At 69.2% G+C, this 57,251-nt stretch carries 53 protein-coding genes and 1 riboswitch (1 of these 54 running past the window's edge); of the genes, 14 read left to right on the top strand and 39 right to left on the bottom strand.

Annotated features, from left to right (window positions below; genetic code table 11):
• The 3 genes from QH290_RS34935 to QH290_RS34925 form a co-directional block, all read right to left on the bottom strand.
• A protein-coding gene (locus QH290_RS34935; protein WP_280269420.1) for an enoyl-CoA hydratase/isomerase family protein crosses the window boundary here: on the bottom strand, window positions 1–132 show its start. 678 nt of this gene lie to the left of the window's left edge; only the first 132 of its 810 coding nucleotides appear in the window; the start codon lies at window positions 130–132; its stop codon lies off the left edge, out of view.
• A gap of 43 nt (window positions 133–175) precedes the next feature.
• Complete coding sequence (locus tag QH290_RS34930; protein WP_280387613.1) at window positions 176–1,345, bottom strand: acyl-CoA dehydrogenase family protein; 1,170 nt, start codon at window positions 1,343–1,345, stop codon at window positions 176–178.
• 179 nt (window positions 1,346–1,524) lie between these two features.
• Entirely contained in the window at window positions 1,525–2,268 is a 744-nt protein-coding gene (locus QH290_RS34925; protein WP_280387610.1) for an alpha/beta fold hydrolase, read from the bottom strand.
• A gap of 119 nt (window positions 2,269–2,387) precedes the next feature.
• On the opposite strand from QH290_RS34925, the gene mhuD reads away from it, so the two are divergent.
• Window positions 2,388–2,705, top strand: a complete 318-nt coding sequence (gene mhuD / locus QH290_RS34920) for a mycobilin-forming heme oxygenase MhuD (RefSeq protein WP_280269423.1) — start codon at window positions 2,388–2,390, stop codon at window positions 2,703–2,705.
• Window positions 2,706–2,719: 14 nt separating this feature from the next.
• Here the strand turns inward: mhuD and QH290_RS34915 are convergent, their stop codons facing one another.
• The gene (locus tag QH290_RS34915; RefSeq protein WP_280387608.1) at window positions 2,720–5,437 is read right to left on the bottom strand and encodes a discoidin domain-containing protein; all 2,718 of its coding nucleotides are present in this window, start codon (window positions 5,435–5,437) and stop codon (window positions 2,720–2,722) included.
• A gap of 5 nt (window positions 5,438–5,442) precedes the next feature.
• A riboswitch (cobalamin riboswitch) is annotated at window positions 5,443–5,576 on the top strand.
• Between the two features lie 38 nt (window positions 5,577–5,614).
• Between QH290_RS34915 and QH290_RS34910 the strand changes: the two genes are divergently transcribed.
• Both QH290_RS34910 and QH290_RS34905 read left to right on the top strand, forming a co-directional pair.
• Window positions 5,615–5,809, top strand: coding sequence for a CbtB domain-containing protein (locus tag QH290_RS34910; RefSeq protein ID WP_280269425.1), 195 nt, complete (start codon window positions 5,615–5,617; stop codon window positions 5,807–5,809).
• On the top strand, window positions 5,800–6,543 hold the full coding sequence (locus tag QH290_RS34905) for a CbtA family protein (protein WP_280387606.1): 744 nt from the start codon (window positions 5,800–5,802) through the stop codon (window positions 6,541–6,543). The genes QH290_RS34910 and QH290_RS34905 overlap by 10 nt, the downstream gene beginning before the upstream one ends.
• Window positions 6,544–6,597: 54 nt before the next feature.
• Here QH290_RS34905 and QH290_RS34900 read toward each other — a convergent pair whose 3' ends face one another.
• Both QH290_RS34900 and QH290_RS34895 read right to left on the bottom strand, forming a co-directional pair.
• Window positions 6,598–7,041, bottom strand: coding sequence for an OsmC family peroxiredoxin (locus tag QH290_RS34900; RefSeq protein WP_280269427.1), 444 nt, complete (start codon window positions 7,039–7,041; stop codon window positions 6,598–6,600).
• Window positions 7,042–7,112: 71 nt separating this feature from the next.
• Complete coding sequence (locus QH290_RS34895) at window positions 7,113–7,433, bottom strand: DMT family transporter (protein ID WP_280269428.1); 321 nt, start codon at window positions 7,431–7,433, stop codon at window positions 7,113–7,115.
• Between the two features lie 122 nt (window positions 7,434–7,555).
• Here QH290_RS34895 and QH290_RS34890 point away from each other — a divergent pair, with 122 nt between their 5' ends.
• Complete coding sequence (locus QH290_RS34890; RefSeq protein WP_280269429.1) at window positions 7,556–8,149, top strand: TetR/AcrR family transcriptional regulator; 594 nt, start codon at window positions 7,556–7,558, stop codon at window positions 8,147–8,149.
• A 52-nt stretch (window positions 8,150–8,201) separates the two neighbouring features.
• On the opposite strand, the gene QH290_RS34885 is transcribed toward QH290_RS34890, so the two are convergent.
• On the bottom strand, window positions 8,202–9,065 hold the full coding sequence (locus QH290_RS34885) for an ABC-2 transporter permease (RefSeq protein ID WP_280269430.1): 864 nt from the start codon (window positions 9,063–9,065) through the stop codon (window positions 8,202–8,204).
• A complete protein-coding gene (locus QH290_RS34880) occupies window positions 9,062–9,961 on the bottom strand; it encodes an ABC transporter ATP-binding protein (protein ID WP_280387604.1) in 900 nt (299 codons plus the stop codon). Before QH290_RS34880 ends, QH290_RS34885 begins: the two co-directional genes overlap by 4 nt.
• Window positions 9,962–10,088: 127 nt before the next feature.
• Between QH290_RS34880 and QH290_RS34875 the strand changes: the two genes are divergently transcribed.
• Both QH290_RS34875 and QH290_RS34870 read left to right on the top strand, forming a co-directional pair.
• Window positions 10,089–11,330 carry a sensor histidine kinase gene (locus tag QH290_RS34875; RefSeq protein ID WP_280387602.1) on the top strand — a complete coding sequence of 414 codons (1,242 nt, stop codon included), beginning with the start codon at window positions 10,089–10,091 and terminating at the stop codon, window positions 11,328–11,330.
• Window positions 11,327–11,989 (top strand): response regulator, encoded by a 663-nt coding sequence (locus QH290_RS34870; protein WP_280269433.1) that lies wholly within the window; start codon window positions 11,327–11,329, stop codon window positions 11,987–11,989. Before QH290_RS34875 ends, QH290_RS34870 begins: the two co-directional genes overlap by 4 nt.
• Window positions 11,990–12,016: 27 nt before the next feature.
• On the opposite strand, the gene QH290_RS34865 is transcribed toward QH290_RS34870, so the two are convergent.
• Window positions 12,017–12,655 carry a vWA domain-containing protein gene (locus tag QH290_RS34865; protein WP_280269434.1) on the bottom strand — a complete coding sequence of 213 codons (639 nt, stop codon included), beginning with the start codon at window positions 12,653–12,655 and terminating at the stop codon, window positions 12,017–12,019.
• Window positions 12,656–12,938: 283 nt separating this feature from the next.
• Here QH290_RS34865 and QH290_RS34860 point away from each other — a divergent pair, with 283 nt between their 5' ends.
• Window positions 12,939–13,193: an SHOCT domain-containing protein gene (locus QH290_RS34860; protein WP_280269435.1), complete on the top strand. Its 255-nt coding sequence runs from the start codon at window positions 12,939–12,941 to the stop codon at window positions 13,191–13,193.
• Between the two features lie 42 nt (window positions 13,194–13,235).
• Here the strand turns inward: QH290_RS34860 and QH290_RS34855 are convergent, their stop codons facing one another.
• From QH290_RS34855 to ftsH, 18 genes are all read right to left on the bottom strand, one after another.
• Entirely contained in the window at window positions 13,236–14,012 is a 777-nt protein-coding gene (locus tag QH290_RS34855) for a phytanoyl-CoA dioxygenase family protein (protein WP_280269436.1), read from the bottom strand.
• A gap of 172 nt (window positions 14,013–14,184) precedes the next feature.
• Window positions 14,185–16,731 (bottom strand): ATP-dependent Clp protease ATP-binding subunit, encoded by a 2,547-nt coding sequence (locus QH290_RS34850; protein WP_280269437.1) that lies wholly within the window; start codon window positions 16,729–16,731, stop codon window positions 14,185–14,187.
• 289 nt (window positions 16,732–17,020) lie between these two features.
• Window positions 17,021–17,644: an FHA domain-containing protein gene (locus tag QH290_RS34845; protein WP_280269438.1), complete on the bottom strand. Its 624-nt coding sequence runs from the start codon at window positions 17,642–17,644 to the stop codon at window positions 17,021–17,023.
• Between the two features lie 228 nt (window positions 17,645–17,872).
• Window positions 17,873–18,238 carry a histone-like nucleoid-structuring protein Lsr2 gene (locus tag QH290_RS34840; protein WP_280269439.1) on the bottom strand — a complete coding sequence of 122 codons (366 nt, stop codon included), beginning with the start codon at window positions 18,236–18,238 and terminating at the stop codon, window positions 17,873–17,875.
• A 114-nt stretch (window positions 18,239–18,352) separates the two neighbouring features.
• Window positions 18,353–19,819 (bottom strand): lysine--tRNA ligase, encoded by a 1,467-nt coding sequence (gene lysS / locus QH290_RS34835; protein ID WP_280269440.1) that lies wholly within the window; start codon window positions 19,817–19,819, stop codon window positions 18,353–18,355.
• A gap of 288 nt (window positions 19,820–20,107) precedes the next feature.
• The gene (locus QH290_RS34830) at window positions 20,108–20,530 is read right to left on the bottom strand and encodes a rhodanese-like domain-containing protein (protein ID WP_280269466.1); all 423 of its coding nucleotides are present in this window, start codon (window positions 20,528–20,530) and stop codon (window positions 20,108–20,110) included.
• A gap of 5 nt (window positions 20,531–20,535) precedes the next feature.
• A complete protein-coding gene (locus QH290_RS34825; RefSeq protein ID WP_280269441.1) occupies window positions 20,536–21,174 on the bottom strand; it encodes a cupin domain-containing protein in 639 nt (212 codons plus the stop codon).
• 185 nt (window positions 21,175–21,359) lie between these two features.
• Complete coding sequence (locus QH290_RS34820; RefSeq protein WP_280387600.1) at window positions 21,360–22,151, bottom strand: type III pantothenate kinase; 792 nt, start codon at window positions 22,149–22,151, stop codon at window positions 21,360–21,362.
• Between the two features lie 8 nt (window positions 22,152–22,159).
• Entirely contained in the window at window positions 22,160–22,579 is a 420-nt protein-coding gene (panD, locus tag QH290_RS34815; RefSeq protein ID WP_280269443.1) for an aspartate 1-decarboxylase, read from the bottom strand.
• Between the two features lie 12 nt (window positions 22,580–22,591).
• Window positions 22,592–23,575 carry a pantoate--beta-alanine ligase gene (panC, locus tag QH290_RS34810; protein ID WP_280387598.1) on the bottom strand — a complete coding sequence of 328 codons (984 nt, stop codon included), beginning with the start codon at window positions 23,573–23,575 and terminating at the stop codon, window positions 22,592–22,594.
• Between the two features lie 87 nt (window positions 23,576–23,662).
• A complete protein-coding gene (locus QH290_RS34805; protein WP_280387596.1) occupies window positions 23,663–24,637 on the bottom strand; it encodes a Rossmann-like and DUF2520 domain-containing protein in 975 nt (324 codons plus the stop codon).
• A gap of 165 nt (window positions 24,638–24,802) precedes the next feature.
• The gene (locus QH290_RS34800; protein WP_280387594.1) at window positions 24,803–25,627 is read right to left on the bottom strand and encodes a DUF6779 domain-containing protein; all 825 of its coding nucleotides are present in this window, start codon (window positions 25,625–25,627) and stop codon (window positions 24,803–24,805) included.
• Window positions 25,628–25,769: 142 nt separating this feature from the next.
• The gene (locus tag QH290_RS34795; protein ID WP_280269468.1) at window positions 25,770–26,240 is read right to left on the bottom strand and encodes a DUF3180 domain-containing protein; all 471 of its coding nucleotides are present in this window, start codon (window positions 26,238–26,240) and stop codon (window positions 25,770–25,772) included.
• A 5-nt stretch (window positions 26,241–26,245) separates the two neighbouring features.
• On the bottom strand, window positions 26,246–26,797 hold the full coding sequence (folK, locus tag QH290_RS34790) for a 2-amino-4-hydroxy-6-hydroxymethyldihydropteridine diphosphokinase (RefSeq protein ID WP_280387592.1): 552 nt from the start codon (window positions 26,795–26,797) through the stop codon (window positions 26,246–26,248).
• A complete protein-coding gene (folB, locus tag QH290_RS34785; protein ID WP_280269447.1) occupies window positions 26,794–27,168 on the bottom strand; it encodes a dihydroneopterin aldolase in 375 nt (124 codons plus the stop codon). Before folB ends, folK begins: the two co-directional genes overlap by 4 nt.
• On the bottom strand, window positions 27,165–28,010 hold the full coding sequence (gene folP, locus QH290_RS34780) for a dihydropteroate synthase (RefSeq protein ID WP_425303688.1): 846 nt from the start codon (window positions 28,008–28,010) through the stop codon (window positions 27,165–27,167). The genes folB and folP overlap by 4 nt, the downstream gene beginning before the upstream one ends.
• 69 nt (window positions 28,011–28,079) lie before the next feature.
• Window positions 28,080–28,703, bottom strand: a complete 624-nt coding sequence (gene folE, locus QH290_RS34775) for a GTP cyclohydrolase I FolE (protein WP_280387626.1) — start codon at window positions 28,701–28,703, stop codon at window positions 28,080–28,082.
• Between the two features lie 176 nt (window positions 28,704–28,879).
• A complete protein-coding gene (ftsH, locus tag QH290_RS34770; RefSeq protein WP_280387590.1) occupies window positions 28,880–31,282 on the bottom strand; it encodes an ATP-dependent zinc metalloprotease FtsH in 2,403 nt (800 codons plus the stop codon).
• 318 nt (window positions 31,283–31,600) lie between these two features.
• On the opposite strand from ftsH, the gene QH290_RS34765 reads away from it, so the two are divergent.
• Window positions 31,601–32,521, top strand: a complete 921-nt coding sequence (locus QH290_RS34765; RefSeq protein ID WP_280269449.1) for a hypothetical protein — start codon at window positions 31,601–31,603, stop codon at window positions 32,519–32,521.
• A gap of 173 nt (window positions 32,522–32,694) precedes the next feature.
• On the opposite strand, the gene QH290_RS34760 is transcribed toward QH290_RS34765, so the two are convergent.
• Entirely contained in the window at window positions 32,695–33,519 is an 825-nt protein-coding gene (locus QH290_RS34760; protein ID WP_280269450.1) for a DUF1266 domain-containing protein, read from the bottom strand.
• 114 nt (window positions 33,520–33,633) lie between these two features.
• On the opposite strand from QH290_RS34760, the gene QH290_RS34755 reads away from it, so the two are divergent.
• Window positions 33,634–33,867, top strand: a complete 234-nt coding sequence (locus QH290_RS34755) for a DUF2277 domain-containing protein (protein ID WP_280269451.1) — start codon at window positions 33,634–33,636, stop codon at window positions 33,865–33,867.
• Window positions 33,868–33,874: 7 nt separating this feature from the next.
• On the opposite strand, the gene QH290_RS34750 is transcribed toward QH290_RS34755, so the two are convergent.
• A complete protein-coding gene (locus tag QH290_RS34750) occupies window positions 33,875–35,155 on the bottom strand; it encodes a PucR family transcriptional regulator (protein WP_280387588.1) in 1,281 nt (426 codons plus the stop codon).
• Between the two features lie 578 nt (window positions 35,156–35,733).
• Here QH290_RS34750 and QH290_RS34745 point away from each other — a divergent pair.
• From QH290_RS34745 to QH290_RS34735, 3 genes are read left to right on the top strand one after another with little or no spacing between them, the layout of a single operon-like run.
• On the top strand, window positions 35,734–37,260 hold the full coding sequence (locus QH290_RS34745) for an aldehyde dehydrogenase family protein (RefSeq protein WP_280387624.1): 1,527 nt from the start codon (window positions 35,734–35,736) through the stop codon (window positions 37,258–37,260).
• Window positions 37,257–38,096, top strand: a complete 840-nt coding sequence (locus QH290_RS34740) for an SDR family oxidoreductase (protein WP_280269453.1) — start codon at window positions 37,257–37,259, stop codon at window positions 38,094–38,096. The genes QH290_RS34745 and QH290_RS34740 overlap by 4 nt, the downstream gene beginning before the upstream one ends.
• 20 nt (window positions 38,097–38,116) lie before the next feature.
• Window positions 38,117–39,019: a PfkB family carbohydrate kinase gene (locus tag QH290_RS34735; protein ID WP_280387586.1), complete on the top strand. Its 903-nt coding sequence runs from the start codon at window positions 38,117–38,119 to the stop codon at window positions 39,017–39,019.
• Here QH290_RS34735 and QH290_RS34730 read toward each other — a convergent pair.
• The 4 genes from QH290_RS34730 to QH290_RS34715 form a co-directional block, all read right to left on the bottom strand.
• Complete coding sequence (locus QH290_RS34730; protein WP_280269455.1) at window positions 39,004–39,684, bottom strand: nucleoside/nucleotide kinase family protein; 681 nt, start codon at window positions 39,682–39,684, stop codon at window positions 39,004–39,006. The genes QH290_RS34735 and QH290_RS34730 overlap by 16 nt on opposite strands.
• A 91-nt stretch (window positions 39,685–39,775) precedes the next feature.
• On the bottom strand, window positions 39,776–40,486 hold the full coding sequence (locus tag QH290_RS34725) for a cyclase family protein (RefSeq protein WP_280269456.1): 711 nt from the start codon (window positions 40,484–40,486) through the stop codon (window positions 39,776–39,778).
• Complete coding sequence (locus QH290_RS34720; RefSeq protein WP_280387568.1) at window positions 40,483–42,576, bottom strand: serine/threonine-protein kinase; 2,094 nt, start codon at window positions 42,574–42,576, stop codon at window positions 40,483–40,485. Before QH290_RS34720 ends, QH290_RS34725 begins: the two co-directional genes overlap by 4 nt.
• A complete protein-coding gene (locus QH290_RS34715; protein ID WP_280269458.1) occupies window positions 42,573–45,002 on the bottom strand; it encodes a serine/threonine-protein kinase in 2,430 nt (809 codons plus the stop codon). The genes QH290_RS34720 and QH290_RS34715 overlap by 4 nt, the downstream gene beginning before the upstream one ends.
• Window positions 45,003–45,192: 190 nt before the next feature.
• Here QH290_RS34715 and QH290_RS34710 point away from each other — a divergent pair, with 190 nt between their 5' ends.
• A complete protein-coding gene (locus QH290_RS34710; protein ID WP_280387566.1) occupies window positions 45,193–46,653 on the top strand; it encodes an amidase in 1,461 nt (486 codons plus the stop codon).
• On the opposite strand, the gene QH290_RS34705 is transcribed toward QH290_RS34710, so the two are convergent.
• The 6 genes from QH290_RS34705 to purF form a co-directional block, all read right to left on the bottom strand.
• A complete protein-coding gene (locus tag QH290_RS34705; RefSeq protein WP_280269460.1) occupies window positions 46,644–47,528 on the bottom strand; it encodes a LysR family transcriptional regulator in 885 nt (294 codons plus the stop codon). The genes QH290_RS34710 and QH290_RS34705 overlap by 10 nt on opposite strands.
• Window positions 47,529–48,381: 853 nt before the next feature.
• On the bottom strand, window positions 48,382–50,127 hold the full coding sequence (locus QH290_RS34700) for a dipeptide ABC transporter ATP-binding protein (protein WP_280387564.1): 1,746 nt from the start codon (window positions 50,125–50,127) through the stop codon (window positions 48,382–48,384).
• Complete coding sequence (locus tag QH290_RS34695) at window positions 50,120–51,106, bottom strand: ABC transporter permease (RefSeq protein ID WP_425303686.1); 987 nt, start codon at window positions 51,104–51,106, stop codon at window positions 50,120–50,122. Before QH290_RS34695 ends, QH290_RS34700 begins: the two co-directional genes overlap by 8 nt.
• The gene (locus tag QH290_RS34690) at window positions 51,107–52,120 is read right to left on the bottom strand and encodes an ABC transporter permease (RefSeq protein ID WP_280387620.1); all 1,014 of its coding nucleotides are present in this window, start codon (window positions 52,118–52,120) and stop codon (window positions 51,107–51,109) included. It lies immediately after the preceding gene.
• Window positions 52,121–52,203: 83 nt separating this feature from the next.
• Complete coding sequence (locus QH290_RS34685) at window positions 52,204–53,757, bottom strand: ABC transporter substrate-binding protein (RefSeq protein WP_280268325.1); 1,554 nt, start codon at window positions 53,755–53,757, stop codon at window positions 52,204–52,206.
• Window positions 53,758–54,104: 347 nt separating this feature from the next.
• Window positions 54,105–55,712, bottom strand: coding sequence for an amidophosphoribosyltransferase (purF, locus tag QH290_RS34680; protein WP_425301680.1), 1,608 nt, complete (start codon window positions 55,710–55,712; stop codon window positions 54,105–54,107).
• Window positions 55,713–55,854: 142 nt separating this feature from the next.
• On the opposite strand from purF, the gene QH290_RS34675 reads away from it, so the two are divergent.
• Window positions 55,855–57,105, top strand: a complete 1,251-nt coding sequence (locus tag QH290_RS34675) for a YhgE/Pip domain-containing protein (protein ID WP_280265655.1) — start codon at window positions 55,855–55,857, stop codon at window positions 57,103–57,105.
• The last annotated feature ends 146 nt before the right edge of the window (window positions 57,106–57,251 follow it).

The raw sequence follows: 57,251 nt of genomic DNA, 5'->3' as shown, positions 1-57,251 counted from the left end.
GGTGTCGCAGCGCCGCAGCGCCGTGCCGAGTTCGGTGGCCATCGTCGGTGTGAAGGCGTTCTGCTGGGCGGGACGGTTGAGCGTGAGCACGGCGACTCCGGCGGAGACATCGACGTGCAGTTCCGAACTCATACGAGAAGATCCTAGTTCCGTTGCCGCTACCCGCACGCCGAATCTATCGCAGCACGCGGCGGCCGATCGCCCACTTGTGGACCTCGGTGGGCCCGTCGTAGAGGCGGAAGGCGCGCATATCGCGGAAGATCATCTCGACCACCGTCTCGTCGCTGATCCCGATGCCGCCGAGGACCTGGACGCAGCGGTCGGTCACCTTGAACAGCTCCTCGGACACGTACGACTTGGCCATCGAGCTCTCGTGGCGGGCCTTGTGGCCCTGGTCCATCAGCCAGCAGGCGTGCCAGATGGTCAGGCGGCACTGGTGCAGCGCGACCTCGTTGTCGGCCAGCATGAACGACACGCCCTCGTGCTCGCCGATCGGCTTACCGAAGGCGGTGCGGGTCTTGGCGTAGTCGACGGCGATGCTCTGCGCCCGTTCCGCGGCGCCGAGCCAGCGCATGCAGTGGGTGAGCCGGGCGGGGGCCAGGCGCAGCTGCGCGTACCGCATCGCCTGGCCGGTCTCACCGAGCACCGAATCCTTGGGCAGCACCAGATTCTCGAAGCGCACCACGCCGTGGCCACCGACGTAGTTGCGGTCCATGGTGTTCATGGTCCGTTCGATGACGATGCCGGGGGTGCCGCCCTCGGCGAGGAACAGGGTCGGGCCCTCCGGCAGGTGCGGATTGGCCTCCAGCCGCGCCATGATGATCCACGTCTTGGCCCCGTCGGCGCCGGTGATGAGCCACTTGCGGCCGTTGATCGTGAAGTTGTCGCCGTCGAAGGCGGCGGTGGTGGCGAGCTGGCCCGGGTCGGAACCGGCGCCGCCGGGCTCGGTCATCGCGAACACCGAGCGCTGGTGGCCGTTGATCACCGGCATCAGGAAGCGGTCGGTCTGCTCGGAGTTCGCGACCTTGGAGAGCAGGAACATATTGCCCTCGTCGGGGGCGGCGCAGTTCATCGCGACCGGGCCGAGGGTGGACCACCCGGCCGCCTCGTACAGCACGGCCTGCTCGATATGTGACAGCCCGCGCCCGCCGAGCTCCACCGGAGCCTGGACGGTCAGCAGTTTCTCCGCGCGGGCCAGCTCGACGAGTTCCTGCCGCAGTTCGTCGTTCGGGCCGTGCGCGGTCAGCCGGGGGTCGCGCTCGTAGGGAACGATCTTGTCGATGACGAACTGGCGAACCCGGTCGCGTTCGGCGGCGAGGTCGGCGGGAATCGAGAAGTCGATCATCGTGTGGTCACCTTCGTTCGGGGGCGTGCGACGAGCATACGACGGGCCGGTCCCAAGACTGAAGGCGACCGCCGTCAATCCAACGCCCGGCTCACTTACTCATCTATCACCGCAGGTAATCAAGGCCCTTGCCGCCCAGTACTCGAGGAATAACAGTTCACCGACAAGCGCGCCCCACCTCAGGGGAGCACTTCGTGGAGGAAGCGCTCGACCTCGGTGCGGTAGGTGGTGGGCTGATCGTCGTGCACCAGATGGCCCGCCTGCTCGACCAGCACATGGCGGGCGTTCGGATGCACCCGCGCCATCTCGCGCATCTGGCCCGGAGGGGTGATGGTGTGCTCGCCCTCGAACAGCAGCGCGGGTGCCCGCACCGCGCGCCACTGCTTCCAGAAGTCGCGGGTGCCCCACTCCTCGGAGATATCGCGGAAGGTCGTCACATCGCCGTGCAGGCGGTAGCCGTCCGGACCGTGGTCGAACGACTCCAGGAAGTACCGCCCGGCGACGGGGCCGAAGAAATCCAGCATCGCGTCGGCGTCCGGGAACGGTTGCGGCCAGGCCTCGATCATGGCCGCCCAGTCGCGGGCGGTGCGGCCGCGGAAGTCCGGCGCGATGTCCTCGACCACCAGCGCCCGCACCCGGTCGGGGTACTCGGCCGCGAACACCCAGCCGTGCAGGCCGCCCATCGAATGACCGATCACCACCATCGGCTCGGCGATGGCCGCCGTCGCCGCCGCGAGATCTGCGACGAATGCCTCGGTGGTCAGTTCCTCCGGCGCCGGACGCCCGTGCCCCGCGGCATCGAAGGTGTACACGTGCCCGAGTTCGCGCAGCCAGTCCAGGTGCGCGCGCCAGGTCCGCGCACTGCCCATCAGCCCGTGCAGCAACAGCATCGGCACACCGGTGCCGCCCTCGTCGTACAGCATCGCTCCCGACGATATCGGCACGCCGGTGGCCCCCTCGTCATACAGGTATCGCTCCCGACGATACGGCCGCGCCGGTCGTGCCCTCGGGCCGACTCGGGACCGGGGCTAACCTGGTGCGCATGGCTGTTGTGAAGATCAATGCGATCGAGATTCCCGAGGGCGCGGGCCCCGAACTGGAGAAGCGGTTCGCCGCTCGGGCCCACGCGGTGGAGAACTCCCCCGGCTTCCTCGGTTTCCAGCTGCTGCGGCCGGTCGCGGGCGAGGATCGGTACTTCGTTGTCACGCACTGGGATTCGGAGGAGTCGTTCGCCGCGTGGCGGGACGGCCCGGCCAAGGAGGCGCACGCCGGTCAGGCGCGTAAGCCGGTGGCGACCGGGGCATCCCTGCTGGAATTCGAGGTCGTCCTGGACGTGCCCGCGAAGGCGTCCGCCGACTAACGCAGGATCGACCGCTACCCCGGCGCGGTGGTGACGTCGAATTCGCGGATGCCCGCCTCGGCGGCGATATCGGTACCGGTGAGGCGTATCCGAACGTAGCGGGCGTAGGACGGCGTCGTCAGCTCGCCGTTGTCGTTGCGCGGCACCGTGGTCCAGGTCCGGTTGTCGCGGGAGATCGCGATCTCGGACGACGCCGGGGCGGGACCGTTCCACTGCGGCACCGCTCGGGTGACGGCACCGACCGCGCCCAGGTCGACGGTCAGCTCGGCCGGGTCGGCGGCGGGCAGCCAGCTGGTGGCGGTATCGCCGTCGACCGCCGCCTCGGCGTAGTCGCCGGGCTGTTCGCTCGAGGCCGTGGCGGTCTTGCATTGTGCGGCATCGGCCGTGGGGTCCAGGTCGGGTCGGCGCGTCGGTAGCTCGAGCGAGCCGCCCGATTCGATCCGGCGGATGCCCGCGGCGGTCTCCACGGGCAGCGGGTCTCCGGACCGGAGCGTTACCGTGGTGTGCCGCGGCCCCACCGCGACATCGAAAACCCTTCCCTGCCAATCCAACCCGCGCACGGTGACACCCTCGTCGAGCTGCGGCGGCAGCAACGGATCCAGCCGTACCCGGTCCTCGCGGAACCGCAGTCCCACCAGACCGTTGGTGAACTCCTGCACGAAACCGCCTGCGAGCGTTGTGAAATAGAACGCTGGGGCACCGGCGTGCGGATCGGTGGCGCCCGCCTTCTCGCCGCGCGCCTCGGCGAACTGCCCGAACGGCTCGCGGGCGAAGGGCCGGGCCGAGCGATCGAGATAGGTGCCCACCGCACAACCCGGCTCACCGTTCGCGGCGGCATCGATCTGATGGACCGAGTCGGTCATCGCGGGCCCATCCGGATCGGTGCGCTCCGCGTAGTAGTCCAGCGTCTTCGCGGCCACCTGCGGGGGCATCGGCCATTCCAGCGGGTACTGCAGCAGCACCGTATCGGCCTGCTTGATCTCCGACCCGCGGTAGCCCTCGTACTGCAGGAAGATGCCCTCGCGCGCGTCGAACGGCATGCGCAGCCGATCGGCGACCGTCGCCCACTCCGGTGGCGCGGGGGCGCCGATGATCCGCGCGGCCGTGACCGCGTTCCGAAGTGCCAGGGCGGCAACGCCATTGGTGTAGACGCCGTCGTCGACGCCGTTGCTGTACTCGTCCGGCCCGGCGACATTGCGGATCGAGTAGCTGCCGTCCGGATTCGGCGTCGCCCGCGCCGCCCAGAACTCGGCGAGGTTCGACATGAGCGGCCAGATGCGTTCGCGCAGATAGCCGACGTCCCGGGTGGCCAGGTAGTACTGCCACGCGGCCAGCGACACATCGCCCTGGAGGTGGATCTGGGTCACGCAGTGCGGCGGCGACCAGCTGTGGCATTCGCTCCACAGGTCGCCGGTGCTCGCGCTGGTCCACGGATAGAACGCGCCGGGATAGCCCAGGCGCCGGGCATTCTCGCGGGCGCCCGGCAGGGTCTTGTAGCGATATTCGATCACCGAGCGCGCCAGCTCCGGCTGTAACTGCAGCAGCCCCGGGTACATCCAGATGTCGGCATCCCAGAAGACCAGACCGGCGTAGTTGTCGCTGCTGAGCCCGGTGGGCGACAGGCTGTTGTCCTGCCGCGGGTTCGTCGCCGAATACAGCGAATACAGCGCGCCGCGAATCCAGCGCTGCACCTGCGGGCGGCCGGGGACCTCGATATCGGAGTCCCACAGCCCGCGCCACGCCTGCGCCTGTGCGGCAAGCAGATTCGACCAGCCCCGGTCCGCGGCCCGGCGCGCGGCGTCGGTCGCTGATCGGCCGGGATCGGAGGCCGTGACGCCGGTGTCGACACCGACGAATTTGGTGACCTCGTAGGCCCTGCCGGAGGTGACGGCCGAGGTCGCCTGCTGGCCGGCGTCCTGCGCCCGCACCGGGGCGTCGCCCGCCCGCAGCACCGAGGCCACATTCCCGGCCACATTCGTTGTCCGGGTGCGGAATTCGGCATTCACGGTCCCGGGCTGCGGCGACGAGAATCCGGTTCGATCGATGCGACGGGCACCGGCGAAATCGATGAGATCGGTGACGGTCACCTGCCCGTCCCAGTGCGGCGTGACGGTGAGATGCACGGCGGCGGAATGCTGATCGGTGCGATCGGTGAACACCTCGTACGCCAGATCGGTGGCGCGGCCGTCGCGGGTGGTCCAGGTCAGTTCGGTCCGCACCATCCCGCAGCGCAGGAACTGGGTCTGCCGGAAGTTCGAGACCTGCGCGGAAGGCGTTGCCGGAGAGAAGGTCTCATCACCGACACCGACCTGCAGCGTGGACCAGTTCGGCAGTGCCGCCGCCACCGTCAGCCCGTCGGCGAGCGCCGGTTCGCGCCCGTACAGCCCGGCCACGAACGCCCCGTCGTAGCGCGGGGTGTACAGCGGCCAGCCGGTGCGCTCGCCGGTCTCGACGTAACCCGTTCCGGCGGGCGGTATTCGCAGGCCCAGGTAACCGTTGCCGACGAACGGATGGGCCTCGAAGCCCGCGGTGAACGAATTCGAGGACGGCGCCCACGCCGGTTCCACCGAGGCGGGATCCGCGGGGCAGGGGTAGGACGTCGACGAGGCATCGGGCCCCGGGCGCACCGCGACCGCGATCGCGACGACCACCAGCACGGCCACGATCGCCGCGCCGACACCGATCAGCAGCCGGGGACGGCCGCCGAATGACGATCGCGCAGTTGACGCCACATAACTCAGGGTGTCACAGTTCATGTGACCTTAGCGACGGTGACGCGGTAACCCGGTGAGATTCCGGGGCGGTCGCGCCACTGTAATCCGGCCCCACCCGGCCGGCGAGCCAGACATCGGCACCGTCGTTGCCAGACCCGCTCGCGGGGACGCGACCATCCCCGAAGGAGGACCACCATGGCCATTGCGCACACCCCCGGTCGCGCAACCGATTCGCTCGCCACCGTACTCGTCACGGTAGGCGTCGTGCTGTTGGCACTGCTCACCCTGTACCTGGTCGGTTTCGATCAGGGCGCGGTCTCCCGCAGCGGGATGTACCTGCACGAGCTGATGCACGACGGGCGACACCTGCTGGGCGTGCCGTGCCACTGATCGGTTCGCTGAAGACCCTGCTGCTGCGCGGCCTGCTCGCCGGGCTCATCGCCGGACTGCTGGCGGGCACCGTGGGGTTCGTCCTCGGCGAGCCGAAGGTCGAGTCGGCCATCGCCATCGAGGAGGCCGGGAGCGCCGCGGAGGGCGGCCACTCCCACGACGAGTCCGAGGAACCGCTGGTCAGCCGCGGCGGGCAGAAGTTCGGCGAATTCCTCGCGCTCGGACTGGCAGGGCTGGCGCTGGGCGCGATCTTCGCCGCCGTGGCCCACTACGCGCGTCGCTTCACCACCCTGCCGGGGCCGAAATTGGCTGTGGCGCTGGGGTTGTGCGGCTGGCTCGCGATCACCGCCGTGCCGTTCTTCAAGTACCCGGCCAATCCGCCCGCGGTGGGCGAGCCGGACACGATCAACGAGCGCACCCTGCTGTGGGTGGCGGCGGTCCTGCTCGGGCTGGCGGCGGTCGGCGCCGCGGTATTCGTGTACCGCCTGCTGTCCGCGCAGCTGGGCACGGTTCGGTTCGCCGGTGCGATGGCCGCCTTCGTGGCCGTGACGGCGATCGGCTATATCGCACTGCCCGGGGTGAACGAGGTGACCGACGACTTCCCGGCGACTCTGCTGTGGCAGTTCCGGGTGTCGTCGCTGGCGGTCTCGGCCACGCTGTGGGCGGCACTGGGGTTGGCATTCGCGACGCTCACGGAGTTCGCCGACCGCAGGCAGGCCGCGGTCGCCGCCTGATGTGACGGCCGGAGGGGCGGTGCACAGACACCGCCCCTCTCGCGTCGTTACCGCTCAGGACTCCAGCGCGGCATCCAGCTCGATGGTGCCGACGCCCGCCAGCGCCTTGCTGATCGGGCAGCCGGTCTTGGCGCCCTCGGCGGCGGCCTGGAAACCGGCGGCGTCCAGCCCGTCGACCTTGCCGCGGACGGTCAGCTTGATGGTGCTGATGTGGAAGCCGCCCGCCGGATCCGGGCCCAGCGTGACATCGGCGCTGACATCCAGGCTCCGCACCGTGCCGCCGGCATTGCCGATCTGGCCCGACAGCGCCATGGCGTAGCACGACGAATGCGCGGCGGCGATCAGTTCCTCCGGGCTGGTGGTGCCATCGGCGGTGTCGGCGGTCCGCTTCGGGAACGACACATCGAACTTGCCGACGCCGGAGCTCGCCAGCTCGACCTGGCCCGAACCGTCCTGCAGGCCCCCGCTCCAAGCGGTGCGCGCGGTACGTGTTGGCATCACTGTCCTTTCATTCATCGGAATGGATTGCCGTCCCGACCGAACCTACCCGCTCGGCCGCCCGCCCGTATTCACTCCGGGTTCGTCACGCGGGCCAGCACGATGCCGCCGACGATCATCGCCAGGGCCAGCGCCCGTCCGGCGCTGAACGGATCCTTGTGCACAACGATCCCCAGCCCGATCGCGCCGACCGCGCCGATGCCGGTGAAGACGGCGTAGGCGGTGCCGACCGGAAGCGTCTGCATCGCCCGCGACAGCAGATACACCGCCGCGGCGGCCAGCACGAAGCAGACCAGGGTCGGCAGCGGTTTGGTGAATCCCTGAGTCGGCTTGATGCTCTGCGACCAGGCGATCTCGATCAGGCTCGCCAAAACCAGGATCAGCCAGTTCATTTCGGTACTCCTCACCGCGGCGGCACGCTCCGACAGAAGTGGACGCGCTGTCCATTTAATCTTTACGGCCGACTCAACCGGACGTGTTGTCCACTTATTCCCGGTGACTTACAGTGGCGCACATGACCTCCGGATCCGACCTGTTCGCGCGGGCTCCCAGCGATCCCGCCGAGCGCGCCGACGCCGCGCGCAACCGGGCCAAGATCCGCGCCGCCGCGGCTGATCTGTTCGCGACCCGCGACCCGCGCACGGTGACGATGGACGACGTCGCCAAGGCCGCCGGGGTGGGGCGCGGGACCCTGTACCGCCGCTACCCCGATGTCGCCTCGATCGCGCTCGCACTGCTCGACGAGCACGAACGCGCGCTGCAGGAGCAATTACTCGGCGGCCCACCACCGCTCGGCCCCGGCGCCCCACCGGGGGCGCGCCTGGCCGCCTTCTACGCCGCGATGGTCGAACTCCTGGAAACGCATTCGTCGCTGGTGCTGGGCGCCGAGAGCGGTGGCGCCCGCTTCGCGACGGGCGCCTACGGATTCTGGCACGCCCACATCCGCGCCCTCCTGACGGAAGCCGAAGTGCCCGAACCGGATTCGCTGATCGACATCCTGCTGGCCCCGCTCGCCGCCGAGGTCTACCGCCGCCAACGCTCCCGCAAACTCACCCCGGCCCAGATCACAGCAGCACTGGAACGGCTGGCCCACGGCATTCTCAGCTGAATGCACGTAGCCGCCGATGGGAGACATCGGCGGCTGCGTATTGTGTTGTGGCTCAGACCATATCGCGGCGGCGCACCAACCACACTGTGGCGGTGGTGAATACCGCGATGTAGACGCCGAGTACCGCGAACGACACCGGGCGGGACAGGACGTCGAGGACACCGGGCGTCGCCGCGCCCCCTACCGTGCGCATCGCACCGGCCAGCGAACCGGCGGCCGTACCCGGCAGGTAGTCCGTGACGGCCTGGATCGGCGAGAAGATCGCGCCGACGCCGCGCAGCAGATTCTCCACCACCAGCACCCAGACCAGGCCGAGGCCGACGGCCAGCGCGGGCCCCCGCGCGATCGTGCCGACCAGTGCACCGGCCAGCGTCCACATCCCGAGAATGACTGTGCCCGTGATGATTCCGAGCAGCGCCCGGTCGGCCGACGGCAGCGCCAGCGACCCGTGCTGCACGGAGCCGATCACCGCGGCCACCCCGGTGTCGATCACGAACGCCGCGCAGACCAGCCCGACCACCACGGCGCCCAGCGCCAGCACGGTGCCCGCCAGCACGCTCACTCGCCCGGGCCCCTGGGTGAGGACGGTTTTCCAACTGCCCCAGCCGTATCCGCTGCCGGTCACCATCGCGCCGAGCACGAGCATCAGCGCACCGCCGAACATCGCCATGCCCTGGGTGAACACCTCCGGCACCGCGGCGGGCAGCATCAGCTGCAGCAATACCTCGCGCGGCTGGCCGTTGGACATGCGCGAGGTGTCGCCCGTGGTGTAGGCCAGGTAGTTGAACAGATACGCGAAGGTGAGATTCAGCAGGATCCAGGTGCCGAGCACGACCCAGAAGGCGGGCCATTTCCGAAATCGGTCGAATTCCGCTGCCGTGCAGGCCGATACGTCCCGCATGCCGCTGACAATCATGCCGCTTCCTCCAGTTTCGTCATCTCGAAAAACACTTCCTCCAGCGACTTCTCGTCGATGCGCAGCTCCAGCAGATCCGCACCGGCCTCGATCACCGCGCGCGCCACCGTCGGCGCCATTGCCGTACCGGCATCGACTCTGATACCGGCGGCGGTCAGCAACGCGGATCGTTCGCCCACCACCCGGCGGACGGCGGGGAAGGCCAGCTCCACCGGCTCGGCTCGCAGGAAAAGCGTTGCCGCACCGCGCAATTCGCTCACCGTCGATTCGGTGAGCAGGCGGCCCCCCGAGATGACGCCGACGCGATCGCAGATCTCCTGCACCTCGCTGAGCAGGTGAGACGACAGCACCACGGTGTGCCCGTCGGCGGCGAGTCCGGTGATGAGTTCGCGCATCTCGGCCATCCCGGCCGGGTCGAGCCCGTTGGTGGGTTCGTCGAGGATGAGCAGGTCCGGGCCACCCAGCAGCGCCGCGGCAACGCCGAGCCGCTGCTTCATCCCCAGCGAATAGGTGCGGAACCTGTCGTGCGCCCGATCGGCCAGGCCCACCCGCTCCAGAACCTGCTCCACGCCGTCGCGCCCGACGCCGCGGTAGCGGGCCAGCAGTCGCAGGTTGTCGCGGCCCGACAGGTAGGGGTAGAAGCCCGGGCCCTCGATGAGAACGCCGATGCGCCGAAGCGTTTCCGGGGCGCCGGGGACGCTGCCCAGCACCGTGGCCGTGCCCGAGGTGGGGCGGATCAGGCCGACCAGCATGCGCAGCGTCGTGGTCTTTCCAGCGCCGTTCGGGCCGAGGAATCCGTAGATCTCCCCCGCGTGAACCGTCATACCGACGGCATCGACGGCGGTGTGGGTGCCGTAGGTCTTGGTCAGGGCGTCGGTCACTACCGAATCGTTCATGCCATTGAGAATCCGCCTGCGACCAGGGCGGACACATCCGCCGCCCGGCGTGACCCGGCGTACGTATCTGGACGTAATTCGCGGCGCGTAGCTCCCGTGCGCGGTGCGGCGGCGCTACGGTTCGAGTGTGGAGTCGAGGGTGTGGCCCGGTGTCCGGGATGTGCTACCGGCGGTGATCGTCGCCGTGGTGCAGCTGGCGGGCGGCAGCGCGGCGAATCTGCATCAGAGCGGAACCCGCGGTCTCGACGTGCTCGGTTACCTGCTGCTGGTGGCCGGGCCGGTACTGCTGGTGCTCCGCCGCCGCTGTCCGCGGGCGGTGTTCTTCGGGATACTGGCGGTCACGGCCGCCTACCTGCTGATCGGCTACGGCTACGGGCCGATCTTCCTGTCCCTCGTGATCGCGTTCCTCACGGCGGCCAGCCAGGGGTCGCGCTGGTACACCTACCCGCTGCTACCGCTCGGGTACCTGCTGATGGTGTGGCCGATACCCGCGCTGCGCGGGTATTCGACCAACGGCTGGCAGGTGGCCGGCCTGCTGGCGTGGTTGAGCGTGCTGGTCGCGGTCGCCGAGGGCATCAGGCAGCGCCGGGCGGTGCTGGTGGCCCGTCGGCAGCGGGCCGAGGTCGCCCGCCGCAACGAGCAGGCCGAGCGCGACCGCGAGCTGGCGCAGCGCGAGCAGCGCGCCACCGAGGAGCGCCTGGCCATCGCCCGCGAACTGCACGACGTGCTGGCGCACAGCCTGTCGGTGATCAACGTGCAGTCGTCGGTGGCGCTGGAGCTGCTGGACCGCAAGCCCGAACAGGCCGCCACCTCGCTCGCGGCGATCAAACAGACCAGCCGCGACGCCCTCGGCGAGGTACACACGCTGCTGCGCTCGATCCGCGCGGGCGCGGAAACCGCTGCGGTACCGACGACTCCGGCCGTCGGCGTCACCGATCTCGATGCGCTGCTCGGCCCGGCACGCGCCGCCGGGTTGACGGTGCGGACCGAGACTCGCGGCACTCCACAACGCCTGCCCGCGGTCCTCGACGGCGCCGCCGCCCGCATCGTGCAGGAGTCGCTGACCAACGTCCTGCGCCACGCCCCCGGCGCCGAAGCCGTTGTCACCGTCGACTTCTCCTCCGACACCCTGCGCCTGACCATCGACGACATAGGAGCCGGGCAGAATTGCCCACCCGCCATGAGAAACGGCAACGCCGACCCCGCGAAATCTCCACAGCCATCCACAACCGGCGGCAACGGGATTCCCGGCATGATCGAACGCGCCCACGCCCTCGGCGGCGAGCTGACGGCGGGTCCCCGCCCCGACGGCGGCTTCCGCGTCCACGCCGCCCTCCCGATCCCCCGCCTCGATCGGGAGGTCCGATGAGTATTCGGGTGGTGGTGGCCGACGATCAGGCGCTGGTGCGCGGAGGGTTCGTGGCGCTGTTGGATGCGCAGGACGGGATCGCGGTGGTCGGTGAGGCCGACAACGGCGAGCAGGCGGTGCGGATGACGCGGGAACTGCGGCCGGATGTGGTGCTCATGGATATCCGGATGCCGGTCCTCGACGGGCTGGCCGCCACGCGGGAGATCGCCGCCGATGCCGACCTGGCCGCGGTGAAGGTGGTGGTGCTGACCACCTTCGAGCTCGACGAGTACGTCTTCGAGGCAATGCGTTCGGGCGCAACGGGTTTCCTCGTCAAGCACACCGAACCGGCCGATCTGGTGAAGGCGGTGCGGGTGGTGGCCGCGGGCGATGCGCTGCTGTCCCCCAGCGTGACCCGGCGCCTGGTCTCCGAATTCGCCTCGCGCGCCAAGCCCGCGCCCACGGCCGAACTGTCCGAGCTCACCGACCGCGAACGCGAGGTGATGGCGCTGGTGGCCGAGGGCCTCACGAATGCCGAGATCGCCGAGCGGCTGTTTTTGAGCCCCGCTACCGCCCGCACCCACGTGAGCCGAATCCTGTTGAAGCTCAACGCCCGCGACCGCACCCAGCTGGTGGTGATGGCCTACGAATCCGGGCTCGTGCGTCCGGGCTGGCAGTAGCCGGACGGTCCGGAGCCGGTCCGCGGATCATCCGCCCGGATTCGACTGCTGCCGTTCGTCTTCGGTGAATCCGACCGGTGCACCGGCGCCGGACTGCAGCCTCGCGGAATTGCCCGCCGCGGCGCGGAACACCCCGGCCACCCCACCGGGCGCGGCGGCGTAGGTGATGGCCTGCCGTGGATCGAACCCCATATCGGTGCCGATCGCGACGGCGTCCATATTCGCGCCCAGGAACAGGAAGTTCCAGCTGTACACCTCCTGCTGCTGGGTGATCAGCGACTTCACCGCGGCATGCGACCACTCCCGGCTGGAATTCTCGTGGCCGTCGGTGAGTACGACGACGATCACGGTGCCCGGCCGCCGGTCCTCGGGACGCTGCGCCAGGTCCGCGCCGACCTCGGTGACCAGCCGTCCGACGGCGTCGTAGAGCGCGGTCATGCCGCGCGGCTGCAGGTGCAGCGGCGGCACCTCGGCGAGGGGACGATTCGCGTACAGCTGTTCGTATTCGGTGTCGAACTGGGCCAGCGTCACCTCGATCCGCTTCGGCACCGCGCGCTGCTCCTCGAGGAACGCCGCGAAACCGCCCTCGGTATCGGACTTGATCGACTGCATGGAGCCCGAGCGGTCGAGCAGGACCGCGATCAGGGTCAGGTCGGGATCGGTCATCGGTACACCCCCGGATTCGATTCGCACGAGCGCCATCCACCGTACGCGCGTCGGCACGGGCCCGTCCCGGCTCGGCGAATCCGTCGGTGCCCCGATGACGGCGCAGGGCGTCTATCCGAACATCCGGCACGACGGTGACGACGCCCTGGACTACCGCCGCCGCGGGATCCGCGCCGTGATGTCGTTCGGTTGAGCAGTCCCTCCGGACTACGCACGCAGACGTATGCCGTTTGTCGCTCGCGCGCCGATGTCAGCGGCGGCGATTCGGAACAGGCTGGGAGCCATGAACATCTACGCGAGTCCCGAGACCATGTCCTTCCTGGCAGACCACTACAACGACGGCTGGCACCCGTGGCCGTTCTTCTGGATCTTCCCCGTCATGTTCTGGCTGGCCGTGATCGCCTTCGTGTTCGTCTCCCGGCGGGCCCGGTGGCGCGACCGCGGCGTCGGCACCCTGCGGTCGGCGTTCGCGCGCGGCGAGATCGATGAGGACCAGTACCTGACCAGGCTGGAGGTGCTGCGCCGGACCCGGCGATAGACCGCACGAGCGCCGTCTCATATCCGTACCGCGCCGACTGGATCACCCGTTCCTGAGCCCGCGCCGAATCGCCTGTTCCACAGGCGAATACGCGCCGTCCGGGCGCTCCAGCAGGCACGGTTCGCGCAGCAGCAGCGGCGGCTGGGCCATGAATTTCGGGCGGCCGGTGCGGTTGGGCTGGGCGGCGTGGACGAGGAAAGGGTGGCACAGGTAGACATCCCCGGCGGCGCCGGTGGCCGTCGCCTCGGGGAGGTCTGCCGTGGCCGCATACGTGTCGGTCAGCTCAGCCATCGCGACGCCCGGTTCGCCGTAGGGCTCCAGGACGCGCGGCAGGCGTAGATGCGATCCGACGCGGATCCGGGTCGGTGCGTCGTCCTCGTCCACATCGGAGAAGAGGAACAGCATCAGCAGCGCCCGCCCCCGTGACCACAGGTTGAGCCGCCAGGTCAGGAAGTTCGCCGGATCGTCGCCTTCGAAACTCGCGTCGACATGCCAGCCGTCGTCACCGGGCTCGGCACCGCTGGGGAATCGGACCGGGAAGGTCCCCAGGCTCCCCCGCGGCCACCATCGCCCGGGCCCGACCAGCTGATCGAAGGCATCCCGCAGCGCCGGGGTGTTCACCGCCTGCCGGAACGGCGGCTCCGCGTGGTCGCCGAGACGGAGCACCGGCTGCGTCCACGTCGACGGATCGTCCGGATCGCATCCCGTCGCCCGCCACAGGATCTCCCGCCCGGCATCGGCCACCGTGCGGGGGAACGCCCCCTCGAGCTTCACGAACCCGTCCGCTACGAACGCCTCGACCTGTTCGTCGGTAAGCATGCGGTCCTTTCGTCGTCGATCGGATCGACGATGCATCACCCGCCCATGCTGCCGCCACCGAATTTCGCGGTCCGCGCGCCATCGCCCGCCACGGCTACCTACACCCCGCGGAATTGCAAAAGCCCCGCTCACCCCGGGCGAACCCGGGTGAAGCGGGGCTTTGCAGGTGGACTTACTCCCCGGACGCCGCCGCGGACTCACCGGCCAGCACCTCGACCGGCTCCTTCTCCTCCTCGACCGGCTTCGGCGGCTTGGCCCTACCGGTGAAGGTGAACTTGGCGTCCTCGCCGGCACCCTCGCCGTCCCAGTTCTCGACGTCGACCTCGACGATCTGACCCGCGCCCAGCTCGCCGAACAGGATTTTCTCCGACAGCTGGTCCTCGATCTCGCGCTGGATGGTCCGGCGCAGCGGGCGAGCACCCAGCACCGGGTCGAAGCCGCGCTTGGCGAGCAGGCTCTTGGCCCGGTCGGTCAGCTCCATCTCCATGTCCTTGTTCTTCAGCTGCACGCCGACGCGGCCGATCATCAGATCCACCATTTCCACGATCTGCTCGGTGGTGAGCTGGTGGAACACGATCACGTCGTCGATGCGGTTGAGGAACTCGGGCCGGAAGTGCTTCTTCAGCTCGTCGTTGACCTTGAGCTTCATCCGCTCGTAGTTCGAGCCCTCGCTGTTGGACTGGGTGAAGCCCAGACCCACGGCCTTGGAGATATCCGAGGTGCCGAGGTTCGAGGTGAAGATCAGCACGGTGTTCTTGAAGTCGACCGTGCGACCCTGGCCGTCGGTGAGGCGGCCGTCCTCGAGGACCTGCAGCAGGGTGTTGTAGATCTCCTGGTGGGCCTTCTCGATCTCGTCGAACAGCACGACCGAGAACGGCTTGCGGCGCACCTTCTCGGTGAGCTGGCCGCCCTCCTCGTAGCCGACGTAGCCCGGAGGGGCACCGAACAGCCGCGAGGCGGTGAAGCGGTCGTGGAACTCGCCCATGTCGATCTGGATGAGCGCGTCGTCGTCGCCGAACAGGAAGTTCGCCAGCGCCTTGGACAGCTCGGTCTTACCGACACCGGACGGACCGGCGAAGATGAACGAACCGGACGGACGCTTCGGATCCTTCAGGCCCGCACGCGTGCGGCGGATGGCCTTCGACACGGCCTTGACCGCGTCCTCCTGGCCGATGATCCGCTTGTGCAGCTCGTCCTCCATGCGGAGCAGACGGGTGGTCTCCTCCTCGGTGAGCTTGAACACCGGGATACCGGTCCAGTTGGCCAGCACCTCCGCGATCTGCTCGTCGTCGACCTCGGCCACGACGTCCAGATCGCCGGAACGCCACTGCTTCTCGCGCTCGGCGCGCTTGGCGACGAGCTGCTTCTCCTTGTCGCGCAGGCGCGCGGCCTTCTCGAAGTCCTGCGCGTCGATCGCGCTTTCCTTCTCCCGGCGGGCGTCGGCGATCTTGTCGTCGAACTCGCGCAGGTCCGGCGGTGCGGTCATGCGACGGATGCGCATGCGCGCACCGGCCTCGTCGATCAGGTCGATCGCCTTGTCCGGCAGGAACCGGTCGTTGATGTAGCGATCGGCCAGCGTCGCGGCCGCGACCAGCGCACCGTCGGTGATCGAGACGCGGTGGTGCGCCTCGTACCGGTCGCGCAGGCCCTTGAGGATGTTGATGGTGTGCTCGACCGTCGGCTCGCCCACCTGCACCGGCTGGAAGCGGCGCTCCAGCGCGGCGTCCTTCTCGATGTACTTGCGGTACTCGTCGAGGGTGGTGGCGCCGATGGTCTGCAGCTCACCGCGGGCCAGCTTCGGCTTGAGGATGGAGGCCGCGTCGATCGCGCCCTCGGCGGCGCCCGCCCCGACCAGCGTGTGCAGCTCGTCGATGAACAGGATGATGTCGCCGCGGGTGTTGATCTCCTTGAGCACCTTCTTCAGACGCTCCTCGAAATCACCGCGGTAGCGGCTGCCCGCGACCAGGGAACCCAGGTCGAGGGTGTAGAGCTGCTTGTCCTTGAGCGTCTCGGGGACCTCGCCGTTGACGATGGCCTGCGCCAGGCCCTCGACCACGGCGGTCTTACCGACGCCGGGCTCGCCGATCAGCACCGGGTTGTTCTTGGTGCGGCGGCTGAGCACCTGCATGACGCGCTCGATCTCCTTCGAGCGGCCGATGACCGGGTCGAGCTTGCCCTCGAGCGCGGCCTGCGTCAGGTTGCGGCCGAACTGGTCGAGCACCAGCGAGGTGGACGGGGTGCCCGACTCGCCGCGGGCGCCGGACTCCACCGGCTCCTTGCCCTGGTAGCCCGACAGCAACTGGATGACCTGCTGCCGCACCCGGTTGAGGTCGGCGCCCAGCTTCACCAGCACCTGCGCCGCAACGCCCTCACCCTCGCGGATCAGGCCGAGCAGGATGTGCTCGGTGCCGATGTAGTTGTGGCCGAGCTGCAGCGCCTCGCGCAGCGACAGCTCCAGCACCTTCTTGGCGCGCGGGGTGAACGGAATGTGCCCCGACGGCGCCTGCTGTCCCTGGCCGATGATCTCCTCGACCTGCGAACGCACACCCTCCAGCGAAATGCCCAGGGACTCCAGGGACTTCGCCGCGACACCTTCACCCTCGTGAATCAGGCCCAGCAGGATGTGCTCGGTGCCGATGTAGTTGTGGTTGAGCATCCTGGCTTCTTCCTGGGCCAGGACAACGACCCGCCGAGCGCGGTCGGTGAACCTCTCGAACATCGCTCCCTCACTTCCTGCTCCGCTTTCTACGGCTAACCGGCGCTTCAGTCGACTGAGCGTCAGCCTGCCATGAAGCCCTGGGGTCACATCCCCCGCCTCCACTCTAGTTGGCGGGGGTCACGGCCGTCGTCCGTCCACCCTATTGCGAACCGGCGACAACACGAGTCATTCAGTCATAACGCGACCGTTGCCGAGAACGTTTCGCCAGGACGTACGCCCACAGCGAACAGGGCGTTTGCCTACCCACCGGTGGGAGGCGCGGCCAGGTACGACCAGGTCGGGCGCGAGACTACAGGTCGCGCTCGGAGATGATGCCGCTCTGCAGGGCCAGCATCGCCAGCCGGACGCGCTTCTGGTTCTGCGGCAGATTCTCGACGCCGAACTTGGCGAACAGCGTGCGCATGTGGGTCTTGATCGCGTCCACGCTCAGGTACAGCTCGTCGGCGATCTGCTGATTCGGCGCCGGGGTGGCGAATCCGGCGTTGTTCTTATAGGGGCGGCACAGCGCGATGAGCACCGACAGCTGGGTCTCGGTCAGCGACCGCAGCGTGGGCAGCGATCCGGTGGAGGTGCGGGTGGCATCGTCGGCGACACCGGTGAAATCGTGGAACGACAGCAGCGAGGTGCCCACCCGGATCCGGTCGCCGGGCGCCAGCCGCCGCCGGCCCACCAGCCGCTCCCCGTTGACGAAGGTGCCGTTGCGCGACAGCCCGTCGTCCACGATCGTCCAGTGCGCGCCCAGATACTCCAGCGACGCGTGCAGCCGCGACACCTCGGCATCCCAGGACAGGGTCAGATCGGCCTGCTGCGAACGCCCTATCGTGACGCGTTCGCGTTCGGGAGAAAGAACCAACTCCTGACGGTGCCCCGTCTCGTCGTTGAATCTCAGGAACGATCCTTGAAATCCGGTCACTGCGCCGGTCCCTCAACTCTCCACTCAGCCAGTGACGTCGCTCGCACGTTTCCATGGTGCCGCGCCGCCCCCACCCGAGCAAGATCATGCCGCACGCGTCCGGCGAGAAACATCGGCCATCGGTTATGTGGAATTGATATGAAATACCGCTGCCGTCCGGACGGCGCACGATTCCTCCGGACGGCAGCGGTGAAAGCAACAACGAGTAGCCGTGCCCTGATGCCAGGACTAGTTGCTACGACCCACTTCCTTGTTGTATGCCTCGGTAATGTCGGCGGAGATACGACCGCGCGCGGAGACCTTGTGACCCTTACGCCGCGCCCATTCGCGAATTGCCGCGCTCTGTTCACGATCCATCGACACCCGACTCTTGGTCGCACCCGCCGTCGCACCCGCAGGCTTGCTACGCCGCCGGCCACTTACCCGGCGCGCGTTGGAGACCCACTGGTCCAATCCGTCCCGCAACTTTGCCGCATTTGCCGCGGACAAGTCGATCTCGTACGACACACCGTCGATCGCAAACTCGATGGTCTCGTCCGCGATGGACTCACCGTCGACATCGTCGATCAGGCTAACGGTGACCTTCTTTGCCATGAGATGAACGTCCTCTCGAAATCGTGCGACCCGCATACCAGGCCGATGCCCGAGTTGAGAATACCTCGAATTGCGAGATTTCCAAGACGAGACTTCGGCATTCAATCCGGCCACTCAGCGAGCGGCCGGACGCACAATTGGGAACAGTATCGTTTCCCGGATTCCCAGCCCGGTCAACGCCATCAGCAACCGATCGATTCCCATACCGGTGCCGGTTGTCGGCGGCATACCGTGTTCCATCGCGGCGAGGAAGTCCTCGTCGAGCCGCATGGCCTCATCGTCGCCCGCCGCCGCCAATCTCGCTTGATCGATGAACCGCTCCCGCTGAATCACGGGATCCACCAGTTCGGAATAGCCCGTGGCCAACTCGAAGCCGCGGACATACAGATCCCACTTCTCCGTCACGCCCGGCTTGCTGCGATGCTGTCTGGTCAGCGGGGACGTCTCGACCGGGAAGTCGCGCACGAAAGTCGGCGCGTACAGCTTGTCGCCGTAGGTGTGTTCCCACAGTTCCTCGACCAGTTTGCCGTGACCGTAGCCCTTGTCCTGGGGAATTTCCAGGCCGACCCGATCGGCCAGCGCCAGTAATTCCGGTACGGTCGTTTCGGGTGTGACCGCAACACCGAGGGAGTCCGAGAGCGAGGGGTACATCTCCACCGTGTTCCACTCGCCGCCCAGATCGTATTCGGTACCGTCGGCCAGCGTCACAACCTGAGTGCCGAAGACTTCCTGCGCCACCTCCTGAACCAATTCCCGCATCATCCGCGCGGAATCGTCGTAGGTGCCGTAGGCCTCGTAGGTTTCCAGCATCGCGAACTCCGGCGAATGCGTGGAGTCGGCGCCCTCGTTCCGGAAGTTGCGGTTGACCTCGAAAACCCTCTCGATGCCGCCGACCACGCAGCGCTTGAGGAACAGCTCCGGCGCGATGCGCAGGTAGAGGTCCATATCGAGGGCATTGGAGTGGGTGACGAACGGCCGCGCGGCCGCACCGCCGTGCAGGGTCTGCAGCATCGGGGTCTCGACCTCCAGAAAACCCCTGCGCTCCAACGCATTCCGCAGCGCACGCACCACCGCGACCCGGGTGCGCGCCATTTCCCGGGCCTCCGGGCGAACGATCAGGTCGACGTAGCGCTGGCGCACCCGCGACTCCTCGCTCAGCTCCTTGTGCGCCACCGGGAGCGGCCGCAACGACTTCGCGGCCATCGACCAGGAATCGGCCATGACGCTCAATTCGCCGGTGCGGGAGGAGATCACCTCACCGTGCACGAAAACGAAGTCGCCGAGGTCCACATCCGCCTTCCAGGCGGCCAGCGCGTCCGCACCGACGCCGTTCAGGCTGATCATCGCCTGCAGCTTGGTGCCGTCGCCCTCCTGCAGCGTCGCAAAACACAGCTTGCCGGTATTACGCATGAATATGACGCGTCCGGCGACGCCGACCTGCTGCCCCGTGGCGGTGTCGGCCGCCAGGTCCGGATAGGCGGCCCGAATTTCTGCCAGGGTGTGCGTGCGGGGCACCACCACCGGATAGGCCTCGCCGCCCTGTTCGAGCAGCCGCTCCCGCTTCTCCCGGCGAATCCGCATCTGCTCGGGAACGTCGACTTCCGCTGCGGCAGGACGGGATTGCCCCGGGGGTACCGAACCCGCGGAGCTACCGGACGAAGGGGTGTTCGGGGTGCTCACAACGATCCACCCTAGCGTGCGCCGGAAATCGTTTTGCGCGCTGCCCGAGCACGCCCCCGCAGTAACGAATCGGCATCGATTCGAGCTCGGAACACGAGCCCGGCAACCGCCGCCCGGGAATTGTGACGTAACGGACAGTCGATCGAAATACGCTGAGTCGCGCCGCAATTCGAGCGCAATCGGCGAGAATTACAGCGAGGCGAGCGCGGTCACCTCGCGGGCGATGTGCGGGGCGCCCGCGGCCACCGACAGCAACCCGGCCGCCTTCACCGCCTGATACCCGCCCACCAGATCGGTGGCACGGTGCAATCCCAGCTGCTGCAGCGAGGCCGCCGCCAGGCTGGAGGTGTAGCCCTCCGAGCAGACCACGATCCATTCCACGTCGTGGTCGGTGGCCAGGGCCAGCCGCGCGGAACTGCCCGGGTCGAGGCGCCATTCCAGGACATTGCGCTCGATCACCAGCGCACCGGGCAGCGTCCCCTCCTTCACCCGCTGCGCCTGCGGCCGGATGTCGACCAGGAGCGCGCCCCGGGCGACCGCCTCCGGCAATTCGAACGCGTAGATCCGCCGCAGCTCGGCCCGCGCGTTCTCCAGCATCTGATCGATCGTCAGGTGGGTCATTTCACGTCGCCTTCGGGCTGGTCGGTGAGGACGGTCCGGGAGCGGCGCAGGGTGCCGTGGCCGGTGACCTCGTAATAGGACATGGCGGTGAGCGGTGGTGAATAGGCGTGCACGGACAGCGTCGGATTCGACGGTTCGGCCGGGCCCGCGAGGTGGTCGGGCGCGCGGACCACGTCGTGCACCCAGCCGAGCGGGAACGACGCCTGATCCCCGGCCGACAGCGTGCGCTGACGCAATTCCTTTCCGTTCCAACGGAATTCCGACAGCGCGCCGCTGAGCACGGTGAGCGCGCCCAGCGATCCGGCGTGATCGTGCAGCTCGGTGGAGCGATCGGGCACCCAGCTGATCAGCCAGACATCGACCTCGTCGTCGGCGAGCAGCCGGACCGCCCAGCGGTTGTCGGCGGGCCAGGTGCCGTTCGCCGGTAACAGGTGGTCGTAGCGGCCCGCCAGCACGTCCTCGGCGCCCTCGTCGGTCAAGCGCAGCAGGTCGGCCGGTCGCAGCTGGGTGGGCAGGGCCGAGGCCACGGGGCGCTCGGTGATCTCGGCGCCGAGCCGGACCCCGGAAGTCGGCGCGACACCGGAATGCGCGGGCACACGGGTACGTGCGGGAGAGGAAACTGCAGAGGAACGCATGAGCGAAGCTCCAGGAGAAGTGGGGATGGTCGGGGAATGCGAAGCCCCGACATCAGCCGAGGCGAATCAGCCTCGACAACACTCCTGGTTGCTCACGCGGTAAGACACGAGCGGAAGTTTAGCAGTGTGCGCTCCCGGCGCAAGCATCGTGTTGGGTTCCCCACATGCCGGGAACGGGGTGGGCGCTACTTGCGCCGCTGGAGGTTGCGTTCGAAGACCACACGCAGGCCGTCGAGGGTCAGGTGTGGCTCGTGGCGTTCGATGGTTTCGGACTCGGGGACGATGAGGGGCGCCGTCTGGCCGGTCGCCACCACGACGACGTCGTCGACCGCGAAGGCGTCGTTCTCGTCGCGAATGCGGTCGATCAGGCCGTCGACGAGACCGGCGAACCCGAAGACCGCGCCGGACTGGATGCATTCCATGCTGTTCTTGCCCACCACCGAGCGCGGCCGCGCGAGCTCGGCCCGCCGCAGCGCGGTGCGCTCCACGATCGCCTCGGTCGCGATCTCCACGCCGGGCGCGATGACGCCGCCGAGGAACTCCCCCTTCGCCGACACCAGGTCCACGCAGATGGCGGTGCCGAAGTCGACCACGATGGCGGGCGACTGGAAGCGGTGGTAGGCGGCCAGACAGTTGACGATGCGGTCGGCGCCCACCTCCTTCGGGTTGTCCACCAGCAGCGGAATTCCCGTGCGCACGCCGGGTTCGACCAGCACGTGCGGCACGTGACTCCAGTACCGGCCGAGCATCTCGCGCAGTTCGCGCAGCACCGGCGGCACGGTCGACAGCGCCGCGACCCCGATCACCTGGTCGGCCCGGTCGCCGATCAGCCCGCGCACCTGCATGGCGAACTCGTCGGCGGTCAGCAGCGGATTGGTGTGCACACGCCAGGTCTGCCCGAGTTTCGCGTGCTCGCCGCTGCCGGAGAACAGGCCGATCTCGATGCTGGTGTTGCGGACGTCGATCGTCAGCAGCATCCGAGGCCCTACGCGGGTGTCAGCGTGCGCGGCGAGGACAGCCCCGACCCGGCGGGTGCGTGTGCCGGATCCGAGCCCAGCTCCACCCGGCGGTTGCGCTCGTCGACGAACACCACCCGCGGCGCGTACTCGCGCAGCTCGGCCTCGTCCATCATGGCGTAGGCGATCAGGATCACCAGATCGCCCGGATGCACCAGATGGGCTGCGGCGCCGTTGATCCCGATGACGCCGGAGCCGCGCTCACCCGCGATCACATAGGTCTCGAGCCGGGCGCCGTTGTCGATGTCGACGATGCAGACCTGTTCACCCTCGAGCAGATCGGCGGCATCCATCAGATCCGGGTCGACGGTCACGGAGCCGACGTAATGCAGGTCGGCATGGGTCACCGTGGCGCGGTGGATCTTCGATTTCATCATGGTGCGCAGCATGGTCGGCCTTTCCTACCGATTCGCCTGGGCAGGCTGGGTTTCGGGGGTGGTGGGGTGGCCGTCGATCGGGGTTGCGACCGACAGGGCCACGTTGTCGATGAGGCGGGTGGCGCCGAGGCGGGCGGCGACCAGCAGGCGGGCATTGCCGCTCCAGGCTGAATCCGCTTTCGCCGCAGCAGGATTCACGTCGGGGATCGGCCCCAGATCCGACCGGCGTAACTCGAGGTAGTCGACGTCGATATCGGCGGCCGTGTCCAGGACCGCCCGCGCCGCGGCCAGTACCGCGTCCGGCCCCATGCCTCCGGCATGGCGGCCCGCCGCCAGCGCCGCCGAGAGCGTGGTGGCGAGTTCGCGCTGCGCCGGGTCCAGGTACCGGTTGCGTGAGGACATGGCCAGGCCGTCGGCCTCGCGAACGGTGGCCACGGGGACGATCCTCACGTCGAAGTTCAGGTCCCGCACCAGCTGCCGGATCAGCGTCAGCTGCTGATAGTCCTTCTCGCCGAAGAACGCCTCGTGCGGGCGGGCGATCTGCAGCAACTTCGCGACGACGGTCAGCACGCCGGCGAAATGCGTCGGGCGGAAGGCACCCTCGAGCTCCGCGCCGAGCGGACCCGGGTGCACCGAGGTGCGGGGCCCGTCGGGGTACATCTCGGCGGCGCTGGGCGCGAACACCAGCTCGACGCCCTCGCCGCGCAACAACTCCACGTCGGCATCCAGCGTGCGCGGGTATTTGTCCAGGTCCTCACCGGCCCCGAACTGCAAGGGGTTCACGAAGATCGACACGATCACGACCTGATTGGTGCGCTTGGCCTGGCGCACCAGTTCCAGGTGACCTTCGTGCAGCGCGCCCATGGTGGGCACCAGCGCGACCTTGCGCCCGGCCGAACGCAGCGCGTTCGAGACGGCGGTCAGCGTGGCGGGATCGTGCACGACGGTCAGCTGCCCCGGGGTGTACGAGGTCCGCAACGCCCGCTGGCGCGATATCGAATCGGACATCAGCATCGCTCCTCTGCTCGGGCGTGGCGCGCTCGGATCGTGGCGCTCCGCAGTTCCTGGCAACGACACTCGCGGCGTGCTATCCGGCTAGGCATCGCCGCCGCCTTCGGGTCGGCCGTTCGCGCGGTCGCCCCGGCCGTTCGCGCCCGCCAGCAGGTCGATCAGCGCGGGGTTGGTCCGGGCCAGCTCGGCGGTGCGCAGGGACATGGCCCGGTATCCGGCGGCCAGCCGGTCGTCGGCCGCCGCGAGCGCGTCGAGGTGGGCGGCCACCGCCTCGGCGTCGCCCCGCGCCACCGGACCGGTCAGCGCCGCGGGGCCGCGCCGCAGCGCATTGTCCAGCGCGGCCCAGGCCAGCGGGGCCAGCATGCGTTCGGCCAGCCCGTTCGGCTGGTCGTCGACGAGTTGCTGGCCGAGCAGCCCCGGCCCGGACAGCGCGGTCCGCAGCGCGGCGACGGCGTCGACGATCAGCGTGACCAGGTGGTTGCTGCCGTGTGCCAATGCGGCGTGATACAGCGTGCGGTGCTCCTCGGGCACCCGCACCGGTTCGCCGCCCATCTCGATCACCAGCGACTGCGCGATGGCGTAGCCGACCTCGTCGGCCGCGGTGATTCCGAAGCAGGCGTTGCCGAGCCGGGTGACGTCCTCGTCGTGGCCGGTGAAGGTCATCGCCGGATGAACGGCCAGCGGGCGGGCGCCGCGCTCGGCCAGCGGCGCCAGCACCGCGATGCCGTTCGCGCCGGAGGTGTGCACGGCGATCGTGCCGGGCCGCACCGCCCGCGCGGCCGCCAGACCGGCCACCAGGCCCGCCAGTTCGCTGTCGGGTACCGCCAGGACCAGCAGCTCGCTGCGGGCGGCCACCTGCTCGGCGGGCAGGATCTGCGAATCCGGCAGCCGCGTCCGCGCGCGCCGCACCGAATCGTCCGAGATCGCGGAGACACCGAACACCACATGTCCGGCGCGCTCCAACGCCGCGCCGAACGCCGAACCCACGCGTCCCGCCGAGACGATTCCCACCGTCAGCCGTGCGGGCGCCGGATCACTCCCTGAGGCACTGCGGTCCATATCGGACCGCGCAGAATCAGAGGTCACCATTGTCCTCTCGAAAGTCGTTCCAGTCCCGCCCCGCGGGTACCAGACGTATCGAAACCGAGGATAAGCCGCGCCACCCGCCACGGACAGAGCCGGGCCCGGTGATGTTGCCCACCGCTGCCCCGGCGCGGTCGGACGTCAGCCCTGCTCCGAGCGGAGGTTGGCCATGATCTCCGCGACCGACAGCTGACGACCGGGGTAGGCATCGCCGTCGGACTCGGCCCGGCGACGGCGACGCGGACCGGCGGTCCCCACGGACACCGGGGCGGGGGTGGGCGACAGGCGCGCCCCGGCGATCGGCTCGGTGCGGCGGTCGGGCTGCGCGTACTGCTGTTCCGCGTATTCGAACGGCTCCGGATCGGCCTCGATATCGTCCGTCTTTGCGAATTCGGCGGACACCACGGCGGTTTCGGCGGTCACCGGATCGTCGTCGGGGGTGGCGAAGATCGGTGGTTCGGGGTGGTCGGGTTCGAAGACCGGGCGCATCGAGGCACGGGGCACCATCGGCGAACTCCAGGCATCCCAGGTGTCGGTTTCCGATGAGCTACCGTTCGCCGACGCCTCCGGGAGCTCCTGCACGCGGACGGCGTCGGCGCGCAGGGCCGGTCTGTCCACCGGCAGCTCGCCGTCGAACAGCCGCTGCAGGCTTTCGCGCAGCACCGCCAGCTCGGCGCGCAGCGCGGCCATCTCGGCGGCGTCGGCGCCCACCTCCTCGCGGACTCGCGCCTCCACACCCATCTCGTACTCGCGCCGGGCCGCGATTTCGCGCTCCAGCTGCAGCTCGTACACCGTCTGCAGATCGCGCGCCTTGGCCTGATCCATCGCCGACTCCCGGCGATATCGGGTGGCGGCCAGCGCACCGATCACCGCCGCCCACAGCGCCGCGACCAGTCCTATGCGGATCAGTTGCACGCTGTTGCTGAAGATCAGGAAAACGCTGGCAATCAGACCGAGCAGAATCACGACACCGACGAACAATTTTCCCGCGTCTCCCCGCCGTCGACGGGAAGTACTGCTACGGGAGGGTGAAACCATGCCCGCCAGGGTAGCTCGGATGGCGGGCTCCGGGTGCCAGGTCGGCCGGTGATTCCGAGCTGAAAGTTTGCTAAGAGGTTGCCGGTTCGTCGGGCGGGTCATGCGGTGCGCGACAGCAATACTCCAGCCACAGCGCCGCCGCGACCAACAGCAGGCCCGCCACCAGGCCCACGATCGCCCCCGGGGTATCCGCGGCCGCCGCACGCAGCGTGGACCGCTGCGGGAAGATCCAGATCAGGAAGCCCAGCCAGACACCGGCCGCCAGCGAACCCACCTGTGCCGACGCCTTGGCCAGCGCGACCGCGCGGGCGGCGGTGATCGGATGCAGCTGTTTGGGGCCGTCGCCGATGCGCCGATCGCCGACCCGGGCCCGAATCATGAAGGCCAGCACCGCCTCCAGCGCGGCCACCGGGTACAGCGACGCACCGGCGATCACGCTGATCGGCGGGAAGCTGGAGTAGGCGTACCGGGTGGCCACCCAGGCTACGGCGGCCGCGATCAGCACGTTCGCGGCCAGGTCGAGCAGCCGCGTCGGCTTCATGACGTTCATGAGTGTTCCCGCTCGGATGCGGCCGGGCGCAGCGGCAGGTCGGTGCGGCGCACCCCGTCCCGCTCGCCGGAGTCCAACTCGGACAGCAGTTCCCGCACCGGGCGCGGCACCCCGTCCACCTCGAGCACGGCGTCGGGTTCCACCTCGAGCCACGGCACCAGCACGAAGGCGCGGCGGTGCGCCTGGGGGTGCGGCAGGATCAGCGCCGGGTCGGTGCTGTGGACCGCCCGCACACTTCCGTCGCGACGCTCCCCGCACCAGACCACATCGACGTCGAGAGTCCTTGCGCCCCACCGCACCTCGCGTACCCGACCGGCCGCCTGCTCCAATTCCTGCCCGCGCCGCAACCACTCCCACGGTCCGGCGTCCGGATCGTCCACCAGCACAATCGCGTTCAGGTAGTCCTCCTGTGGCACCGGGCCCCACGGCGGCGTCGTGTACACCGACGACACCGCTACCAGATGCGGCGCGAATGCCTCGGTCACACTGCGCAGATGCGCCGCCCGGTCCCCCAGATTCGACCCGATCGACAGCACGGCGCGGCTCATGCCTCCACCTCGCGGCTGCGCGTCGCGACCGCTCGGACATCGGCGAAGGTGTGCGGGATCGGCGCCGACGGTTTGTGCACCACGACCTCGGCGGCGGCGACGCGGGGATCGGTCATCACGTCGTCGGCGATCTCGGACACCACGGTCTCGATCAGGTTGCGCGGTTCGCCCTCCACGATCGCGACCGCGCGACCGGCCAGTGCGCCGTAATCGACGGTGTCACCGAGTTCGTCGGATGCCGCGGCCGCCGTGAAATCCAGCCACAGGGTGATGTCGACGACGAACTCCTGGCCGTCGCGGCGCTCGAAGTCGAAGCAGCCGTGGTGGCCGTAGGCACGCAGTCCGCGCAGCTCGATGCGGTCGGAACTCACCGCGCTCCCCCCTCGCGTCGTTCGGCGGCGGCTCGTTGCCAGGCGTCGGTCACGGCGATCGCGTCCAGCGAGGAGCGCACGTCGTGCACCCGCACGCCCCACGCGCCGTGCAGGGCCGCCAGCGCCGAGATCGTGGCCGTCGCCACCTCGCGGCCGTCGGGCGGGCGCGGGGTGGGCGCCGCGCTGCCGTCGCCGGGGTCGGCCAGCAGCGCGCCGAGGAACCGCTTGCGGGAGGCGCCGACCAGCACCGGCAGACCCTGTGCGGTCAGCTCCGGCAGGGCGCCCAGCAGGGCCCAGTCGTGGGCGGCGTTCTTGGCGAAGCCGAGACCGGGGTCGAGCACCAGCCGGCTCGGGTGCACGCCCGCGGACATGGCGAGATCCACCTGGATCGACAGCTCCTCGAGCACCTCGCGGACGACATCGTCGTAGTGCTCGGCGGGGCCGGTGTGCCGGTAGTCCGCGGCCGCGCGCCAGTGCATGAGAATCCACGGAATCTCCGCCGCCGCAACCACCTTCACCATATCCGGGTCGGCCCGGCCGCCCGAGACGTCGTTGACCACCGACACCCCCGCCGCGGCGGCCGCCTCGGCGACGCTCGCCCGCATGGTGTCCACGCTCGTCGGCACCCCCGCCGCCACCAGACCCCGGATCACCGGAACCACCCGGTCCGCCTCGATCCGCGGGTCGATGCGGACCGCACCCGGCCGGGTCGATTCACCGCCCACGTCGATGATGTCCGCGCCGGTCTCGTACAACCGGACGCCGTGCGCGATCGCCAGGTCCGGATCCAGATAGCGCCCGCCGTCGGAGAACGAGTCGCTGGTGACGTTGACGACACCCATCACCACGCAGGAACGCCCCCCGCGCGGCACGGGCAGCTGCGTCAGTCCGGACACGGCACGCTCACTCACTCACTTCCTCAGGATCAGATCGAGTGCCTCCGCGCGCGAGGACGCGCTGGTCTGCAGCAGGCCGCGCACGGCGGAGGTGGTGGTGCTGGCGCCGGGCTTGCGGATGCCGCGCATCGCCATGCACAGATGTTCGGCCTCGACGACCACGATCGCGCCGCGCGGATCCAGCTTGCGCATCACCGCATCGGCGATCTGGCTGGTCAGCCGTTCCTGCACCTGCGGCCGCTTGGCGTACAGGTCCACCAGCCGGGCCAGCTTCGACAGCCCGGTGACCCGCCCGTGCGGCCCCGGGATGTATCCGACGTGCGCGACTCCGTGGAACGACACCAGGTGGTGTTCGCACGTGGAGTAGAGCGGGATGTCGCGCACCAGCACGAGTTCCTGATGGCCCTCGTCGAAGGTGGTGTTGAGCACCGAATCGGGCTCGACGTACAGGCCCGCGAACATCTCCCGGTAGGCGCGCGCGACGCGGGCCGGGGTGTCGGCCAGGCCCGGGCGGTCGGGATCCTCACCGACCGCTAGCAGCAGTTCCCGCACGGCCGCCTCGGCGCGGTCCTGGTCGAACGGGCGGCCGGTGTCCAGGGCGACCGGGCTCAGCGGGGACTCGTAGTCCTCCGTGACCACGGACGACGCGTCGGATTCGGCAACGGCACGATTGTTGACCGACACTCGAGGACACCTCCACAACTCAAGTCATCATCGCGCCCGGCCGTGCGGGGCGCAGCCCTCTAGCCTCGAACGCGATCCGGGGTACCGGCAATTCCTCGGCACCCCGTATGCCGAGCCTAATCACAGGCCGATCAGTGCCGTCCGTTCGGTCCGTCCCAGTCGCCGCTCTCGCCCTCGCCGTTGGGCCTGCCGTACCCCGAACCCTCCGGATCGCCCGGCTGGTTCCATCCGGGACGGCCGTAGCGCTGGCCGCCGGCCGGCGCCCAACCGCCCTGGCCCTGCGCGCCACCCTGGCCCTGCGGGCCGTACCCCGGCGCGCCCGGTCCCGGCTGCCGCCCGGACTGCTCCTCCTGCGGCGGCCAGCCCGGTGCCGACCACCCGGCCGGGGCGCCGTAGTCGGGGCGCGAACCGTGCGTGCCGCCGCCCTGGCGCGGATACGCGGGCCCGCCGGACGGCTGCGGGTAGCCGCTCGGCTGCGGCGCCGGATGCCCGTATCCCGGCTGCTGGCCCTGCGTACCGGGCTCCGGCGGATAGCCGTTGGCCGGAACCGGTTGCGCGGCGGCCCTTCTGACCGCCTCCTCCTGCTCGTCCGGCCACGGCTCGCCGCGCTCGGCGGCCAGCTCGCGCGGGGTCTTCACCGGCGGCCGGTCCGAGGGCACGCGGTTGCCGAAGTCGTTGAACGCGGTGATCTGCGGCCGCTTGTCGACGGTGGACAGCACCTCCTCGAGGTCCTTGCGGTGCAGCGTCTCGCGTTCGAGCAGTGCGGTCGCCAGCGAGTCCAGCTCGTCGCGGTAGTCGTTGAGGATCGCCCACGCCTCGGTGTGCGCGGCCTCGATCAGGTTGCGCACCTCCTCGTCGATCTCGCGGGCGACCTCGTGCGAGTAGTCCGGGCTGGTGCCCATCGTGCGGCCCAGGAACGGATCGCCCTGCTCCTGGCCGTAGCGCACCGCGCCCAGCCGCGCGCTCATGCCGTATTCGGTCACCATGGCGCGGGCGATCTTGGTGGCCTGGTCGATATCGGAGGACGCGCCCGTGGTGGGCTCGTGGAACACCAGCTCCTCGGCCGCTCGGCCGCCCATCGCCATCACCAGCCGGGAGATCATCTCCGAGCGGGTCATCAGGCCCTTGTCGTCCTCGGGCACGGTCATGGCGTGGCCGCCGGTGCGGCCGCGGGCCAGGATCGTCACCTTGTAGACCGGCTCGATATCGGGCATCGCCCAGGCGGCCAGGGCGTGCCCGCCCTCGTGGTACGCGGTGATCTTCTTCTCGTGCTCGCTGATGATGCGGCTCTTGCGGCGCGGGCCGCCGATCACGCGGTCGACCGATTCCTCCAGCGAGGGGCCGGTGATCACGTTGCCGTGCTCGCGCGCGGTGAGCAGCGCCGCCTCGTTGATGACGTTGGCCAGGTCGGCGCCGGACATGCCGACGGTGCGCTTGGCCAGCCCGTCCAGGTCGGCGTCGGGAGCGATCGGCTTGCCCTGCGAATGCACGCGCAGGATGGCGCGCCGACCGGCGAGATCCGGATTGCTGACCGGGATCTGGCGGTCGAACCGGCCCGGGCGCAGCAGCGCCGGATCCAGGATGTCGGGGCGGTTGGTGGCTGCGATGATGATCACACCGGTGCGGTCGCCGAAGCCGTCCATCTCGACCAGCAGCTGATTCAGCGTCTGCTCGCGCTCGTCGTGGCCGCCGCCGAGGCCCGCGCCGCGCTGGCGGCCGACCGCGTCGATCTCGTCGACGAAGATGATGCAGGGGCTGTTCTGCTTGGCCTGGTCGAACAGGTCGCGCACGCGCGACGCGCCGACACCGACGAACATCTCCACGAAATCCGAACCGGAAATGGTGAAGAACGGCACACCCGCCTCACCGGCCACGGCCCGGGCCAGCAGCGTCTTACCGGTGCCGGGCGGGCCGTAGAGCAGCACGCCCTTGGGGATCTTGGCGCCCAGCGCCTGGTAGCGGGCCGGATTCTGGAGGAAGTCCTTGATCTCGTACAGCTCTTCGACGGCCTCGTCGGCACCGGCCACGTCCGCGAATGTGGTCTTGGGCATGTCCTTGGACAGCTGTTTGGCCTTGGACTTGCCGAAGCCCATCATGCCGCCGCGGCCACCGCCCTGCATGCGGGCCATCACGAACACGAACAGGCCGAGCAGGATCACCATCGGCAGCACGAACAGCAATATCTGCGTGAACCAGCTGTCCTGCTTGACCGAGGTGTTGTAGGGCGCGCCCGAGTCCTGCACATCCTTGAGGACCTGCGCGGAGACCTCGCTGCCGCCCGGGTACTTGGCGATGATCTGGGTCTGGCCGCTGGTCGCATCGTTGCCCTTGTTCAGGGTGATGCGCAGCTGCTGTTCCTTGTCATCGATCTGGACCTGCTTGACGTTGGCCTTGTCCTGCAGCTGGGTGAGCGCCACCGACGTATCGACGTTCTTCCAGCCGCGCGTGTCGTTGCTGAAGTAGCTGACCAGATAGATCACGAGCAGGATGCCCGCGACTATGGCCAGGTTGCGAAACACTGTCTTGCGGTTCATAGAGCGTCGGCCGGCGGGCCAGTCCTTTCCGGTAATTCCGGTGCGTGCCTACGATGCGTCGAGCGTTGCCGTAACCATTCCGAATCCCGGCCGGGTCCGGCGGAACGGATGCGGACAAGCCACGTTACCGCGTACGGTCTACTCGATACATCGCGCAGTTCGGCAGCTGATGCAGTTCAAGTGGTAAACGGTCGGAGAACGCAGGTGGTTCCCGGCCTCCCGGGCCCGACACCGGTGGGTGTCTACCCGAGTGGCAACAATCATGGCATGCACGTCCTATTGTGAGCGACGACACAACATTGAGCGAGCGCAGGGGGTATGGACATAGTCGAGCTACGGACACCCACAGCGATTCTGCGTCACGGCGGCGGGCGCCTGCAGGTGCTGCGCCCCGGCGGGACCGACGGCGAGCGCGTGCTCGACGTGCCGATCTCCGATCTGCTCAAGGTCCGGCTGAACCGGCGCACCGACGACGCCGTCGTCATCGAGATCTACCTGCGGTACCCCACGTCGCTGCTGACCGGCATTCCCGCCGACCGCACCCCCCTCCCGGTGCTGATCGCGGAGCACGACGTACCGGCCGCCACCGTGATCGTGGAGCGGATCAACGCCCAGATCGTGGCGACCCAGCGCATCGATATGTCCATGCCCGATCTCACCCCGCCCGCCCCCGCCTGGGGCAAATCGGGCCCGTCCAGGGCCGATGTGGACCGGGCCGTGCGCCGGATGGCGCCGCGCCGCGAGGCCCGCTCGGCGATCACGGCCCTGCACCGGCTGGTCACGCCGGAGGAGTTCGCGCTGGAGGCCGCGCTGGTCAGTGCCGAGCCGCCGACCGGGCGCGGGCGCGGGCTGCTGGCCGTCACCACGGGGCGGATGCTGTTCGTCTCCGTCGGCTCGGCCGCCCGCTACGCCTATGAGATGCCCGTCGCCGCGCTGCTGTCCGCGCGGCTGACCGACGACTCCGGCACCACCGGCGAATACGGCGTCGACGTCACCGACGGCAATGTGACGCTGCACTTCACCGGCGTCGACCGGGCCGACACCGACCGGGTCGTCGGTGCGCTCACCTTCGCCATCCAGCGCGAATCCGCCGACGGCGCCGTCGCACCGCCGGATCCCGGTGTGTCGCAGCTGTATTCGGAGTGGGAACTGCTGGTCGAGCGGCATTCCCTCGGCATGGTCGACGACGCCCAGTTCCAGCGCTACGGCCGCGGCATCCTCCGCTCCCTGCCGGACTGAGCCGTCCCGGCCAAAAGCATGCCGGGAACGAAGGCAGCATGCCGGAAACGAAGGCAGCGCGCCGGAAACGAAGGCAGCATGCCCGGAACGAAGGAAGCGGGCCCGGAAATGCGGGCCGGGCGCCGGGTTCCAACGCGGCGCCCTGCTCATTTCCGGCGTGCTTTTGGCCGGAATCACTCGGTGGGCTGCAGCGTGATGCGGCGCCACGGGCTCGTGGGCCGCATCCACAGGCGCACCAGTTCCAGGCGCCTGTCCACCCCGCCGGACTTGAGTTCGGCGAGGTCCTCGCAGGCCTGCCAGTAGGTCCAGCCGGTCAGGAACGAATCGCCGAACTGGCGCCAGTTGCGGTAGCGCCGCTGCGCGGGTGCCAGCGCCCGCATCACGTAGTCCCAGGCCACCTCGGCGTCGAGGTAGCCCGCCGTGAACGCCATCCGCGCCACCGCCACCACCCGCGCCAGATCCCACGCCTCGATATCGGCGGGCAGCGGCTCCACCAGATGGTCGATGAGACCGAGCTTGATCGCCTGCGACCAGATGTCGTAGTCGCGCACCAGCGCCTCGGGATTGTCCATGCCGCGGAAGGACCCGACCTGCCGCAGGAAGGCCCGGTGCCGGTCGGCGCGCTCGCCGAACCGGTCGCGCTCGGGGGAATTGATCGCGGTGGTCACCAGCGGATGCACCAGCGCGTACAGGGGGGCGTGCATGCCGTCGAGCAGCTGCTCCATCGACGCCATCGCCTCGGTGCCGTCGGTGATACCCCAGGCGCCGGTCAGGGTGTCGATGGCCAGCTCGCGCCGGTCGCCCATCGGATGCTCGCGCTCGGGGCCCAGCAGTAACGCATCGTGGAAGGCGTCCCAGCGCGCCGAGTAGAACGCGCCCAGCGACAGCGCGCGCAGCTCGTCGTCGGAGACCTGCGCACCGGACCAGTGATCCTCCTCGCGCCGGTCCAGATCCTCGTAGGGGAAGGTGGTCAGCGTCGGCACGTCGCGGGCAGCCATGCCTCCGATTGTGTCCCATGGAACCTGGGCCGTGTCGAATTGCCCGGCACACAATTTTCACAGCTGTAGATTGTTGCGCTGCCACGGGCCGGAACCGAGGGCTAATCTCTGGCCATGAGTAGAAACATCACCGTCCTGCGTGGGCTCGAACCTCCCGCGACCGAGCAGGAAATCTACGCGGCCGCACAGGAATACGTGCGCAAGGTCGGTGGTGTGTCCGGCCTGTCGTCCACCACGAAACCCGCCTTCGACAAGGCGGTCGCGGCCATCGCCGCGGCGACCACCACGCTGCTGGCGGAACTACCGACCCACGGCCTGCCGCCGACCACCGACTCGCCCCTGCGCTAGCGCCCGGTCAGACCCCGTAGATCGCCGCGCAGTCCAGCGCGATCTCGAGCCGCAGGCTGCGCTGCTCGATCGGATGGCCGAGCAGTTCCTCGATTCGCTGTATCCGATAACGCACCGTGTTCTTGTGCACCCCAAGCTTTTTCGCGGCCGCATCCGGACTCCGATGGCAGCGCAGGTAGGCGTGCAGGGTGTCGCGCAGGCGAGCGGCACCGGCATCCGGACGCACCAGCGCGCCCAGTTCACGCTCGATCAGCGTCCGCATCGCCGCCTCGTCCGCGCCCGCCAGGTAGGCCACCTCCACCTCGGGATAGCGCAGCAGCCGCGGAATGTCGCGCACCGCGCGCTCGGCGACGTGCCGGGCGGCCACGGCCTCCCGATGGCTCTGCCGGAATCCGGCGATCCGATCGGCGGGCGTCCCGACCGCGATCCGGACGGGTGCCTCGACGCTGGTCGGCAGGCCCGGCGGGTAGGCATCGCCGTCGACCCCGATCCACGCCCACAGCGCGGCCGCGCCGGACGGCACCGTCAGCACGCCGCCGGTGCCGATCCCGCCCGCCAGCCGCACGGCCGTCCGCTCCAGCAGGCCCAGTGACTCGCTTTCGCCCGGCGCCGCGGGCAGCACGGGATCGCCGTCCGCCGGGATGACACCGGTGGCGACGGCATCCTCGTCGGTCCACAGCACGCACGCCAGATGCCGCTGCGCCAGGCGGTAACCCAGACGCGCCGTGGCCTGATCGGCATCGAGGTCCTCCCCGGCCAGCAGTGCCCGCACGATCTCGGTGCGCTGGTTCAGCGCCGCGCGCAGCCCGCGCTCCCGCTCCTCCATGTAGGTGTCGGTGAGCGCCTCGATCGAGGTGCTGATCCATCGGATGGACCGGTCGAACAGGCGCAGCAGGGTGGCGCGTTCGGTCTCCGGCGGTAGCCGCCGCTGCTCGAGCACCTCCGTCATGTATTCGAGCACGGCCTCCTGGCCCACGTGATAGACCCGCAGCAGCAGTCGCAGATCGTGGCCGCGCCGCGCGATGGTGCGGGCGAAGGCGTGCGCCTGCTCGGGCACCGGGTAGTCCAGCTTGTCCTGGGTCAGGCCGCTCAGCACGACCAGCGCATGGGCCCGCGTGCTGGTTTCCAGGTCGCGGCGCATGTCGCGGTCGGCCAGTTCCGGAACGCGGCGGATGATCTCCCGGTTCAGCCGCTGCACCACCTGTTCGAGGGTTTCGGTGCGCAGGGTCTCGGCGACGAAATCGGCGAGCCACTGCCGCACCACCACGCCGGTCGCGTCGATCGTCACGAGAACACCTCCGAAATTTGTCCTCAGAGTACAAAGTGCTGGGGGTGCATTGACCGTCAAGGCCAAGAAGTCGCGATGTCGCTTGTGTGACGATCATAGGTCAGTGAAGTGATTCACAAAGTCGCAACGCAGCGCACGTGGGAGAGCAGAACGTGACGAATACCGACCCGGCCCCCGAGGCGGGCAAGGCAGCACGCAGTACGCCCGCCGAGAATTCCACCGGGGCTCCGGTCGGCGAGTCCGCCGAGTCCCGCACGCCGAAGAAGGCCGCCGCGAAGAAGACCCCGGCCGAGAAGGCCCCGGCAAAGAAGACCCCGGCGAAGAAGGCCGCCGCGAAGAAGGCCGCCGCGAAGGCCCCGGCCAAGAAGGCCCCGGCGAAGAAGGCTGCGGCGAAGAAGACCGCGGCAGCACCGGGTCCGGCGGCGAAGACCGCAGAACCGGGCGAGCAGGCCGCAGCGGCACCGAAGAATTCAGCAGCCGAGACGAGTCCCGAGGCTGCGCGTCCCGAGACGCCCCCGGCCACGGCACCGGCGAGCACACCGGCGTCGAACGGGGCGGCGGGGAAGGCGGCGACCGAGATCGAGGTCCGCAATCCGGCCGATGGTGCGGTGGTCGGCCGCGTGCCGGTGGATTCGGCGGAGACGGTCGCCGCCAAGGTGCGCCAGCTGCGGCTGTATCAGCCCGAGTGGGAGGCGATCGGTCCGGAGGGCCGCAAACGGTGGCTGCTGAAGCTGCAGGACTGGCTCATCGACAACACCGACCACCTGGGTGACGTGCTGCAGTCGGAGACCGGCAAGCCGCGGGTGGACGCGCTCATCGATCCGGCCTTCGCGGTCGATCTACTCGGCTACTACGCGCGCCGCGCGGGCAAGTTCCTCGCCGACGAGCATCCGTCGCCGCACAGCCCGCTGGCCCGGGTCAAGCGCCTCACCACCGTCTACCGGCCGTATCCGGTCGTCGGGGTGATCACCCCGTGGAACTTCCCGCTGGCCATGCCCGCGCTGGATGTCTTCCCGGCGCTCGCCGCGGGCGCCGCGGTGCTCCTCAAACCGTCGGAGGTGACGCCGCTGTCGGCGCTGGAACTGGCGCGCGGCTGGGCGGAGATCGGCGCGCCGCCGGTGCTGGCGGTCGCCACCGGCGCCGGGGAAACCGGTGCGGCGGTGGTGGATTCGGTCGACTACGTGCAGTTCACCGGGTCGACCAAGACCGGCCGCGCCATCGCGCGCGCCTGCGTCGACCGGCTCATCCCCTACAGCCTGGAGCTCGGCGGCAAGGATCCGGCGATCGTGCTGGCGGACGCCGATATCGACCGCGCCGCCTACGGCATCGCCTTCGGCGGGCTGTTCAACGCCGGTCAGGTGTGCATCTCGGTGGAGCGGGTGTACGTCGAGGAGCCCGTGTACGACGAGTTCGTCGCCAAGCTGACCGAACACGTGCGCAGCCTGCGCCAGGGCACCGACGGCCGGGAGTCGCGCTTCGACGTCGGCGCACTGGCCAACGAGGCGCAGAAGGCGATCGTCGCCGGACATGTCGATGACGCGATCGCCAAGGGCGCCAGGGCATTGACGGGCGGTAAGCCGACCGGCGTCGGTACCTACTTCCAGCCGACGGTACTGGTGGATGTCGACCACGGCATGTCGTGCATGACCGAGGAGACCTTCGGGCCGACACTGCCGGTGATGAAGGTCGCCGACGAGACCGAAGCCGTTGCGCTGGCCAATGATTCGATCTACGGGCTGTCCGCCTCGGTGTGGACCGGCGACAAGGCGCGCGGCGAACGCATTGCGCGGCAACTGAATGCGGGCGCGGTGAACATCAACGACGTGTTCTCCAACCTGTTCAACTTCGCCCTGCCGATGGGCGGCTGGCAGCAGTCCGGCGTGGGCTACCGCTGGGGCGGCGCGGAGGGCGTGCGCAAGTACTGCCGCCGCCAGGCCGTCACGGCACCCATCCTGCCGACGCAGCAGAAGGAACTGTTCTGGTTCCCGTACAGCACAACGAAACTCGGTTTCGCCATGGCCGCCATGCGCGCCGCCGGGGCCCGGGGGATGCGGCGCCTGGGAATCATGGACGTGATCAACACCGTGGGAGGTAAGGACAAGTGACGGACTTCGGAAAGCTTCGCGGCAAGGTGGTTGTCATCACCGGCGGAGCCCGCGGCATCGGCCTCGCCACGGCCACCGCGCTGCAGACCCTCGGCGCGAAGATCGCGATCGGCGATGTGGACGAGACGGCGGTCAAGGAGTCCGGCACGGCACGGGATTTCGACCACTACGGCCCGCTCGACGTCACCGATCAGCAGTCGTTCGAGAGCTTCCTCGACGAGGTGGAGCGGCAGCTGGGCCCGATCGATGTGCTGATCAACAACGCCGGGATCATGCCGACCGGCAGGCTGATCGACGAGCCGGACGCGCTCACCAAGCGCATTCTCGACATCAACGTCTACGGCGTGATTCTGGGCTCGAAGCTGGCGGCGGCCAGGATGCTGCCGCGCGGCACCGGGCATGTCGTCAATATCGCCTCGCTGGCCGGGGAGACCCATATTCCGGGCCTGGCCACCTACAACGCCAGCAAGCACGCGGTGCTCGGCTTCACCGACACGCTGCGCGAGGAGTACCGGGGCAGCGGGGTGGCGTTCTCCTCGGTGCTGCCGACGCTGACGAAGACCGAGCTGGGTTCGGGCGTCACCGCGCCGAAGCTGCTGCGGCCCGCCGAGCCCGAGGAGATCGCCGACGCCATCGCCAAGCTGCTGGTGGACCGTCGCTCGAAGGTCCGTGTCACCACGGTGGCGGGGGTGATCTCCCAGGTCGTCGGCATGTTGCCGGAGGCAGTCGGCGATGCCATCGGCCGCGCGCTGGGCGCCCAGAGCGCCTTCCTCGACGAGGTCGACACGGCCGCGCGCAAGGCCTACGAGGACCGGGTGCGCGCCGCGGGCAAGTAGCCGTCGCTATCGTCGCGGGCATGGCAACTGCGGTGTTCGTCGGGCTCGCGACGCTCGATATCGCGTATGCGGTGCAGCGATATCCGGCCGAGGACAGCAAGACCCAGGCGCGCGATCAGTTCCTGGGCGCGGGCGGCCCGGCGGCGAATGCGGCGGTGACGTACGCATTCCTGTCCGGGCGCACCCCTGCCCTGGTCACCGCGCTCGGCGAACACGCACTGGCACAGGTGATCCGGCGGGATCTGGACGATCACGGCGTGGCTCCGCTGGATCTGACACCCGGTGGCGAGCAGCGGCCGCCGGTGTCCTCCGTGGTGGTGGCGACCGAGGCCGGTACCCGCACCATCGTATCGCTGGACGGCTCGCGGATCGCGGCGCGATTCGATCCGTCCCGGCTCGGCCCGCTCGACGATGCGGCGATCGTGCTGATCGACGGCCACTATCCCGAGGCCGCGCTCGGATTCGCCACGGCGGCAAGGAAATCCGGTGTCACGGTGGTGCTGGATGCCGGGCGGTGGCGGACCGTGCACACCGAGCTGCTGCCGCTGGTGGACATCGCGATCTGTTCGGCCGCCTTCGCGCCGCCGGATTGCGGCGCCACGCCGGACGAGGTATTCGATCGGCTGCACGCGGACGGTGTCGGTCAGGTCGCGATCACCCAGGGCGGCGGGCCCATCCGGTATTCGACACCGCACGACCGCGGCACCGTGGCGGTGCCGAGCGCCCCGGCCGTGGATACGCTCGGCGCGGGGGACATCCTGCACGGCGCCTTCTGCCACTACCACGTTGCGGGGCAGGCGTTTCCGGCCGCCCTGCGCAGCGCGGCGGCGGTGGCGACACGGTCGTGCGCATACCTGGGCACCCGGGAGTGGATGCGTCACCTGCCTGCTCGGGAACCCGGCGGGACTCAGAGCACGAGGTAGTTCCGCCCGTGCGCCTGCAGCACCAGGTCCGCGCGCTCGCGCGTCTTGGCGACCAGCTCCGCATTCAGCAGATCGCTGTCGGCCACCTTCGCCCGCGCGAACTCCGCACTCTTCCCGCCGCGAACATGACGGCGCAGCAGTCGTTTTCGCAGCAGCTCGGCGGGCGCGTGGACATACCAGGCCGCGTCGAGGCACTCCCGGACCGCCGACCACCCGGCCGTGCCGACATCGTCGAGCAGCAGGTAGTTCCCCTCGGTGAGCACGATGGACTGGCCGGAGAACACCACGCCGCCCGGCACCGGCTCATGCCGCCGCCGATCGTAGGTCGGCCACGAAAACGACTGTCCCGGTGGCAATTCCCGCAGGGTACGCAGGGCGTCCAGGTATGCCGCGACATCGAAGGTATCGGGTTCGCCCTTGCGTGCCAGCGCGCCCGCCACCCGCAGTTCGGCGTTGGTCAGGTGGAATCCGTCCATCGGCGCCACCTCCGCGATCGGTGCCTCGGCGGCGGCGTTCAGGGTGTCGCGCAGCGCCGTGGCGAGTGTCGACTTGCCCGCACCCGGCGGTCCGGCGACGCCCAGTACGAACCGCCGGTCCCGGGCGCCCGCCCGATCCCGCACCCGCGCCGCCAGCTCCTCGAGCGAAACCTCACCATGACCGACCATCCGGCCGACCCTACCTGCGAATGTCCCCTGCGAGCCCGCGCCGTTCCGAAGCCCGGCACACCGGTCGGCCTGTCGCCGACCAACGCGCGGATCATCGGGGAATCAGCCCGTACACACCGGCGGGCGACCCGGACCCGCCGCGGTGCACCGCGCCACCGGCCAGCACCCACGCGCCGGTGGCGGGCAGGGCGGCGAGGTTGGCGAGGCACTCCAGGCTGATCCGGTGCTCGCGGTAGAGCAGTCTCGATACGGTGTAGGACTCGTCGGTCCCGAGATCGGGTCCGAAGGTGTCGATGCCGAGCGCACCCCGATGCCCGAGGCGGCCGGAGTCGAGCAGCCAGTGCACGGCGGCGGGCGCGAATCCCGGTTGGCGGCCCTCGAATTCACCGGTGCCGAGGAATTCGGGCGTACCCCACAGCGCATCCCACCCCGTCCAGGCCACGACGGCGGCACCGGCGGGAATCGGGCCGTGCCGCCGTTCCCAGTCGCGCAGATCGTCGGGGGTGATCGCGTAATCCCGGTTCCCCGAGCATTTTTCGCGGAGGTCGAGCTTGATCGCGGGCAGCAGCAGGTCCTCGGGCTCGAGTTCGTCGGCCGCGACGCCCGCCGAATCGAAGTGAATCGGTGCGCCCCAATGGGTTCCGGTGTGCTCACCCTGCCGGATGTAGCGCAGGTAGTACCCGTCGCGCTCGATGGTCGCCACCGTCTCGCAGGTGAACGCCGGATCACCCGGGTACAGCGGTGTGGTGGCCGGGTCGTGCACGTGGGACAGATTCACGATCCGCGCGAACGGCGCCGTCACCGGACGCCCCGCGGGATGACCCGGGCCAGTGCGCGCAGATCCATTTCCAGCAGCCGGAACAGCCGATAGGTCAGCACGAATGCCAGGATGCCACCGACGCTGAGCGCCCGCACCGGATCGATCACCTGGCTCAGCTGATCGCCGGGCACCAGGGTCGCGCTGGCGACCCCCAGCAGCGGCACCGACGCCGCGGCGGCCAGATAGAAGTTGGCGCGCCCGGCCAGCCGCCACAGCTGCCGCCCGTCGTCGGGCCCGACCGCGCCCGCGACCAGCAGCTGCGGGTACACCGAGCGCACGGCGTACACCGTGACCAGGAAGAACGGATAGGCCAGCGCGATCGCGGCGCAGACCACCTGGGCGGTGTAGAAGTGCAGGAAATTGCGGGCGGGCAGCGCGACCCCGGTCGCCATCACCGCTGTCGGCCAGGCGATCCCGGCCACCAGCCACATCCCGAACGGCACCCACACGAGGCGGTCGCCGAGGGAGAGCAGCTGCCGTCGCGCGACCGCGAGGTCGCGGGGACTCACCGCTGCGCCCCGGCGCAGGCGGAGGGTCACCATCAGCACGCGCCAGGTCAGCAGCGTCATCAGCACGGCCGCCAGCGGAAAGGTGATCAGGTTGTTGATCAGCCCGACGGTGGAGTACCGGTCCTGGTCCGCCGCCGACAGCCGGTCGATGATCAGGCTCTCGTTGAGCCTTATGTTGTAGAGGCTGGCCAGCAGGTTCGGCAGTCCCACACAGGCCCATACGATCGGCAGCGACCAGCCGCGCGCCCGGTAGCGCAGGCTCGTCGGCGGCGGATCCACGAGATCTCGGGCGCGCGCGTCGAGGCACAGATCCAGCTGCCCGGCCAACTCGACCCCGGATTGCCAGCGCCCTTGCGGATCGGGCGCCAGGCAGCGCAGCAATGTCCGCCGCAGCGTCGCGGGTGTGTCGGCGGGCAGCGGGGCCGCGTCATCGAATGGGCTTGCGCCCGTGAGCATTTCCCACAGGAGTACACCCAGTGCGTAGATGTCGGTGCGGGCATCCGGAACCACCGCCTGCGAGAGCTGCTCGGGCGCCCGGTACTGCGTCGAATCCGGCTGAGCGACAGCGTTTTCCGTATGGTCATCGGCGGCGAAATCGGCCAGCTTCGGTATTCCTTCGGCGGTGAACACCACGTTGTCGGGTTTGATATCACCGTGCACGACGCCCTGGTGTCCGGCGTAGTCCAGCGCCGCCGCCAGCCGACGGCCCACCCAGGCCACGGTCTCCGGCCACGACAGCGCGGCGATCTCGGCGCGCACGCTCGAATCGGTGGGGCGGATCTCGCCGCGCGCCTCCATCACCGCGTCCACCGAACGCAGCAGCAGCGCACCACCGTCCGGCTCGGGGGTGGAGCGCCGCAGCCGCATCAGGTCGGCACCGCTGCCGCCGGGCAGGTACTGCATGTATCGCAACCGCAGCGGCCCGCCGGATACGCCCGCGACCACGCGCTGATCGAAGACCCGGACGATGTACGGGTGATCGAGCTGCGCCACCGTCCGGGGATCGTGCGTGCCCACCGCCTCCACCCGCACCGCGACCAGCCGCTGCATCGAATGTTGCCGGGCCAGAAAGACCTTCGCGCCCCCGGTGCCGCCCAGCAGGGTCACCAGATCGAAGTCGTCGATCCGGCGGCCCGGCTCCACCTCCACGGCCGCCGGGGACGCCTCCGCGCAGATGCGTCCGGGTGCCGACTCGACGTCGTCGATCCGCTGCGCGAGTTCCGCGGCCAGTTCCGGGTATTCGTCGAGGAACTCCGCGACGGTGGTGGGCCGGTACCGGTTGCGGAGCGCGAACTCCTCACAGACCAGATCCAGAAACTGCGGGCTGGCGGCCAATTCGGGAAATTCCCTGCCGTAGTCCGCCATTCGCTTGCCGTGCCGGGTCCGGCGCCAGCGCTGACGCAGGTCGATGCGGACGAGATCGGCGAGCACCGCCACGCGTAACGCGCCGCCCTCCGGGATGTACCGCGCGAGCACCGGTGGGCCGTCGTCCAGCCCGCTCAGCGCGGCCTGCCAGTCCGCGTCGAACCGGGCGGCGGCCGCGCCGAGCGCGAGTTCACTCAAGGCGCGCCCTCGATGTCGGAAATACGCCGCGCGGCAACGGGATCCACGATTCGACCCAGCGCGCGCAGATCCGCCTCCAGCGCCCGGAACAGCACATAGGACACGACGAACGCGACGATCGCCCCCACGCACAGCACCCGGACGGCGAAGACCACGCGCGGAATATCCTCCGGCGGCAGGAAAGTCACCCCGGCCACGGCCAGCAGCGGCACCGACGCCGCCACCGCCAGATACCTCGTGCCGCGGCGGCCGAGCAGCCGCAGCCGCCTGGCGTCGGTCGTGCTGACGTCACCGTGCCGCAGGAACATCGGATAGATGCAGCGCACCATGTAGAAGTTCACCAGGAAGAACGGGTAGGCCACCGCGATCGCGCCGCACACCAGCACCGAGGACAGGAAGTGGATCACCGCGCGTGCACCCACCTCCCCCGTCGCCAGTTGCAGCGCTATCGGGAAGGTGATCGCGGCCAGGCCCCACAGCGAAAATGCCACCAGCACAGCGCGATCACCCAGCAGTAGCGCATCCTTTCCGGCTCCGGCCAGCTCCTGCGGGTCGTAGTCCCGGCCCTTGCGCAGCCCCCGCGGGACGGTGAGCAATCGCCGCGCCAGGTAGATCAGCACCGCCGTACCGGCCGGGAAGAACACCGCGTTCACGATCGCGGTGACGAGCAGGAAGGTGTGCTGCGACGGCGGGCTGAGCCGTTCGATGATCAGCGACCGATTGTGCTCGATGTTGTACAGCGACGCACAGGCATTCGGAATTCCGATGGCCAGCGACATCAGCAGCGCCCGCCACCCCCGCAGCCGCAACCGCCAGCTGTGCGGCGGCGGATCCACCAGATCGCGCGCCCGTTCGTCCAGGCACAGCTGCAACTGCTGCGACAGCGCTTCCCCACTCGCCCAGCGCTTTTCGCGTTCCGGCTCCAGACAGGTCAGCAACACCCGGCGCAGCGCCGCCGGGCAGTCGGGGGGAAGCTGCTCGAGTGCCTCCGCCTCGACTCCCGTCCGGCGCCGCTGCAACATCTGGGCCAGGGTTGTCGTATCGCCGTTCTCACCGGCCGTGACATCGTCGAAAGGCTTTGCGCCGGTGAGCAATTCCCACAGAACCACGCCGAGGGAGTAGATGTCGGCCCGCGTGTCGAGATCGTCGGCGGAGCGCTGATAGCCGGGATGGCAGGCCTCCAGCTGCTCCGGCGACATGTAGGACAGCGAACCGCCGAAGTACGCGACCGGACTCGCACCGGCCAGCGTCCGGCTGAAACTGATATTGAAGTCCGCCAGTTTGGGCACCGCCTCCGCGGTGAGCAGCACATTCGCCGGTTTCACATCGCGATGCAGCACCCCTTGCGCGTCCGCGTAGGCCAGCGCCTCGGCCAGCCGCCGCCCCAGCCAGGCCACGGTTTCCGGCCACGACAGCGCCGCCAGCTCGGCGCGCACGCTGGAGTCGGTGGGCCGGATCTCCCCCTTCTCCTCCATGGCCGCATCGACCGCATCCAGCAGCAACTGCCCGCTGCGCTGCGATGCGGGGGTGGCGCGCACCCAGCGCAGCACCCCGAGCAGCGTGCCGCCGGGCAGAAACTGCATGTACAGCAGGCGAAGTCGGCGTGCCCGCGGATCGGATCCCGCGGGATCGAACTCCTCGAGCAACCGCTGATCGAAGACCCGCACGATGTAGTCGTGGTCGAGCTGGGCCAGTGTCTGCGGCTCGGTCCCCCGGTCCGCCGAGATCTTCACCGCGACCAGCCGCTGCAGGCTGCGCTGCCGGGCCAGGAATACGCGCGCGAAGGCCCCGCTGCCGAGCGCGGTCAGCAGCTCGAAATCGTCTATCCGCTGCCCGATTTCGATGCGGCCGAGCGCATCGACGCGGGCGCCGGAGCCGGACGCGACGCTCGCCGGGCCCGTGGTGGTGCGCGTCGCCTCACCCGCCCAGGTGCTGGAGAAGTCCGGCGGCACGGTCGCGGTGAGATCGACACCCGCGCGCCGGGTGCTGCGGTCCTCGTCGTCGGCGTTGAGCAGTTCGCGCAGCTGCGGCGCCTGGTCGGGATACTCCCGCAGGCAGTCGCGCGGATCCACCCGCTCGCCGCTGTGGCGGCGGATCACGAACTCCTCGTAGACCAGGCTGGCCGGAAGCGCCTGCGGCACCAATTCCGGGAATTCCGAACAGTACTCGTGCAGCCGCCTGCTCGCCGGGCTCGGTTCGGCGACCCGGGAGCCCGGCGAGCGGGACAGCCAGCGGTACCGCATGTCGATCCGGATCAGCTCGATCAGGGCGTCGAGCCGTAGCGTGCGCGCATCGGGCAGGTAGTCGCCGATCTCCGGCGGCCGGGCGCCGGATTCCCACGCCGCCGCGAAGGCGGTCACGGCGCCGAATTCGATTCCGGCCGTTGGCCGCCCGAACCCACCGCCGAAGCCGGAAGTATCACTCATATCCGCACCCATCGAACCGGACCTGTCGCATCAGCCACGGACCGAAGTCCGCACTGGTCGGTTGGCGGCAGGGCGGATAGAATCCGCCACACCCGAGAACCATCATCCCCCGAGCGTTTCCCCGAAATGATAATTTGCGCGTCAACACGCAACCACCCCATTTCGACCACGACGCGACGGGGGCAGCAGCATGCACGACGAGGGCACCGCGCTTGCGGACGGCATCTCACCAGCGGAAATCTCGGAGGAACCGGTGGGCGCGAACGATCCGGCCGGCGCGGCCTCCCCGCAGGATCCGGGAGGCACGCCGGAGCCGATCACGGCCACCGCCATTGCGGCGGCGGTGCGCGACGGTGCCGCGCGCCCCGAACAGATCCTCGACTCCGCTCTCGAGCGCATCCGCGTCGGCAATCCGACAGTGAACGCTTTCAGTCTCGTCCGCACCGAGCGGGCCCGGGCGGAGGCGCGGACGCTGGCCGATCGCACCGACCTCGAGGCGCTGCCGCTGGCGGGCGTGCCGATAGCGATCAAGAACAACATCGATGTCGCCGGCGAGGTGACCCTGGGCGGTTCGGCCGCCGGAGATCAGCAGCCCGCGGCGACCGATCATCCGGTGGTGCGGCGGCTGCGCGCGGCCGGGGCGGTGGTCGTCGGGCTCACCGAGATGCCCGAGTTCGGGCTGTGGGGCGCGACCGATACCCCGGAGCGAATCACCCGTTCCCCCTGGAACATTCGCTACAGCGCGGGCGGCTCGTCGGGCGGTTCGGGCGCCGCGGTGGGTGCCGGACTGGTGCCCGTCGCGCACGGTAACGACGGCCTAGGATCGGTCCGGATCCCGGCGGCCTGCTGCGGCGTGGTCGGGATCAAGCCCGGCCGCGGCGTGGTGCCCGCCGAGGTCGGCCTCGACTCCTGGGGCGGCATGACGGAGAACGGGGTGCTGGCCACCACGGTCGCCGACGCGGCCCTGGTGCTGTCGGTGCTGGCGAACCGGCCCGCGCTCGCCGATCTGGATCCACCGGCGCCGTTGCGCATCGGCCTGGACGTCACGGCGCTCTCGCCGCTGCCGCGTGTGGACCGCCACTGGTCGGGTGCGGCCCGCACGGCGGCGGAGACCGCCGCCGCGGCCGGGCACACGGTGTCGCAGGCGCGGCTGCCCTATGCGGGCGTGCTCGCCGCGCTGGCGCTGCGCTGGCTGTCCAATCCGGTGCGCGAGGGTGCGGCGGTCCCGCATCCGCAGCGACTACAGCCGCGCACGCGGCAGCATCTGGCGCTGGGGCGCGCGGTGCTGCGCTCCGGGCTCGTCCGCCCGAGCCAGATCGATCGCATCGAGACCCGGCTGCTGGACTTCTTCGATCAGCACGATGTCGTGATCACCCCGACCCTGGCCGCGCCGCCCCCGCAGGCGAAGGATTGGCATCGCCGGGGCTGGCTGGCCAACGTCCGGGCCAGTGCGCGGTTCGCCCCGTTCACGCCGCTGTGGAATCTGGTCGGCTGGCCCGCCCTCAGCGTTCCGATGGGTATGCACCCGCGCACCGGGACGCCGCTGGCCGCACAGCTCGCCGGGCCGCCCGGCAGCGAGTCGACGCTGCTGCGGCTGGCCGCACAGCTCGAGGCCGCACGCCCGTGGCGGAGGGTCGCCGATCAGTCCTGAGCGGACTCCGGGGTGCCGAATCCACCGGCGATGACCCGGTTGGCGAAATCGAGGATGGTGGGGCGATCGTCGTCGGCCCGCCACGCCACGGCCAGCTCGCACGGCGGCAGTCCCGTCACCGGCCGCGCGGCCAGTCCGGGCCACCGGTACATCGGGACGTTGTTCTCGGCCAGCAGGCATACGCCCAGTCCGAGGCTGACCGCCTCCAGGCGCTCCTCGGCCGTCGCGGCCTCACCGCCGATCTTCGGCTGCCGGGCGCCGCGCGCGTCGTTGCCGAGCCAGAAGTCCCGGGCGGCACCGGCTTCCGGCGGCATCGCGATGAAGGGCTCGTCGGCCAGATCGGCGAATTCGATGGCCTCCCGCTCGGCCAGCGGATGATTCTCCGGCAGCAGCACCCAGCGCGGCTCGGTGCGCAGCACCTGCCAGCGGTAGCGTCCGGTGTCGGGCACGGGCAGCCACATCAGCGCCAGGTCGGCCTGGCGCCCCGCCAGGCCGCTGGAAGGGTCGGTCCACGATGCGGAGTGCAGCGCGAGCCGATGCCCGCTGGCGCTCTCCAGGTCGGCGATCAGGCCGCGGCCGATCGAGCTCTGGATCCCGACCCGCAGCACCTCGCCCGCCTCCTGCAGGGCGACATTGGTGACCTCCCACAGCTCGAGGATCTTGCGCGCACCCTCGAGCAGTTCCTTACCCGCCACGGTCAGCGCGACACTGCGCTGGTTCCGGTCGAACAACACCACGTCGAGCTGCCGCTCGAGCTGGCGGATCTGCCGCGAGAGCGTCGGTTGAGCGATGTGCAACCGCTGAGCGGCATTGGTGAAGTGCAGTTCCTCAGCGACGGCGACGAAATACCGCAGGTCGCGCAAATGCGGGTCCATAGCCCCTTGCTATCAGAATTGGTCTTGGAAATCCAGCTGGATCAGACCTCCAAGTCCGTAAGGAGGCAGAGAAACAGCCATCAGGTTTGTTACTGACAGCATATTGCCTTGGCAAAACGACCGCACCACCCCCTCCGCGAACCCCCAGCCAATCAAATTTTCAACCAAACCCCCCACCCATAAGGTCATCCGACCAGCAGTAACACCCACCACGATCCCCCCCACCCCCGACCCAATCCGAACAAACCCACCCCACCCCCACCTTCCAGCAACACCCCCATCCCCAAGAAACCCACCCCCACATCCAAACAGTGACATTGCTCACAACATTGGCGCGCCCCCAAACGACACACCCACCCAAACACAGAAAACCCACCCACCTTCAGGTATCGCCCCCACCCCAAACCCGCCCCGGCGCAATCCGACGCAGGACCGAGCCAAGCAGCCCAGCGCAATCCGACGCAGGAGCGAGCCACGCAGCCCCCAGCGCAATGCGACGCAGGAGCGAGCCGAAGCTAAGCCTCCACGGCAGAGCGTCTCCGTGCTCTCGCAACTCCCCACGCTCCCAACCCCGGCCGCGAAGCGACAGCCTGACGACTACACCTGGGAGGTTTTCGGCGCGTCTCGAGTTTCGAGGGTCGCTGCGCATGCGACGAAGGAGCGAGCAGCGGCCCTCGAAACTCGAGACTCCCAGGCGCCGAAAACCCGCCGGAGCGAAGCGGAGGCCAAAAACCCAGGCAGCGAGCACCCGATCGACCGTCCGGCACCGACCGGCCGGGTGCTCGCCTAGGGTTGTGGCGCCAGTTCGTCGGCTCGCCCCCGACACGGCGCGGCGACACAACCCGGCTCGGGATTACCCGCTGTGGTCCGTGGCGAAAAGTGCCGCGGTGGCGGCGCGGCGCCGACGTTGTTCGACCGGGTCCGGAACGGGGACCGCGGCCACCAGGCGCTGCGTGTATTCCTGGGTGGGGTGGCGCAGGATCTCGTCGCGGGTGCCCTGTTCGACCACGGAACCGTTGCACAGCACGGCGATTCGGTCGGCCAGCTGGTCCACCACGGCGAGGTCGTGGCTGATGAACAGGCAGGCCCAGCCGAACTCCCGCTGCAGTTCGGCGAACAGCTCGAGCACCCGTGCCTGCACCGAGACGTCCAGCGCGCTGGTCGGCTCGTCGGCGATGAGCAGGTCGGGGTTGAGCACCAGCGCGCGGGCCAGGCTCGCCCGCTGTCGCTGCCCGCCCGAAAGCTCGTGCGGGTAGCGCTGTTCGGTGCCCGCGGGCAGTTGCACGTCGTCGAGGAGTTTGCGTACCCGCGCCCGCATCGTCTCCCCGGTCGCCGCGCGGTGCACCACCAGCGGTTCGGCGACGCACTGCCCGACGGTCAGCCGGGGGTTCAACGACGTTGCGGGATCCTGGAATACGAATCCCAGTCGCTTGCGCAGCGGTCGGAGCCGCCGTTCGGACAGGCCCGTCACGCGAGTGCCGAGCATCGCGATCGTTCCCGACGACGGCCGTTGCAGCGCCGCGACGCACCGGCCGATCGTGGTCTTGCCCGAACCGGATTCACCCACCAGGCCGAGGGTTTCGGCGCGCCCGATGGCCAGGCTGACCTCGTCCACCGCCCGGAAGGCAGGTCGGCCGAGCGCCCCGGGAAACTCCACCACGAGGTCGGTCACCTCGAGCACCGTCTCCGGCGGCTCGGCGTCCTCGGCGGCGGGTCGTTCGGACACGCTCGTGGGCGCCTCCGAATCCACCTGTGGCGCACCGGGTGACACCGGCCCGGAGGTCGGTCGCAGACCGACACCCAGGTGCGGCACCGCGGCGAGCAGGTCCCGGGTGTACTGCTGCTGGGGCGCGGCGAACAGATCGTCGACCGGTGCGGTTTCGACCACGCGCCCGGCGCGCATCACCACCACCCGGTCGGCGAGGTCGGCGACCACGCCCATGTTGTGCGTGATCAGCACGATGGCGCTGCCGATGCGATCGCGCAGATCCCGCAGCAGTTCCAGGATTTCGGCCTGCACGGTGACGTCCAGGGCGGTAGTCGGCTCGTCGGCGATGATCACCTTCGGCTCGCAGGCGATCGCGATGGCGATCATCACGCGCTGCTTCTGCCCGCCGGACAGCTGATGCGGGTAGTAGTCGACGCGATGTTCCGGATCGGGCAGCCCGACCGTGCGCAGCAGTTCGACCGCGCGGGCGCGGGCCTGTTTGCGGCTCGAACGATGGTGCGCGCGAAGGGCTTCGGTGAGCTGGTAGCCGACGGTGAACAGCGGGTCCAGGGCGGCGCCCGGCTCCTGGAAGATCATCGAGATCTCGCCGCCGCGCAGCGCGGTCAGCTGCTTCTCGGTCATCGACGTGATCTTGTCGGTGCCGACCGTGACCAGGCCGGTGACCCGCGCGGTCGAGGGCAGCAGGCCGATCGCGGTGCGGGAACTCACCGACTTGCCCGATCCGGACTCCCCGACGATGGCGAGCACCTCGCCGGGGAACACCTCGTAGGACACATCGCATACCGCGTTCACCGGGCCCGCGTCGGTGGCGAAGGTGACCGACAGCGACTCGATGGCCAGTGCGGCCGGGCGATCCACGATCTCAGTCACCGGTGGCCTCCTTCGGTGCGGCGGCGATGGCCGCGCGACGGGTGCGCAGCAGCGGGTTGAGCACCTCGTTGAGGCTCTCCCCCACCAGCGTCATGCCGAGTACCACCAAAACGATGGCGACACCGGGGAATACACCGGTCCACCAGATCCCGTTGGACACGTCGGCCAGCGCCTTGTTCAGGTCGTAGCCCCATTCGGCGGCCTGGGTGGGCTCGATGCCGTAGCCGAGGAAGCCCAGGGCGGCGAGGGTCAGGATGGCCTCGGACCCGTTGAGCGTGATGATCACCGGCAGCGACTGGGTGACATTGGGGAAGATGTGCCGGAACAGGATGCGCCCGACCGGCGCCCCGGTCACCCGGGCGGCATCGACATAGGGTTCGGTCTTCACCGCGAGCGTCGCGTTGCGCACCACCCGGAAGTACTGCGGCACGAAGATCACCGTGATCGCCACGGCCGCCGACAGCACCCCGCCGAAGCTCGACGAATTGCCCCCGGCCACCACGATCGACACCACGATCGCCAGCAGCAGCGTGGGGAACGCGTACATGGCATCCATGAACAGCGTCAGCACCCGATCGACCCAGCGCCCGACGTACCCGGACACCAAACCCAATGGGACGCCGACGAACAGCGACAGCACCAGCGATACGGCGATGACCCACAGCGCGGTGCGCGCGCCGAACAGCACGCGGGAGAATACGTCCTCCCCGCGCACCGAGGTGCCGAACCAGTGCTCCGCCGAGGGCGCCTGCTGCCGGGCGAAATCGACTCCGTCCGAGGAGATCTGGGCGAAGCCGTAGGGCGCGATCAGCGGCGCGAACAGCGCCACGAGCACGAACATCCCGATGAGCGCGAGACCGAAGATCAGCGTCACCCGCTGCAGTCCCGAGGTCATCGAGAACAGTCGCAGGCCGGGAATGCCCCGGAGCGGTCCGGGCGGAACGACGACGGGTTCCGCCAGCAGTTCAGGTGCGGTCATCTAGAACCTCACCCTCGGATCGATCAGCGCCACGACGACGTCGACGAGGAAGCTCGTCACCGCCACCACCAGCGCCAGGAAGGCCACGATCCCTTGCACCGCAACGAAATCGCGGGCCTGCAGATAGCTCGCGAGCTGGTAGCCCAGGCCCTTCCATTCGAAGGTGATCTCGGTGAGCACCGCCCCGCCCAGCATCATGGCGATCTGCATGCCCATCACCGTGACGATCGGAATCATGGCGTTGCGGAACGCGTGTCGCCCGACCACCACCCGCTCGGTGAGCCCGCGCGCCCGCGCCGCGTCGACGAAATCGCTGTGCAGGGTCTGGATCAGGTTGATCCGCACCAGCCGCAGGAAGATGCCCGCGGTGAGCAGGCCCAGGGCGATCGCGGGCAGGATGGCGTGCTCCAGCACGTCGGCCAGATATCCCATGTCGCCGTAGAGGATTGCGTCGATGGTGAGGATGTTGGTCTTCGGCGAGACGTGCTGCAGCGCCAGCTCGACATTGGTGCTGGCCCGCCCGGCCACCGGCAGCCAGCCCAGCTGCACGGCGAAGATCAGCTTCAGCAGCAGGCCGACGAAGAACACCGGGGCCGCGTAGACCAGGATGCCGAACAGCCGCAACCCGACATCGGCGGCCTTGTCGCGGCGCCGGGCTGCGTAGCGGCCCAGGGGAACTCCGACCAGGAAGGCCACCAGCAGCGCCCAGAACACCAGTTCCAGCGTCGCCGCGCCGTAGCTGGCGATGATGTCGCTGATGGCCCGGTTGTCGGTGGAGCGGCCGAAGTCGCCGCGCACCAGTCCGGTCAGATAGTCCCAATACTGGCTCAGCACAGGCCGATTGAGCCCCGCGGCCTCCTTGCGGGCCTCGATCTGGTCCGGTGGCAGCCGCCCGCCCAGTGCGGCGCTGATCGGATCGCCCACGACCCGCATCAGGAAGAACACGACCGTCACCAGGATCCATGCCGTCGGCACGATCAGCAGCAGCCGCACGCCCAGGTAGCGCAGCAGCACCCCGTAGCGGGATCGGCTGCGGCGCTGCGCATTCCGGGGAGCAGGAGCCGGTGCGGGCGGCTCCTGCTCGGTCACCACGGCCGTCACTTGCTCAGCACGCTGTAGCGGAACTTGGTGGACGGATCGAGGGTCGTCTCGGTGCCCTGGACGCCCTTGGTGGTGATCGCGATCTGCTTACCGGACAGCAGCGGCAGCGTCGAGATGTGCTGCTGGGCCAGGTCGCGCTGCACCTGTTCGAGGATCTTCACCCGCTTGGCCTCGTCGGGCTCGGTCACCTCCGCGGTCAGCTGGGCGGTGATGGCCGGGTCCTCGAAGTGGTTCTGCAGGAAGTTGTTCGGCGCGAAGAACGGGGTCAGGTAGTCGTCGGGATCCGGATAGTCCGGGAACCAGCCCAGCTGATACACCGGGTAGCCGTCGCGCGCCCGCTCGTGCTGGTAGGTCACCCACTCGGTGGACTGTAGGTTGATCTTGAACAGGCCGGTGGCATCCAGCTGGCTCTTGATCGCCGCATACTCCTCGGAGCTGGAGCCGCCGTAGTGGTCGGGGTTGTACTGGAGGTTGATCTCGACCGGCGTCGCGACGCCCGCGTCGGCGAGGAACTTCGCCGCCTGCTCCTTGTTCGGCTTGGCGCCGTAGATGTCCTTGAACGGCTCGGTCGCGCCGATGAATCCCTGCGGGACAGGCGAATACGCGGGCGTGTAGGTGCCCTTGTACACATCCCTCGACAGCGCGTCGCGGTCGACGCTGGAGGCCATGGCCTTGCGGATCGCGAGCTTCTGCTCCGGCGTGCCGCCGGGCATGGTGTTCATGTTGAACACGATGTAGCGCAGTTCGCCGCCGAGGCCCTCGTGCACCGACACCTTGTCGCTGCCGCGCAACGACTCCATATCGGTGGGGCTCAGGCTGCGGTAGGCGACGTCGATGTTGCCGTTCTGGATGTCGAGCTTCAGGTTCTCGCTGCTGGCGTAGTACTTCGTCGACACCGAGCTGGTCTTCGGCTTGCCGAGGATGCCGTTGTAGTCCGGATTCGCCTGGTACTCAACGAGTTTGTTCTTGTCGTAACTGGTGATCGTGTAGGGCCCGGAGTAGCCCTTGGCCCGCACGACCGAGTCGTCGTCGACGAGCTTGTCGGGCGAGAACACGGCCTCGTCGACGATCGGACCCGCCTGGGTCGCCAGGATCGACGGGAAGGTCTGGTCGTTGGCGTTCTTCAACGTGAAGGTCACCGTGTAGTCGTCGACCACCTCGGTGCGATCCAGGTGGGTCAGCAGCGCGGCCGGACCGTTCGGATCGTTGATCTCGACCATGCGGTCGAAGGAGAACTTGACGCTCCTGGCGGTCAACGGATTCCCGTTGGCGAACTTCAGGCCCTTCTTCAGCGTGCAGGTGTACACGGTGGGCTGGGTGAAATCGCACTTCTCCGCGGCGTCGGGCTCCGGCTTGGTCTGGCCGGGCGCGAAATTCATGACGTGCTGGAAGATCTGGGTCTCGGGGACGTAGGAGCCCTGGTCGTAGGCGGCCACCGGATCCAGCGCGAAGATCTTGTCCGTGGTACCGATCACCAGTCCGCCGTCACCGCCACCGCCGGTGCGACCGGATCCGCACCCCGCCACCGCCAGCAGCGCCAGGCCCGCCATTCCCACTGCCGCAACACTTTTCACCCTGCCCGGCACGCGACTCCTTCGAGCCGCCGACGCCGGTGAAGCCGAAAACCGCATGACTGTCCTCATCTCGCAACGCGGCCGCGCCCGGGGCCTGGATCACAGGCCGGGTGCGTACGCGGTGAACTTCGGTATGGCGGGGACAGTACCGCCGGGCCGTTGCAAATATGTTGCGTTTCGCAACAATTAATGGTCGTGAGTCCAAAAAGCGTCGGCGCCGGGGCGGGGCTACCGGATCTATTGCAAGCTGCGCAATCCCGGGGCCGGACGCCTGTCGGGAGTGAGCGCAACTATGTTGCAGACACGATCGGTGACGAGATTCGTCAGGGCCGACTGAGCGCGCTCGCATTCGCGTTGTCGCCCAACAGTTCCGACTGGCTCTTGCCGCCGAGGATGCCCTCCAGCACATTCTTCCCGATCGCGGCCTCGGTGGGCAGCGGAATCGGGTAGTTGCCGTCGAAGCAGGCGCTGCACAGCCGCGACCGGGGCTGCTCGGTGGCGGCGATCATGCCCTCCAGCGAGATGTAGCCGAGGGAGTCGGCGCCGATGGACCGCCGGACGTTCTCCACCATCTCGTCGAGCGATTCGGTGTCGTCCGGACCGGCGCCGTTGGCGATCAGCTCCGCCCGGGAGGCGAAGTCGATGCCGTAGAAGCAGGGCCACTTCACCGGCGGCGAGGCGATGCGGACGTGGATCTCCAGCGCGCCCGCCTCCCGCAGCATCCGGATCAGCGCGCGCTGGGTGTTGCCGCGCACGATCGAATCGTCGACGACGATCAGCCGCTTGCCGCGGATCACCTCGCGCAGCGGGTTCAGCTTCAGCCGGATCCCGAGCTGGCGGATGGTCTGACTGGGCTGTATGAAGGTGCGGCCCACGTAGGCGTTCTTCATCAGGCCCTGGCCGTAGGGGATGTCCGAACCCTGCGCGTACCCGACCGCCGCCGGGGTGCCCGATTCCGGCACCGGGATCACCAGATCGGCGTCGACCGGATGCTCCTTGGCCAGGCGGCGCCCGATCTCGACGCGGGTGCCGTGCACCGAGCGGCCCGCGATCGCGCTGTCGGGCCGGGCCAGGTAGACGTACTCGAAGACGCAGCCCTTGGGCTCGGGATTGGCGAAGCGCAGCGAGCGGACGCCGTCGGCATCGATCGCCAGCAGTTCGCCAGGCTCGATATCGCGGACGAACGAGGCGCCGACGATGTCGAGTGCGGCGGTTTCGCTGGCAACCACCCAGCCGCGGTCGAGCCGACCCAGGCACAGCGGGCGCACGCCGTGCGGGTCGCGCGCGGCGTAGAGGGTGTGCTCGTCCATGAAGGTCAGGCAGAAGGCGCCGCGCAGTGTCGGCAGCAGCTCCATCGCGGCCTGCTCGATGCTCTTGTCGGCGGCGGCGTGCGCGAGGAGCGCGGTCATCACGTCGGAGTCGGAGGTGGCCGACATCGAGCCGCCGGATAGTCGGCCGCCGATCAGCCCGAGTTCGCGGACCCGGGTGGCCAGTTCGGCGGTGTTGACCAGATTTCCGTTGTGCCCCAGCGCAAGTCCCGTGCCGACGGCCGTGGTCCGGAAGATCGGCTGGGCATTCTCCCAGGTGACCGAGCCGGTGGTGGAGTAGCGGCAGTGGCCGATGGCGACGTGGCCGGGCATGGCGGCCAGGGTCTGTTCGTCGAATACCTGGCTGACCAGGCCGAGGTCCTTGAACACCAGCACCTGCGAGCCGTCGGCCACGGCGATGCCCGCGGCCTCCTGGCCGCGGTGCTGCAGCGCGTACAGACCGTAGTAGGTGAGCTTGGATACATCCTCGCCGGGCGCCCACACTCCGAAGACGCCACACTCCTCGCGCGGTTCGTTCTCGGGCTGGTCCGGAGGGGGTGGAGGCAGGGTCACCGTTTGCTCCCTGTTCGGCGGGCGGGGGGCACTGATCAGTCTACGGGTCATTCGAGCGAAACCTCGCGCGGGATCGCTCGGTTGGCGGGACGGTTGCTGCTACCGTTCGACCGTGGCGACGACCGACGGTTCGGAAGTGAGTCCTCCCCGGCGACACCTGACCCCGCTCAGGTGGGCATTCCCGGTGATCGTGATGACGCTGCTGGCGTCGCTGCTGGGCGTCATGTATCTCGACTACGTCGTCGATCCCGAAGAGAATCTGCACGACTTTCCGGTGGCGCTGGTCAACCAGGACGTCGGCGACAAGCTCGGCCCGCCCGGCCAGGAGAAGGTCGTCAATTTCGGCGAGCAGGTCGCCCAGGGACTGCAGCAGGCGGTGCCCGCCGACAAGATCGATCTGCGGGTGGTGGGCCCGAGCGAGGCCCAGCTCGCGATGCAGTCGGCGCAGGTGTACGGCACCATCTACATCCCCAGCGACTTCTCCAAGCGGCTCGGCATCCTCGGCGTCGGCAGCATCGTGCCCGGGGATATCGAACAGCCCGTGATCACCCTGCAGACCAACCCCCGCACCGGCGCCTTCGCGACCGCCATCCTGGAGCGGTTCGGCGAGGAGGCACTCACCCAGGTGCAGGCGCAGGTCGGCAAGCAGCTGACAGAGCAGGTGCAGGCCCAGCTACAGACGCCACCCGGTGGGGCGCCGCCGCCCGAACTGTCCGGTGCCGCCCGGATCACGCTGGAACGCCCGCTGAACATCGTGGTCGAGCAGTTCCGTCCGCTGCCGGGCGGCTCGGGCGAGGGGCTCACCGCGTTCTTCTACAGCCTGTTGCTCCTGCTGGTCGGGATGGTCGGCGCCATGATCATCCACCAGCTCATCGATGCGTCCCTGGGCTTCCTGCCGACCGAATGGGGCCCGTGGTACCTGCACTTTCCGCGCGCCCCGATCTCCCGCACCACGACGCTGCTGATCAAGTGGTCGGCCGTGACCGCCATGGCGGTGATCGTCTCCGCGGCGCTGCTGGGCATCGGCAAGGCACTGGGGATGCCGATCGACAAACCGCTGGCGCTGTATCTCTACGGGGCCTTCGTCATGATCGCCGTCGGCTTCACCTGTACGTCGGTGCTCGCCGCGATCGGGACCTCGGGTCTGATCGTCAACCTGATCATCTTCGTCATCCTCGGCCTGCCGTCCTCCGGCGGCACGGTGCCGATCGAGGCGACGCCGAAGTATTTCGCCTGGCTGGCCGAATTCGAACCGATGCACCAGGTGTTCCTGGGCGTGCGCTCCCTGCTGTACTTCAACGGCAACGGCGCCGCCGGAATGACGCGCGGCGTCTGGATGGCGGTGCTGGGCCTGGCCATCGGCGTCACCCTCGGCCTGGTGATCACCCGCTTCTACGACCGCAAGGGCCTGGAACGCAAGCCGGTAAACCAGACCCGGGCATGACCTAGGTGTACTGACCACGGACGTTGGTGACGGCGTGGCGAGCTGACATGGCGAAGACCTCCGAGTGAAGTGAGAGCTGTCTAGGAACTCATTCACTGCCGGAGGTCTTCGTGTCCCACCGTAATGCCCCGCTCTCGGAGTTGGGC

This window comes from Nocardia wallacei (genome assembly GCF_029869545.1).
Classification (GTDB): Bacteria; Actinomycetota; Actinomycetes; order Mycobacteriales; family Mycobacteriaceae; genus Nocardia; species Nocardia wallacei_A.
Note: the sequence above shows the minus strand (reverse complement) of the source record. Positions and strands in the feature narration are given on the sequence as shown.

Excerpts from the sequence above, each read along its gene's own strand:
- QH290_RS34910 (WP_280269425.1), top strand. The coding sequence starts at position 5,615 with ATGGCCATTGCGCACACCCCCGGTCGCGCAACCGATTCGCTCGCCACC.
- QH290_RS34795 (WP_280269468.1), bottom strand. The coding sequence starts at position 26,240 with ATGAAGCCGACGCGGCTGCTCGACCTGGCCGCGAACGTGCTGATCGCG.
- ftsH (WP_280387590.1), bottom strand. The coding sequence starts at position 31,282 with ATGAACCGCAAGACAGTGTTTCGCAACCTGGCCATAGTCGCGGGCATC.
- panD (WP_280269443.1), bottom strand. The coding sequence starts at position 22,579 with ATGCTGCGCACCATGATGAAATCGAAGATCCACCGCGCCACGGTGACC.
- purF (WP_425301680.1), bottom strand. The coding sequence starts at position 55,712 with ATGACCCGTAGACTGATCAGTGCCCCCCGCCCGCCGAACAGGGAGCAA.
- QH290_RS34865 (WP_280269434.1), bottom strand. The coding sequence starts at position 12,655 with ATGACCGATCCCGACCTGACCCTGATCGCGGTCCTGCTCGACCGCTCG.
- QH290_RS34675 (WP_280265655.1), top strand. The coding sequence starts at position 55,855 with ATGACGCTGCTGGCGTCGCTGCTGGGCGTCATGTATCTCGACTACGTC.
- folK (WP_280387592.1), bottom strand. The coding sequence starts at position 26,797 with ATGAGCCGCGCCGTGCTGTCGATCGGGTCGAATCTGGGGGACCGGGCG.
- QH290_RS34850 (WP_280269437.1), bottom strand. The coding sequence starts at position 16,731 with ATGTTCGAGAGGTTCACCGACCGCGCTCGGCGGGTCGTTGTCCTGGCC.
- QH290_RS34855 (WP_280269436.1), bottom strand. The coding sequence starts at position 14,012 with ATGCTTACCGACGAACAGGTCGAGGCGTTCGTAGCGGACGGGTTCGTG.
- QH290_RS34685 (WP_280268325.1), bottom strand. The coding sequence starts at position 53,757 with ATGGCGGGCCTGGCGCTGCTGGCGGTGGCGGGGTGCGGATCCGGTCGC.
- QH290_RS34925 (WP_280387610.1), bottom strand. The coding sequence starts at position 2,268 with ATGCTGTACGACGAGGGCGGCACCGGTGTGCCGATGCTGTTGCTGCAC.
- folP (WP_425303688.1), bottom strand. The coding sequence starts at position 28,010 with ATGGGTGTCGTCAACGTCACCAGCGACTCGTTCTCCGACGGCGGGCGC.
- lysS (WP_280269440.1), bottom strand. The coding sequence starts at position 19,819 with ATGCGGATTCGCCGGGAGAAGCGGGAGCGGCTGCTCGAACAGGGCGGC.
- QH290_RS34735 (WP_280387586.1), top strand. The coding sequence starts at position 38,117 with ATGGCAACTGCGGTGTTCGTCGGGCTCGCGACGCTCGATATCGCGTAT.
- QH290_RS34710 (WP_280387566.1), top strand. The coding sequence starts at position 45,193 with ATGCACGACGAGGGCACCGCGCTTGCGGACGGCATCTCACCAGCGGAA.
- mhuD (WP_280269423.1), top strand. The coding sequence starts at position 2,388 with ATGGCTGTTGTGAAGATCAATGCGATCGAGATTCCCGAGGGCGCGGGC.
- QH290_RS34840 (WP_280269439.1), bottom strand. The coding sequence starts at position 18,238 with ATGGCAAAGAAGGTCACCGTTAGCCTGATCGACGATGTCGACGGTGAG.
- QH290_RS34730 (WP_280269455.1), bottom strand. The coding sequence starts at position 39,684 with ATGGTCGGTCATGGTGAGGTTTCGCTCGAGGAGCTGGCGGCGCGGGTG.
- QH290_RS34860 (WP_280269435.1), top strand. The coding sequence starts at position 12,939 with ATGAACATCTACGCGAGTCCCGAGACCATGTCCTTCCTGGCAGACCAC.
- QH290_RS34715 (WP_280269458.1), bottom strand. The coding sequence starts at position 45,002 with ATGAGTGATACTTCCGGCTTCGGCGGTGGGTTCGGGCGGCCAACGGCC.
- QH290_RS34895 (WP_280269428.1), bottom strand. The coding sequence starts at position 7,433 with ATGAACTGGCTGATCCTGGTTTTGGCGAGCCTGATCGAGATCGCCTGG.
- QH290_RS34930 (WP_280387613.1), bottom strand. The coding sequence starts at position 1,345 with ATGATCGACTTCTCGATTCCCGCCGACCTCGCCGCCGAACGCGACCGG.
- QH290_RS34885 (WP_280269430.1), bottom strand. The coding sequence starts at position 9,065 with ATGATTGTCAGCGGCATGCGGGACGTATCGGCCTGCACGGCAGCGGAA.
- QH290_RS34825 (WP_280269441.1), bottom strand. The coding sequence starts at position 21,174 with ATGCGTTCCTCTGCAGTTTCCTCTCCCGCACGTACCCGTGTGCCCGCG.
- QH290_RS34760 (WP_280269450.1), bottom strand. The coding sequence starts at position 33,519 with ATGGCTGCCCGCGACGTGCCGACGCTGACCACCTTCCCCTACGAGGAT.
- QH290_RS34820 (WP_280387600.1), bottom strand. The coding sequence starts at position 22,151 with ATGCTGCTGACGATCGACGTCCGCAACACCAGCATCGAGATCGGCCTG.
- QH290_RS34890 (WP_280269429.1), top strand. The coding sequence starts at position 7,556 with ATGACCTCCGGATCCGACCTGTTCGCGCGGGCTCCCAGCGATCCCGCC.
- QH290_RS34805 (WP_280387596.1), bottom strand. The coding sequence starts at position 24,637 with ATGGACCGCAGTGCCTCAGGGAGTGATCCGGCGCCCGCACGGCTGACG.
- QH290_RS34900 (WP_280269427.1), bottom strand. The coding sequence starts at position 7,041 with ATGCCAACACGTACCGCGCGCACCGCTTGGAGCGGGGGCCTGCAGGAC.
- QH290_RS34765 (WP_280269449.1), top strand. The coding sequence starts at position 31,601 with ATGGACATAGTCGAGCTACGGACACCCACAGCGATTCTGCGTCACGGC.
- QH290_RS34880 (WP_280387604.1), bottom strand. The coding sequence starts at position 9,961 with ATGAACGATTCGGTAGTGACCGACGCCCTGACCAAGACCTACGGCACC.
- QH290_RS34870 (WP_280269433.1), top strand. The coding sequence starts at position 11,327 with ATGAGTATTCGGGTGGTGGTGGCCGACGATCAGGCGCTGGTGCGCGGA.
- QH290_RS34695 (WP_425303686.1), bottom strand. The coding sequence starts at position 51,106 with ATGACCGCACCTGAACTGCTGGCGGAACCCGTCGTCGTTCCGCCCGGA.
- QH290_RS34705 (WP_280269460.1), bottom strand. The coding sequence starts at position 47,528 with ATGGACCCGCATTTGCGCGACCTGCGGTATTTCGTCGCCGTCGCTGAG.
- QH290_RS34755 (WP_280269451.1), top strand. The coding sequence starts at position 33,634 with ATGAGTAGAAACATCACCGTCCTGCGTGGGCTCGAACCTCCCGCGACC.
- panC (WP_280387598.1), bottom strand. The coding sequence starts at position 23,575 with ATGTCCGATTCGATATCGCGCCAGCGGGCGTTGCGGACCTCGTACACC.